The following is a 57,671-nucleotide window of genomic DNA, read 5'->3' on the forward strand; positions in this document are numbered from 1 at the left end:
CTCGGGTCTCGGGTCTCGGGTCTCGGGTCTCGGGTCTCGGGTCTCGGGTCTCGGGTCTCGGGTCTCGGGTCTCGGGTTAAGTCTTTCCATCCTTTCGCTTACTGTCAATATCATATTATTCAAAATATGCTTATATTCATTCCCCTACTTGCTATACTCGGCGCATCTTATTTTATAGTAGGTTTCTCCTAACATGACTCAAAACAACGATCCTCTACATGGAATCACACTTCAAAAATTACTCACCGAACTGGTTGCTCATTACGGTTGGGATCAACTCAGTCAGATGGTAAACATTAACTGCTTCAAAAAAGATCCAAGCATTAAATCAAGCTTAAAGTTTTTGCGCCGCACACCTTGGGCAAGAGAAAAAGTTGAACAGATCTATATTGATTTGAAAGGATAGTTGCGAGTTACGAGCGCTTTTCGAGCCACTAACAGTGCCCCTTCCCGAACATCGAGTGCCACTAAGGCTTTTCCTAGAAACTAGGAACTAGCATCTAGGAACTTCTTCCAAACATAAAAAAACCCGCTATCAATAGCGGGTTTTTATTAAGCTTTAATCAGCGAAAAAGAATTACTTCTTCTCAGCTTCTTTACGTGCTTTAACGTCAGCAATTACTTGCTCTGCTACGTTTGCAGGACATGGTGCGTAGTGTGCGAACTCCATAGAGAACTGACCACGACCAGAAGTCATTGTACGTAGAGAACCGATGTAACCGAACATTTCTGAAAGCGGTACGTCAGCCTTGATGCGAACGCCTGTAACGCCAGCTTCTTGGTCTTTGATCATACCACGACGACGGTTAAGGTCACCGATTACATCACCAACGTGATCTTCTGGAGTGAACACGTCTACAGCCATGATAGGCTCAAGAAGTTGAGCACCAGCTTTAGGCATAGATTGACGGAATGCACCTTTCGCTGCAATTTCAAATGCTACTGCAGATGAATCGACTGCGTGGAAACCACCATCAAATAGTTCAACTTCAACGTCTAACGTTGGGAAGCCAGCGAGAACACCTTGGTCCATCATACCAGCAAAGCCTTTTTCGATTGCAGGCCAGAACTCTTTAGGTACGTTACCACCAACAACTGTTGATGTGAACTTGAAGCCAGAGTTTTGCTCACCAGGCTTGATACGGTAATCGATCTTACCGAATTGACCAGAACCACCAGACTGTTTCTTATGCGTGTAGCTATCTTCAATTTCTTTAGTGATAGTTTCACGGTAAGCAACCTGAGGTTGACCAACGATTAAGTCTACGCCGTAAGTACGCTTCAAGATATCTACTTTGATGTCTAAGTGAAGCTCACCCATACCTTTAAGGATGGTTTCGCCTGAATCTTCATCAGTTTCAACTTGGAAAGATGGATCTTCTGCAACCATTTTACCAATTGCAATACCCATTTTTTCAGAACCGCCTTTATCTTTAGGCTGTACAGCAATCGAGATTACTGGAGTTGGGAATACCATTGGTTCCAGAGTTACTGGATTCTTAGGATCACATAGAGTGTGACCAGTTTGCACGTTCTTCATACCAACGATAGCAATGATATCACCCGCTTGAGCGAAAGATAATTCTTTACGATCATCAGCTTGCATTTCAACCATACGACCAACACGTTCAGTTTTACCTGTGAACGAGTTCAAGATAGTGTCACCTTTGTTCAATTTACCAGAGTAAATACGAACAAAAGTTAGGGCACCAAAACGGTCATCCATGATTTTAAATGCTAACGCTTTGAAAGTTTCATCAGCAGAAACGATGGCATGGTTGCCAGTTTCGTTGCCTTCTTCATCCATAAGAGGTTGAGGATTAACTTCAGTTGGAGAAGGTAGGTAATCAACAACAGCATCAAGTACTAGTTGCATACCTTTGTTTTTAAATGCTGAACCACAGTATGTTGGGAAGAACGCTAGGTCACGAGTACCTTTACGGATACATGCTTTAACTTGCTCAATAGAAGGCTCTTCACCTTCCATGTAAGCCATCATTAACTCGTCGTCTTGCTCAACAGCCGTTTCGATTAGTTCTTCGCGATACTGTTCAACATCGTCAACCATGTCCGCAGGAATATCTTCAATGGTGTAGTTTTCTGGAAGACCAGTTTCGTCCCAGATGTAAGCTTGACGAGAAAGAACGTCTACAACGCCTTTAAAATCATCTTCGATACCGATTGGTAGAGTCATAATTAATGGAGTTGCCCCCAATACTTTCTTAACTTGATCTGCAACACGGTAAAAATCTGCACCCATACGGTCCAGCTTATTTACGAAAATAATACGTGCAACGCCAGATTCGTTCGCGTAGCGCCAGTTTGTTTCTGACTGAGGCTCAACACCACCAGAACCACAGAATACACCGATACCGCCATCTAGAACTTTAAGAGAACGATATACTTCTACGGTGAAGTCAACGTGCCCCGGAGTATCGATAACGTTGAAACGGTGATCTTTCCAGAAACAACTTACAGCTGCTGATTGGATTGTAATACCGCGCTCAGCTTCCTGTTCCATGAAGTCAGTCGTTGATTCGCCATCGTGCGTCTCACCACTTTTATGGATGGTACCTGTAAGCTTAAGAATACGCTCAGTTGTAGTCGTTTTACCCGCATCAACGTGGGCAAAAATACCAATGTTTCTGTATTTTGATAAGTCAGTCATTGTCTTACTCTATTAATAGGATATAAAGTTCGCGCAGAGTATAACACAATCTGTCAAGACTGATATCCCCTGTGTGCATTTGGATAAAAAATCTTTTTTTGCTAGTTATACCCAAGTAACTTCAAGGTGCTAGGGTATATATTGATTATTTCGTCATTGGTCGATTAGCTTTTTCTCAAACTCTCGCTATTCTAATTATTTCACATTATTCTACTTTAAACACATTCAAGCAAAGGAAGCGCATGAGTCAGTGGTTTAAAAAATGGTTAATACGGATATTAATCTCTTTCTTCGTTTTTACCATCGTCATTACTTTGCCTCTAAAATTCATTAATCCATTCGTATGGAGCTGGAAAGTACAACGTGCTTGGTTTCCACCAGAACAATACCGTCATTACTCCCCTACTGATTGGGTAAATTTAGACAATATTTCTCCATATATGCAACTGGCCGTGATGGCTTCAGAAGATCAACGTTTTCCACAACACTACGGTATTGATTTTGTTTCAACTCAAAAAGCCATTGCAGATATGATTTCTGGTGAACGCTTTCGTGGTGCCAGTACTTTAACTCAACAAACCGTTAAAAACTTATACCTATGGCCAGGTAAAGATATCTTCCGCAAAGCACTGGAAGCCTACCTTAGTTTATTGATTGAGTTGGAATGGGGGAAATCTAGAGTTCTAGAGATTTATCTCAATATAGTCGAATTTGGCCCAGGCATTTTTGGTGTACAAGCTGCCAGCCTACATTATTATGGCATTCCAGCAAGCCAACTTTCTATGTCACAAGCGGCTCGATTAGCCGCAGTGCTTCCCAATCCCTATAAGTTTCATGTCCAAAGCCCAACGCCTTATGTCTGGCAGAGAGTCGATTGGATTGAAACTCAGATGAATCAATTAGGGTTGGGATATTTGAGGGGGATGGATTAACGAAGAGCGTCTATCGTGTCTCGGACGCTACGCTGCTCATTTATCGAAAGAACACATCGAGTACCGAGCAACGATAAGCGCAGCGTCCGAGCTTCGTTTTTACAACTCATCAAACGCATCTATCGCTTCTGATAACTTCTTCACTCCATGGATCTGCATGCCTGCAATTCCACCTTTTGGCATATTCGCGGCTGGCACGATCGCTTTTTTAAAGCCGTGTTTATACGCTTCCATTAAACGCTCTTGACCACTTGGCACTGGGCGAATTTCGCCGGCTAAACCTACTTCGCCAAACACCACCACATCTTTTGGTAGTGGGCGATCTTTAAAGCTAGATAGCAGAGCCATTAGTAATGCTAAGTCAGCACTAGTTTCTGCAACTTTCACCCCGCCGACGACGTTAACAAATACATCTTGATCCGCCATTTGCAAACCGCCATGTTTATGCAGTACCGCAAGTAGCATGGATAAACGGTTTTGATCAAGACCGACAGCCACGCGTCGTGGATTGGATAGTTGAGAATAATCCACCAGCGCTTGAATTTCGACCAACAACGGTCTAGTGCCTTCCCATACCACCATCACCGAACTGCCGGAGGTTTCTTCATCACCACGCGACAAAAAGATCGCCGAAGGATTACTCACCTCTTTTAACCCTTGGCCCGTCATGGCAAATACGCCTAATTCATTAACTGCACCAAAACGGTTTTTATGGCTACGCAAAGTTCTAAAGCGGCTATCCGCACTACCATCAAGTAGTACAGAACAGTCAATAATATGCTCTAGTACTTTTGGGCCAGCTAAGGTGCCATCTTTGGTTACGTGGCCGACTAAAAATACCGCGACATTATTTTGCTTGGCATAACGAGTTAAGGTGGTGGCCGATTCACGAACTTGGGAAACACTCCCCGGCGATGATTGAACATCGGCAACATGCATGACCTGAATGGAATCGATCACCATGATTTTCGGTTGTTCTTTTTCTGCGATCTGACAAATCTTATCGACATTGGTTTCCGACAGCATTTTCAAGTGCTCTTTTGGCAAACCAAGACGTGAAGCACGCATCGCCACTTGTTGTAGAGACTCTTCACCCGTGACATATAAGGTTGGCATTTGCGCCGCTAAACGACACACGGTTTGTAATAATAAAGTACTTTTACCTGCGCCGGGATTCCCCCCAATCAACACCGCGGCACCGGGAACTATCCCACCACCTAGTACTCGGTCAAACTCTTTAAAGCCTGTCGAAAAACGTGGGACTTCTTGCAAGTCAATTTCGGATAAGTTCTGAACTTGTGCATCCGACTGCGACCCCGCATAACCAGATAAACGTTCATTACGCGCCACTTGAGGCGAAGCCGCTAATCGAACTTCTGTAATTGTGTTCCATGCACCACAGGCATTACATTGCCCCTGCCAACGTGGAAAATCCGCACCACAGTCATTACAGACATATGCTCGTTTTGCTTTACTCGCCATGAAGAAAAGTACCTAAGTTAATTGAAGATATCGATTAATTGAATATAAATGAATATGCGTGGCTCGGTTTTACCCCGCCGTCATTCCGTACATGAGCCTAAGCGAAGAAGATACGGAATCTCCTACAACAAATTGAGATTCAAATCGTGGAAGGAGATCCTGAACTGCGCTCCTACGTCGCTTTTCAGGATGACGATTTATTTTATCTATTGGGAAAACTCTTTCCCGATCCACTAGAAGTGAAACGCCCGAAACCCGAACAACGGGCTCTCGAGCGCAGCGAACTCGCAATACGCTTCTCGATTTGCTGTTACTACGGAATCGCTTTCCAACTCACACGTTTTTGCTGTACTAATGCCGCCGACAAAATACACAGCACCCCGCCAAGGCCAGCGTAACGGATCGCGGTTTTAGCTTGTTGCTCAACTTTAGGTTTCGCATGATAAGCCACCCCTAAACCGGCGGTTGCCATCATAACGAGATCGTTCGCGCCGTCGCCTACTGCAATCGTATTGTGTTGTTCGACGTCATATTCATCGGCAAGGGTTACTAAGATATCGGCTTTGGTTTCTGCTGAAACAATATCACCGAGAACTTTGCCGGTTAGCTTACCATCAACAATTTCTAAGGTATTTGATTGGGCGTAGTCTAACCCTAGTGTGTCTTTTAAGTAGTCTGAGAAATAGGTGAAACCACCTGAAGCTATCGCGGTTTTCCAGCCTAATTGTTTTAGGGTCGTCACAAGCTCTGCTAGATCTGGCATTAGAGGCAAATTCTCACGTACCTGAGCTAGAATCGATTCATCCGCGCCTTCTAATGCGCCAACTCGTTCTCTTAAACTTTCTTCAAAATCTAACTCACCTTGCATCGCTCGCTCAGTAACTTCAGATACTTGATCACCAACACCGGCTAGCTTGGCAATTTCGTCAATACATTCAATTTGAATTGCCGTGGAATCCATATCCATCACAATTAAGCCTGGTTTGGTTAATTCAGGCAGTACACTGATAGACGCGCAATCTAAACCCAGCCCATGAATAAATTCTATCATTTCAGGAATAAGCTCGCCGCCCATTAAAGCGACTTCATAATGCCCGACTTTCCATGAATCAAGCACAGGGTTAAAACGTCCAGTAAATACGTCAATTCGGTCAAAATAACCAATCGATAAATGCTCCCCAAAAATGATCCACTGAGCTTTTTGTTTATCTAAACTCGAATACAAATGAGATTCTGGTAATCGCTTCACCAACGACATACTTCGTTGAATTTTTAAACTGCGTTGCGGAATGTGGAAAGATGCTGACACGTCCATGTTTTTGCCTTTTTTATCCAAATAATTAGAATTTATGTCATTGCGGTATTAATATTACCCAAACAGCAATGGTCAAGTTTACCCTCAAGTAACTGGGTTTTATGCGTTGTATCACAATATTGCATAGCAACTTACCCTATTGCAATTTATTAACGCAAGTCTCAAACTAACAATTCACTTCTTTTCGTTAATTATTACGTTATAAAGGAAATTCTTGATGCAAACTTCGCTATTTTCTTGGCGTGTCTTTTTACGCTTTGTTGCGATCATCCTGCTAGGTGGAATGTTTGCTTATACTATCATTAATAGCTTTGTGATCAGCCGTGATAACGAACATATCCAAAGTCAGCAGCTTGAAACCCTAACCAATATTTTAATATCACAAGCCGCATTAACCGCAACTGACTTAATTGCGAATGATGACCAAGACCATTTACTCAAACTGGCCAACCAAATAGCCTCAGACGAATTAGTGTTTGATGCCACTATTTATAATGCCGAAGGGATCAAATTGGTTGCTAGCGATAAAGCAAAAGGGGTTAGAGAAATTCTTGGTTTAGATACACCGCTAAAAACGGCTTCTATCGGTCGAGAGCAATTAGTAAAACCAATTTTTCATGAAAATACGATCGTCGGGTTTATGCGTATTACCTTTGAAAAAGGCAAGGTTACAGCGATATCCGATCACCGCTATCGTAATAGTGATCACTTAATGTATATGATGCTGATATTAAGCTTTATTAGTGGCATTCTATTGTGCTTACTATTACTTTATAAGCCCAAAGATCAAGTGGAAAATATTTTACTTAAAGATTTATAGACGGGTCTCGGGTCTAAAAAATCAAACCTCTTGATAGTCGACTATCAAGAGGTTTTTTAGTATTAGACAGAGATGAATGCTTACTTGTCGCCAAGTAATACAGAATCTAAAGCAATATGAATCATATCATTGAAGGTAGTCGCACGCTCATCGGAGGTAGTTTGCTCACCGTGTTTAATATGATCAGATACCGTACAAATCGCTACTGATTTTGCGCCGTATTCAGCTGCAACACCGTAGATACCAGCGGCTTCCATTTCTACACCTAAAATGCCGTACTTATCCATAACTTTGAACATATCTGGATCTGGTGTGTAGAATAAATCTGCAGAGAATAAGTTACCGACTTTCACGTCAATACCACGAGTTTTTGCCGCTTCTTCTGCATTTTTTACCATTTGATAGTCAGCAATCGCTGCAAAGTCGTGATCTTTAAAACGTAGACGGTTTACTTTTGAATCGGTACATGCGCCCATGCCAATCACAACATCACGCAATTTAATGCCGTCGCTTACTGCACCACAACTACCCACGCGGATGATCTTCTTCACACCGAAATCTTTAATTAGCTCAGTTACGTAGATAGAACAAGACGCAATACCCATACCGTGGCCCATTACAGACACTTTACGACCTTGGTAAGTCCCTGTGTAACCAAACATATTTCGTACATTACACACTTGAATTGCGTTATCTAAAAAGTTTTCTGCAATGTACTGCGCGCGAAGTGGATCACCCGGCATAAGTACTACGTCTGCAAAATCACCCATTTCAGCATTAATATGTGGAGTTGCCATGTTTGTATATCCTTTATATATATTTTTGTTTAATCGTTAATGAGGGGCGTAGCTCGTGCGCTATGCTTCTCGTAACTAGAGTGCTTTGCTTCTAGAACAAAGCACTCTGACAATTAATTTTTAGAAGTTTGTTTAATCGAATGCCGTTGCTATCGAGTTACGAGCATTCGAGCAACGAGATTCGTCTATAAAAACGACTTACCGTATTCCATATCAGACGTACCGAAGTATTCTGCTAGGCTTTGGCCTATATCGGCAAAAGTATCACGGCGACCTAGTGAACCTGCTTGGATTTTAGGGCCTGACACTAAGACCGGGATATGTTCTCGAGTATGGTCGCTTCCCGGCCACGTTGGATCGCAACCGTGGTCAGCGGTCAAAATCAGTACGTCATCTTCTTGCAGCATTGCTTGAATTTCAGGTAAGCGCTTGTCGAAGTACTCTAGTGCCGCCGCATAGCCTGCTACATCACGACGGTGGCCGTAAGATGAGTCGAAATCAACAAAGTTAGTAAACACAATAGTGTTATCACCCGCAGTCTTCACTTGCTCTAGTGTTGCATCAAACAATGCTTCTAAACCTGTTGCTTTTACTTTTTTCGTAATACCACAACCTGCGTAGATATCTGAAATCTTACCAATTGAGATCACTTCGCCATTTTTTTCATCAACCAGTTTTTGCAGCACGGTTGCTGATGGCGGCTCAACGGATAAATCACGACGATTACCAGTACGAGCAAATTCACCTGCTTTATTGCCGATAAATGGACGAGCAATAACACGGCCAATATTATAAGGTTCAAGCTCTTCACGTACGATTTGACATAGCTCTAGTAAATTGTCTAGGCCGTAGGTTTCTTCGTGGCAAGCGATTTGGAACACTGAATCGGCAGAGGTATAAAAGATAGGTTTTCCGCTCTTCATGTGCTCTTCGCCAAGCTCATCTAAAATCACCGTACCCGATGAATGACAGTTACCTAGATAACCTTTCAAGTTAGCGCGTTCAACAATCTTGTCGAGTAGCTCTTGAGGAAAACTATTTTTTTCATCGGTAAAGTACCCCCAATCAAACAGCACTGGCACACCAGCAATTTCCCAGTGCCCAGATGGTGTATCTTTACCTGAAGATAATTCCGCTGCGTGAGCATAAGCGCCAGTGATTTCGGCGTCTTCATCCAGCCCAATAGGGAAAGTTCCTGTTGATTCTTGAGCGGTTTTTCCTAAACCTAATTTCGATAAGTTAGGTAGACGTAAAGGACCACTGCGATTTTCATTATCCGCTAAACCTTTATTACATTGCTCAGCAATATGACCTAATGTATCGGCACCTACATCACCAAACTTATCAGCATCTTGCGTTGCGCCAACACCGAAAGAATCCAATACTAAAATAATCGCACGTTTCATAGTTGATACTCCTGCCAAACAGTGATCGTTATAGATCTTCTGCTCGAATTTGACGATAAATCTCTGGTGTCGGTTGATAAGTTTCATCAGACACCGTGATCGCTTGTTGTAATTCCTTAGCCGTTTGCTGCCATTGTGCTTCACTTCTTGCGTGAATCATCGCTAATGGGGTATTGCTATTGGCTTGCTCACCTAGGCGGATAAATTGGTCAAAGCCAACCGCGTAATCAATGCTATCCGATGCCACTTTACGGCCACCGCCCATTGATACCACCGCCATACCTATCGCACGAGTATCCATAGCGGTTACTGTACCCGCTTGCTCTGCGTAGACTGGCTTAACGATTTCAGCTTTAGGTAAATAAGCATCGTAGTTTTGTACAAAATCTTTCGGGCCACCAAGACCAGCTACCATTTTGCCAAAACATTCCGCTGCACGGCCGTTATCTAAAACCGCCTGTAATTTAATTCGAGCATCTTCAGTACTCTCAGCTAAATGGCCAAGCACCAACATTTCAGCACATAAGGTCATTGTCACTTCAAATAAGCGAGGGTTACGCACTTCACCACGAGAGTTTCTCTCTCCCGTTAAAAATTGCACCGCTTCTTTCACTTCTAAAGCGTTACCGGCTGACGACGCCAATACTTGGTTCATATCTGTAAGAATAGCAGTGGTCTTAGTGCCTGCGCCATTTGCCACCGCAACAATAGATTGAGCGAGCTCTTCTGAAGCTTCGTAAGTTGGCATAAATGCACCAGAACCGACTTTGACGTCCATAACTAGTGAATCTAAACCTGCTGCCAGCTTCTTAGATAAGATAGAAGCAGTAATCAGAGAGATATTATCAACCGTTGCTGTGATATCTCGCGTGGCATAAACACGTTTATCAGCAGGTGCTAAATCGCCCGTTTGACCAATAATCGCTACGCCAGCCTCTTTGGTTACATCACCGAAAACTTCATTGGAAGGCATGATGTTATAACCTGGGATTGATTCTAATTTATCCAGTGTCCCGCCAGTATGTCCTAGACCACGGCCAGAGATCATAGGGACAAAACCACCACAAGCGGCGATCATCGCACCTAACATTAATGAGGTCACATCTCCGACGCCTCCAGTTGAATGCTTATCGACGATTGGGCCTGGAAAGTTCATGTGTGACCAATCGATCACCATACCGGAATCTCGCATCGCACACGTTAATGCAATCCGTTCATCCATATTCATTTCATTGAAGAAAATGGTCATTGCGAATGCAGCAATTTGACCTTCTGAAATCGTGTCATCGGCAACGCCTTGAATGAAGAAGTTAATTTCTTCAGCCGTCAATACTTCACCATCACGCTTTTTTCGAATAATTTCTTGAGGAAGATACATAGCTATCACCCATTCATATACGAGAGGGAAAAGTAATAACTTTGGTTACTTTCGCAACCAAAGTTATTACTATCAATTAGGTAAGATTAGTAGCCGCCTTCCGCCGCTTTTTCACCTTTTCCTAACGTATTTAAAAGGTTGGCTAGTAGACTGGATGCACCAAAACGGTAATGCATGTTATCAGCCCAATCAGCGCCAAGGATCTCATCGGCCATCGCAAGATAAGCTTGAGCATCTTCAGCGGTACGTACGCCACCAGCAGGCTTAAAGCCAACGGTTTTCGCTACGCCCATATCGCGAATCACTTTCAGCATAATTTCTGCTGATTCTGGCGTTGCGTTAACGGGCACTTTACCGGTTGAAGTTTTGATGAAGTTAGCGCCTGCTTCGATTGAAATTTCTGAAGCTCGTTTGATCAAAGCTTCTTCTTTAAGTTCACCGGTTTCGATGATCACTTTAAGTAATACATCGCCACATACGGCTTTACATTGCTTAACAAGATCAAAACCTGTTTTTTCATCACCAGCAATTAATGTACGGTATGGGAAAACTACATCCACTTCATCTGCGCCATAAGCAATAGCGGCTTTGGTTTCAGCAACTGCAATCTCAATATCATCGTTACCATGTGGGAAGTTAGTCACAGTTGCAATGCGGATCTCAGGCGTACCTTGTTCACGCAGCGTTTTCTTCGCAATTGGAATAAAACGTGGGTAAATACAGATGGCAGCAGTATTGCCAACCGGTGACTTTGCATTTTTACAAAGGGCAATCACTTTCTCATCGGTATCATCATCATTTAGTGTGGTGAGATCCATTAATTTTAGTGCACGTAAAGCTGCTGCTTGTAAATCGCTCATTTCTATCTCCGATATCAAAAAATTATTATGACAACTGTTGCTTTCACACTACTTCAAATATAAATAACTCATTTAAAGTGTAGTGTGATTCTCTGTACTCTCCTCAAAAACAATGTGTTTTAAAAGATCGTCAGAGCCAAGTTGTCAGAAATGAACGGACTTGGTTCCTTGAAGACTTAGCTCGTCAACTAATTAATTTAATTAGCATAGCTCGCTAATTGCAATCCCTGTCACCGCACAACCAATTCACCAGTAAAGCCGGAGTTTGGCTGCAAACACATCATGTGTTGTGAACATATCTCACTAACAAACTTATTGAATCCTTAATAAGCTCGATGAACAAAACTCAATGAACATACATTGTTAGTGTGAATTTACTGGTGATTATACTGATTTATTCCGTGAGGTCAGTCACTATCCTGAACGCAAACGGTTTGTATCTCAAAAAGCCTTAATATATACATAAAGGTTATGACTTTAATCTGTAATGCTAAAACGCAAAAAGCCGTAGCAAGTTCATGCTACGGCTTTACACTACATATTAATGGCGTCTATATAAAAACCTTAACTTACATTGCAGATAGCGTTAAGAAGAAACCTGCAATCGTTGCTGCCATTAAGTTAGATAACGTACCTGCAGCAATAGCCTTCATACCCATACTTGCAATCTCAGAACGACGGGCTGGTGCTAAACCACCTAAGCCACCTAGAAGAATCGCAATAGAAGAAAGGTTAGCAAAACCACATAGAGCAAATGAAATAATTGCTTTGGTCTTCTCAGACAAGGCAACTTGTGCACCTTCAGCTAAGTAAGGAGCAAAATTAGAGTAAGCAACAAATTCATTCAAAATAGTTTTTTGACCGATGAAAGTACCTGCAATAGTTGCTTCAGACCAAGGAACACCGATTAACCATGCTAATGGAGCAAATAAGTAACCAAGGATAAGTTCCATACTTAGTTCGGGCATACCGAACCAGTTACCTACCCCACTAAGGGCGCCATTCACTAATGCAATTAGACCAACGAAAGCCAATAGCATCGCACCTACATTTAATGCAAGTTGTAAACCAGATGATGCACCGTTTGCTGCTGCATCGATAACGTTAGCTGGTTTGTCTTCATCAGCTTGTTCGATATCGTCAAGTTGATCAATTGGCTCATCGGTTTCAGGCTTGATGATTTTTGCAAACAGTAGGCCACCAGGAGCTGCCATAAACGATGCTGCGATTAAGTATTCAAGAGGAACACCCATTGCTGCATAACCCGCCATTACACCACCAGCAACAGAAGCTAAACCACCACACATTACGGCAAATAACTCAGATTTAGTCATCTTAGGAACAAATGGACGAACCACTAATGGTGCTTCTGTTTGACCGACAAATATGTTAGCTGTTGCAGACATTGATTCTGCGCGAGAAGTACCCAGTGCCTTTTGTAATCCACCGCCTAATACCTTAATGACAAATTGCATAATGCCAACATAGTAAAGTACTGAAATAAGCGCAGAGAAGAAAATGATAGTTGGTAGTACTTTAAAAGCAAAAATAAAACCAATACCCGAAACAGAGAAGTTAACTAGGTTACCAAATAGGAACCCGATACCTTCATTACCAAAGTCTATTACATACTGAACGCCATTAGTCATAGCGTTTAATACATCTTTACCCCACGGCACATACAATACAAATGCGCCAAGTAGGAATTGGATGGCAAATGCGCCACCTACGGTTCTTAAATTAATTGCTTTGCGGTTGTCGGAAAGGAGTACTGCAATTGCAATCAGTACAAACATGCCGACAATGCTCATAACCAGGCTCATGGTATATGGCTTCCTTATTCTGAAGTGAGTTATTTAAAGTGGAGCTCGAAAAAGCGAAGGCGATTATACTCTGACAACAGGTAACAAAGTAATACCAAAATCACACTTATTCATGAAAATTAAATGAAAAACATAATATCACGTGACCTACATCACTAAACGTTTGGCTTTTTTATATTGACAGAAAAGCAAACGGTTGCATTGTGTTCATCAAATTTATCACTAAATTTGAAATAACTGACAACTATTAAACCAAAGTTGCTTGGCAATCTCGGATTTTGGTTCTTTACGTAATACACATAATGAGTCAAATATGTCTAACAAATGCACTGGATGGTTCGCTTTACCTTGATACCCAAAAACTGGCATATCAGGTGCATCGGTTTCAAGCACTAAACGGTTTAATGGTAATTGAGCAATTGCTTGACGAGTTTTATTTGCCCGTTGATAAGTAATTACCCCACCTACTCCAATATAGAAGCCTAATTTCACATATTCCAATGCCTGCTGATAACTTCCCGAAAAAGCGTGAATGACACCACCTTTTTGTGGAGGGTTATTACGCAATCGCGGTAAGATCTTATCGTGAGATTTACGAGAATGGATAATGAGAGGCAAGTTATGTTTAATCGCCAGTTGTAGTTGACCATCAAAGAGCTGGTATTGCTTTTGAATATTTTGCTCGGTTAACAGTGACGCATCGAGCATAAAATCTAATCCGCACTCCCCTATCGCGACACACTTAAGATCTCTTTTCGTTAACGCCTTATCAAGTTGCTCAAGCGAGGATTCACTCTGTTGGTCTAAAAGACGATGTTGGCCTAAAAAACAGTTTTGCTCTAGACAACTGTGCTGATCTAAGAAATAAGGATGCAAGCCTAGGGAATAGTAAATCGAGGGGTATTGCGCTGACAGCGATTGTAAATGTTCCCAACCGGATTGCTGAGTCGCAGGAATGACAATTTTACACACCCCGGCCTCTTGTGCTTTAGATAACTCTTTATTGAGATCAGAAAAAACAGGAAAGTCGAAATGGCAATGGGTATCTATAAAAGTGTAATTAGGCATTAAAGTCATTTTTATCGGTCGGCTTTGTAGTATGCGTCGGATCAGGCCGATAAGCACAGCAACTACGTTTATGCTCTGGTGTTAAACCGAGCTCTTCACACCATGCGTCATAGCGTGCCAGCCAGTGTTTTAATTTTGCTAATAACATATCACCCTCGTGTTTCGTGTTTCGTGTTTCGTGTTTCGTGTTTCGTGTTTCGTGTTTCGTGTTTCGTGTTTCGTGTTTCGTGTTTCGAAACAATTAAAGCAAAAGGGTTGACACTACGCCAACCCTTTTCATTATAACTTCAATATTGCTCACTAAGTGTGATTACCAATTAGTGTTCACGTGTCGCATGGAACTCAATATCTGGGAAACGTTCTTTGGCTAAGTTTAAGTTAACCATCGTTGGCGCAACGTAAGATAAGTTATCACCGCCATCCAACGCTAAGTTAGTTTGGTTCTTACGTTTGAACTCATCAAGTTTCTTCTCATCATCACACTCAACCCAACGGGCAGTTGCAACATTTACGCTTTCATAAATCGCTTCTACGTTATATTCCGATTTTAAACGCGCAACAACGACATCAAATTGAAGTACACCTACTGCACCAACAATCAGATCATTATTTTGCAATGGACGAAATACCTGTACTGCCCCTTCTTCAGAAAGTTGCACTAAACCTTTTAGCAATTGCTTTTGTTTTAGCGGATCACGTAAGCGAATTCGGCGGAACAATTCAGGCGCAAAGTTAGGAATACCAGCAAACTTCAATGCTTCACCTTGAGTAAAGGTATCACCAATTTGAATGGTACCGTGATTGTGTAAACCAATAATATCACCAGCATAAGCATGCTCAGCTCGAGCACGGTCACCAGCCATAAAGGTTACGGCATCAGAAATGTTAACCATTTTACCGGTACGAACATGATTCATTTTCATGCCTTGAGTATAAGTACCCGATACAATACGCATGAAAGCGATACGGTCACGGTGCTTAGGATCCATGTTTGCCTGAATCTTAAATACAAAGCCTGAAAATTTTTCTTCTTTCGCTTCTACGGTACGCTCATTCGCTTCACGATCAAGTGGCGCAGGGGCCCATTTGGTTAGGCCAGTTAGCATATGATCGACCCCAAAGTTACCCAGAGCGGTACCGAAGAATACTGGTGTTAATTCGCCTTTCAAGAAAAGTTCTTGATCAAATTCGTGAGCTGCACCAATCACTAGTTCTAGATCTTCACGCAATTGCTCAGCGACTTCTTCACCAATCGCCGAATCAAGTTCAGGATTATCGAGACCTTTAATAGTGCGAACTTCTTGAATGGTGTGACCTTGACCTGTAGCGTAAAGGATCGTTTCATCACGGTGAATGTGATACACGCCTTTAAATTCTTTACCGCTACCAATCGGCCAAGAAACCGGTGCACAAGCCATTTTTAATTCGCTTTCTACTTCATCGAGCAAATCCATTGGATCACGCGTATCACGGTCACATTTATTCATAAAGGTAACAATTGGCGTATCACGTAAACGGGTTACTTCCATCAATTTACGAGTACGGTCTTCGACACCTTTAGCTGCATCGATAACCATCAAACAAGAATCCACTGCGGTTAGCGTACGGTAAGTATCTTCCGAGAAATCTTCGTGTCCTGGAGTATCCAGTAGGTTTACTAGACAGTCGTTGTATGGAAACTGCATGACAGAAGTGGTTACCGAAATGCCACGTTCCTTTTCCATTTCCATCCAGTCAGATTTGGCATGTTGGCTTGAACCACGACCTTTAACCGTACCAGCTTTTTGCAAAGCGTTTCCGAATAATAATACTTTTTCAGTGATGGTCGTTTTACCCGCATCCGGGTGAGAAATGATCGCAAACGTACGACGCTTACTAATTTCTGAAAGGAATGACATGAAGGAAACCTTATACTTTGTTCATACTCATACTGATAACGTCAATATGATAGATAATAGGATCACAAATGTGAGATGGGCGAATTATACGCAAAATTTGTGATAACTCTAGTTGAAAGCCTAAACTCATCACAGTTTCAGGCTTTTTAATAACGAGTTAAGCGAAGGGATTAAAATTATCATCCAAGATCAAATTCATGATGATGGCATCTTCTTTACCATTACTGCTCTTTGTTGAAGGATAGTAGTTGACGCGACGATCTATTTCATTAAAGCCAAGCGACTCGTATAAATGATACGCGCCACGATTACTTTCTCGAACTTCCAACCAAATACTCTCAGCATTGACGTTTTCGCTATGTTCGATTAAATGCTCAATCAATGCCCGTCCATAGCCTTTACCTTGCTGACGAGGATCCACCGCGATAGTCAGTAATGTCACTTCACCAACAATATTTTGGCTGTACAAATAACCGACCAATTGCTCATCGGCCCATAATGCAAATTGATACTTACTAGAATTGGCTGAATTTTGATGAGATAGATCGCGGATCATCGATTCCGACCAAGGGTGGCTATGAGCAATTTTCTCAATTTGCCACACGACATCTAGGTGCTCAGTTTGCAGCGGTGTAATACGAAGGTTATTAGTCATAAGAACAAATCTGTTGCCAAAGATCTCGTCGGTTTTGAGTATTACCATGAATCGCACTAAGCACGGGAGAATGCAGCGACTTCACAGAGTCCCATTGGGGCAAATCATCATTACTTGAGATTGAATCATCACATCCGGCAAACCACACCCAATTGAGATTATGCTGTTGTAATTGAGCGAATTGCCCGGGAGTTAAATGCAAGGCTTGTTCTGGCTGTAACTTCATACTGGCTAACACTTTAATAAACAGCGTAGCATCTTCACCTTGCGGACAAGTTTCTGCCACCAGCAATAAAGCGCAGTCATTTGGCAAGCTAATACCGGGAGATTGATAACCTTCTAACTTATCTGGATGGGCCACTTCAAAGGTTGAAATTCCCATTTCCTTTAAATAGCTTTGTTGGCGTAATTCTGGTTGATGTAGCACTGAATTGGAATCGTCAAACATGATATTACTAACCTTGGAACTCAGGGCTATATTCTACCAAGCCAGACTTACCTTCTAAAGCGCCATCATCTAATGCGATAACCTGAAATGCACCCGGGGTAAATTCCGGCATTTGATTATAAATAGAAACTAAACCAAACAATTCAGCATTTTTAAAACCAAAGCGTGAATAGTAGTTAGGTTCACCCAGTACCACACAAGCGGAATAACCAAATTCAAGTAACGAGTCAAACCCCGAGCGGATTAACTGCTCTGCAATACCTTGGCCGCGATGAGATTCTTTTATCGCAACTGGTGCTAAAGCTTGCCAACCATAGTCTTCACCATCGACCGTCACTGGCGTAAATAGAGCATGGCCAATCACTTCGCCTTCATCACTACAAGCGACTAATGAAAGCGTAAAGCGGCTGTTTTCACGTAAAGCGCGAACGAGCTTAGCTTCTGCTGGCGTTGGAAAGGCCGCTTTCAGTAATGCATCTATCGTTAAAATATCAGCCGGAACTTCGGTACGAATTTGCATGGTGACTCTCATTATGATTATGAAAATAGGGAGTGAATTCTATACCGAATCACGCCATCATTCTCACTTTTCTCACATCAATTGTGGGCAAACTCAAAAAGCAGACATTTATATCCAAAGAACTTCTATAGTCAGGCACTTCTACACTCAAGAACGTCAAGATTAGAGTTTAGGCTACCGCAGTTTGTGAGGGCTGTTCCATTAGGCCTTGCTGAACAAAGCTCGCTAATTTCTGCATCGTTTGAGTGACCGGTTTAGGCAGTGAATCTAAATCTAAGCTATCCATTAAATTCTTCACTTCTAGCCCAAGTTCGGTATCCCCTTCAATTTTTAGACGTCGTTGGAAGAATAAGGTATCAGGATCTTCTTTGCGACCCGCAATCAAAACCATATCGTTCAAGCAACCTGAAAAACTGACGTCTTGCTGTTGAGGTTTATCTGACACAATCAAATTGCCATCATCAAAGCTGATCATCCAACTTAAACCGATATCGCTAATCGACACCTTTAGCCAACGTTCTTGCAAAAACTCAAAATCACCATCTTCTAGCGCTTCATGAAAAACACGCTTTAGCCCTTCTAATAGCACTTTATTGTGAATGGATTGCGGAATGAGTTTGCTAGGAATAGCGAATAATGACGCGGCATTAGCCACAGTTTGAGTACGAAAATGTGAGAACATAATACCTCCATGATAAAGAGTCTTACTTTACATGGCTACTCTTCGGCGAACCTGTGTTGAATCAAAAAAGCTCACATTTTTATAAAAAAACCACTTTATAGGTAGAGGTATCGAACTGAAACCTGCCTTACATCAATTCCCACAGTGATAGATCCCATAAAATGACGCCCATTCTACAATTTACAAGGGATAGAAGGATGGAACTACTTTGCCCTGCGGGTAATTTACCGGCACTCAAAACGGCCATCGATTGTGGTGCGGATGCCGTTTACATTGGATTTAAAGATGACACCAACGCTCGTCACTTTGCCGGCCTTAATTTTAACGGTAAGAAGCTAGATAAAGCGGTTCAATACGTACACGATCATAATAAAAAAATTCATGTTGCGTTAAACACATTTGCTCACCCAAGTGGCTTTGAACGCTGGACCAATGCGGTCGATCAAGCGGTCGATATTGGGGTCGATGCTCTGATCATCGCGGATATTGCTTTACTAGACTACGCCTCAAATAAATATCCAGACATAGAATTGCACTTATCGGTTCAAGCCTCAGCGACCAACAGCGCAGCGGTTAATTTCTACGCCAACAACTTTAATGTTAAACGTGTAGTACTGCCTCGCGTGCTTTCAATACATCAAGTAAAACAACTCTCACGTAATATTCCACAAGGCGTTGAGCTTGAAGTGTTTGCGTTTGGCAGCCTATGCATTATGGCGGAAGGCCGTTGCTACTTATCCTCGTATCTGACCGGCGAATCACCAAACACGGTCGGCGCTTGCTCGCCTGCCAAATATGTTCGCTGGCAAGAAACCCAAGATGGCTTAGAGTCTCGCCTTAATGACATTCTTATTGACCGATATGGCGAAGGTGAAAATGCAGGCTACCCAACCCTTTGCAAAGGCCGATTTGATATCAATATTACTGGCGAAGATCAGCGTTATCACGTGTTAGAAGAGCCAACCAGTCTTAATACATTATCCATGTTGCCTGAGCTTTTTGCTGCCAATGTCGCTTCTGTGAAAATTGAAGGTCGTCAACGTAGTCCAGCTTATGTGGAACAAGTCACTCGCACTTGGCGCGCCGCTATCGACCGCTACCTTGCGAACCCTGAAGCGTATCAAGTTGAACCTCAATGGAATGCCGCCTTGGCCAATGTATCCGAAGGCACACAAACCACACTCGGTGCTTACCATCGTAAATGGCAGTAGATAGGACAAGACAATGACTCAAGCAAAAAACTTACAGTACTCACTTGGCCCTATTCTTTATTTTTGGCCAAAAGCCGATGTAGAACGCTTTTACCAACAAGCGAAAAATAGCCAAGCCGATATTATCTACCTAGGCGAAGCTGTATGTTCGAAACGTCGTGAGATGAAACCGGCACAGTGGTTTGATATCGCCAAAGACTTAGCTCTATCTGGTAAACAAGTAGTATTGTCTACCATGGCGTTATTAGAAGCGCCAAGTGAAGTCAATGTCATGAAGAAATACATCGATAACGGTGATTTTACGATTGAAGCTAACGATGTGTCTGGCATTCAACTGGCATATGAAGCGAAAGTGCCTTTCGTGGTCGGGGCTGCGATCAATACTTATAATGCTCACACGCTTAAAGTCTTTGCCAAGCAAGGTATGATTCGCTGGTGTATGCCGGTGGAATTATCTCGCGACTGGTTACGCCATACTTTAGAGCAATGCGATGAAATTGGTATTCGTGACCAATTTGAAGTGGAAGTGTTCAGCTACGGATACTTACCTTTAGCCTACTCTGCTCGCTGCTTTACTGCTCGCGCTGAAGATAAGGCCAAAGATGATTGTGAGACTTGCTGCATTAAATACCCAACCGGTATTCAAGTTAGCAGCCAAGAAGGCCAAGAGGTGTTCAACTTAAATGGCATCCAAACTCAATCTGGCTATTGTTATAACCTAGGCAATGATCTGCAAAGTATGCAAGGATTGGTTGATGTAGTACGTTTAAGTCCTCTAGGTATTGAAACTTTAACAACTTTATCTGATTTTAAAGCCAATGAAGATAATCAAAAGCGCATTATTACCAATAGTAAACAATGTAACGGCTACTGGCATCAATTGGCAGGATTAGTTCAAAACTAACACCTCCCCCCCTTACAGCCGTTATATACTCAAAGTAATTGAAGTTGCAGCGAGGCGGCAAGTGAATGAACGCCGTCAACAAAGCTGCAACTTCAAGTACGAAGAGTATTAAGCACTCAGTTTTGGTGCTTGATAAGTTTGTAGCGGATGATTATTCGATTCTTGCGGTGGTGTTGACTCATCTTCTTGAGCTTCATTCGCCTTACTGCCTTGATCTTGGTTATCTTTTTGAGTCTCCTCAGCGCGTTCAGCTTGAATAGACTTAAAGATACGACCTAATTCTAAGAAAGCGTAGCGGTGCTCAGAAAACTCATAGACGTTTAACGCAATCGACAGCTTATAAAGTGCAATCGCATTAGAGTAATCACCTTTATACTGATAATTCTTCGCTAAATAGAAATACACTTCTGTCAGTTTTTTCGCCAACTCAACATTATTTTGTGTGGTCATGGCTACCGACTCTAAGACTTCATGCTCACTTAATTCACCTAGTGTCATGCCAACAAGATCCCAGCCCCATTGCTCATCTTTTTGTTGATAGCGTTGTTTTAGAGCGGCTGTCGCTTGCTCAACATTATCTTCACGCTGAATGTAGTACAGCCACAGTGCGCGATACGGATCAGAAGTATCTTTCTCGTAGTTACTAGTCATATCTTGCAGCGCCAGAGAATGACGTCCTGCATAATACAAAGCTATCGCACGATTACGCTCAGCATATTGATTATTTGGATCCAGCTCTAGACTTGAATCAAACGCATCAAAGGCAGAGTCATAATCACTCATTTGGGTAAAATATACTCCGAGAACATTAAAAACTTCCGATTGTGCAGGATTGAGTTTTAGAGAACGCTCGTAATCTAGGCGTGCTAAATCAGCTAAACCAACACTATCTAAAAAACGACCACGTTCAGCAAACATTTGAGCTCGTACATTTTGGCTCACATCTTTGCGGGTTAGTAATTGGTTTAAGCGAGCGATCTGAACTTCTTGTTGAATAGAAGGCTGCAATGGAATCGCCATCGGCGGATATACCCATGAATTTGAAGAGTTACCTTGGTTTGCACAACCCATTAAAAAGAAGGCAGCAATAAGGCTAAACCATTTAACATATTTCACGAATAACGTGCTCCTCTGCAGTATAACTGTTCTCGTATATTCGGATATCACTTTAGTGACATGGTGTTCGTCACCAATATACACGTTGTTTCTCCTAGTCACCACTTCTTATAAAGTAGAACAGGAATGAAGTATACTCATATTAAAGAACCAATTAAGTTCAAATAATCTTTTAAATGAGCATAAAAAAGAGGAGCCGAAGCCCCTCTCTTTCTCAGCGTCTAAATTAAGACAACTTACTCAGCTGATGGTTCAGCTGGTGCCTCAGTTGTTTCTACCGCTTCTTTCATACTTAGACGAACACGGCCTTGGCGGTCAATCTCAAGTACTTTAACTTGAACTTCTTGGCCTTCAGATAGGTAGTCAGATACTTTCTCGATACGCTTGTCAGCAATTTGAGAAATGTGTACCAGACCATCTTTACCAGGAAGAATCGTTACAAATGCACCGAAGTCAGCAAGACGAGCCACTTTACCTGAGTAAATACGGCCCACTTCTACTTCTGCAGTGATTTCTTCGATACGACGAATCGCTTCTTTTGCCGCTTCACCTTCAGTCGCAGCAATCTTGATTGTACCGTCATCATCGATTTCAATTGTTGTGCCAGTTTCTTCCGTTAGAGCACGGATAACTGCACCACCTTTACCGATAACGTCTTTGATCTTCTCAGCAGAGATTTTCATAGTGTGGATACGTGGAGCAAATTCAGAGATCTCTTCGCGAGCACCAGAAATCGCTTCGTCCATCACTTTAAGAATGTGCTTACGTGCGCCTTGTGCTTGGTTAAGCGCAATTTGCATGATTTCTTTAGTGATACCTTCGATTTTGATATCCATTTGAAGTGCTGTGATACCATCGTTAGTACCCGCTACTTTAAAGTCCATATCACCAAGGTGATCTTCGTCGCCTAGGATGTCAGAAAGAACAACAAAGTCGTCGCCTTCTTTAACTAGCCCCATCGCGATCCCCGCAACAGAAGACTTAATTGGTACACCAGCATCCATAAGCGCAAGAGAAGTACCACATACAGAAGCCATTGAAGATGAACCGTTTGATTCAGTGATTTCCGATACTACACGAACCGTGTATGGGAATTCTTCAACAGAAGGCATAACCGCAGCAATACCACGTTTTGCTAATTTACCGTGACCAATTTCACGACGCTTAGGAGAACCAACGAAACCAGTTTCACCTACACAATATGGAGGGAAGTTGTAATGTAGAAGGAAGTTATCTTTCTTCTCACCTAGTAAGCTATCGATGATTTGCGCGTCACGTTGTGTACCAAGCGTTGCAGTTACAAGCGCTTGAGTTTCACCACGTGTAAATAATGAAGAACCGTGAGTACGTGGAAGAACGCCAGTACGTACATCAAGTGCACGAACCATGTCTTTTTCACGACCGTCGATACGTGGGTTACCTGCAATAATGCGGCTACGTACTACGTTTTTCTCTAAATCGTGGAAAATCGCGTGAATTTCTTTTGGATTTAATTCTTCGTTTTCAGCTAAAAGCTTTTCTTTTACTTCGTCGCTAAGTTGATGGATACGATCATAACGCGCCATCTTCTCAGTAATTTGGTAAGCTTCGATCAGTTGAGCTTCTGCTAACTCAGCAATTTTGTTCTTAAGCTCTGTATTTTCAGCTGGAGCAGTCCAATCCCAAGCAGGAGTAGCAACTTCAGCAGCAAATTCGTTGATTGCAGAAATAACGGTTTGTTGTTGGTCGTGACCATAAACCACAGCCGCTAGCATTTCTTCTTCAGTTAGGTTGTCTGCTTCTGATTCAACCATTAATACTGCACTTTCCGTACCAGCAACCACAAGGTCAAGCTTAGATTCTTTAAGCTCAGTTTCGCTTGGGTTAAGTACTAACTCACCATTGATGTGACCAACACGTGCAGAGCCGATTGGACCATTAAATGGAACACCAGAAATTGCTAGTGCTGCAGACGTACCAATCATAGTGATGATGTCTGGAGAGATATTTGGATTTGCAGAAACAACCGTTGCAATTACCTGAACTTCGTTTTTGAATGCATCAGGGAAAAGTGGACGGATTGGACGGTCAATCAGACGTGCAGTTAGTGTTTCGCTTTCAGAAGGACGGCCTTCACGCTTGAAGAAACCACCAGGGATTTTACCTGCAGCGTATGTACGCTCTTGGTAGTTTACTGTTAGAGGGAAGAAGTCTTGACCTTCAACCGCTTCTTTTTTCGCAACAACAGATACGAATACAGAAGTGTCATCCATACTTGCCATTACAGCAGCAGTTGCTTGGCGAGCCATTACGCCAGTTTCTAGAGTAACGGTATGGTTACCGTACTGGAATTTTTTTACGATTGCTTTCACGTAAAGATCCTTAATTAAATAATTTCAAAGTATATCAATACTCAGTGACTACTTTACCAATCGCGACTAATAGCAGATTTTTCAAATGGTAGCTCGCTCAATAGTGAAAAGGCGGTACAAGAAAAGGCTGTTATTAGTCGCGACCTTCATGGTCGACATCGGTGACTGTAAAGTGAATCAACAGAGGTTTATTTTAAGTTAGGCATGACGAACACGTTAACTAAAACAAACGAGTCGTAGTATAAACCACTTAGGGAGAAATGTCTTATTTCAGCGCGAGATAATATCGTGGTTAGATAAATTACACGCACAAAAAAGGAGCCGGAGCTCCTTTTTTTCAGTATCTGTTTAATTTATCTTTGCTTGTTGAGCAAGCAGCCATAGATAAAACAAATGCTTTCTAATCTTGGTATTAAACCAAACGACGAATTAACGACGTAGGCCAAGACGCTTGATTAGAGCGAAGTAACGATCTAGATCTTTACCTTTTAGGTAATCTAAAAGTTTACGACGACGAGAAACCATACGTAGTAGACCGCGACGGCTGTGGTGATCGTGTTTGTGATCAGCGAAGTGACCTTGTAGGTGGTTGATAGAAGCAGTAAGTAGTGCTACTTGTACTTCTGGTGAACCTGTATCGCCTTCAGCTTGTGCGTATTCTGCAACGATTGCTGCTTTAGTTTCTGCATTCAGAGACATAATGCTCTCCTAATAAGAGTGAGTGTATAAATGTGTCAGCCAATCTCTGATTCAGCCGACACGCGAAGCGCGGATTATAGGGGAATAAAATCGTAAAAGCAAAGAGTTTCACCTCTAAAAAATATTACGAGGTTCGACTTTCGGGCGCTGCGTGGCTCGATCCGTAATTCGAGAAGCGTAGCGCCCGAGTAACGAGACTCGATCTCTTAGAAACTAGAAACTCTTTTAAACTCTTTACCTAAACACCACCAACCTTTTCGGCGCGACACGTCCATCATCATCGATATTCGCCACACCAATAAAGGTACGCTCTGTCCCCATAGTCATACGAACCACACCTTCCGTCGGTGCGCCAGAAATTTGCACCGGTTGGCCATGTTGGGCTAATTCAGCTAACTCTGGAATCATATTCACTTCAGGGAGATCTTCTACCGCGGTATCCATAGGTAATAACAATGGATCAAGCAATTCACGAGGCTCAATCTCTTGATCACGCGCTTGCTCTAATAAGGCTTCAAGTTGCTCAAGTGTCACCATTTTCTCATAAGGATAACGCGCAACTCCAGTTCGACGAAGATAAGTCACATGAGCACCACAACCTAGCATTTCACCTAAGTCATCAACGATAGTACGAATATAAGTGCCTTTAGAGCAATGTACTTCCATCTCCACTTCATGACCCTCAAAGCGAATCAAGGTGATCTCAAATACAGTGATTTTGCGAGATTCACGTGGAACTTCGATGCCTTGACGAGCATATTCATACAAAGGCTTACCTTGATATTTTAATGCTGAAAACATCGATGGGATCTGGTCAGTCGTACCACGGAACTTGGCAATGCAACGCTCAAGTAAACCACGATCGATTTTCACTTCGCGAGTTTGTACTACTTCGCCATCAGAGTCAGAAGTATCGGTACGCTCACCTAGCTTGGCAATCACACGATAACGCTTATCTGAATCCAATAAGAATTGAGAAAACTTAGTCGCTTCTCCTAGGCAAATTGGCAGCATACCGGTTGCTAAAGGATCGAGCGCACCAGTATGCCCGGCTTTTTCAGCAAAATAGATGCGCTTCACTTTTTGCAACGCATCATTTGAGCTAATACTGGTTGGTTTATCTAGTAATAAAACGCCATCAATAGGACGACCACGACGTCTACGAGCCATTACTCTTCTCCTTCGTCCTCACGGCCAGCATCTTTCTTACGTTTGTTATCTTTGCTAATCACTTCACTTACAAGGTTAGACATACGCATACCTTCAACGAGAGTGTTGTCATAAGTAAAACGAACCTCTGGCGTTAAACGTAAACGAATACGCTTACCAAGTGCCATACGAACGGCAACTTCGTGCTCTTTTAACGCTTCCAGGCTAGATTCTGGCGTTTGATCACCAACACATAGAAAGGTTACAAATACTTTGGCATAAGCTAGGTCTCGCGATACTTCTACATCAGAAATGGTCACCATGCCAATGCGTGAATCACGTACATCACGTTGTAGGATAGAAGCTAATTCTTTTTGTAGCTGTTGTGCAACACGTTGTGCACGGCTAAATTCTTTTGACATATCTTTTCTCACATCTGTTCACTCAAATTTTGAGTGTTTCTACAGAAAGAATGGGGAGCACATAATGCTCCCCATGGTGTATTAAACAACCGTTCGTCATATACCTTTGAAAGGTAACGAAACTTGATTAATCAAGAGTACGTTTAATCTCAACGATTTCAAATACTTCGATTTGGTCACCAGCACGAACATCATTATAGTTCTTAACGCCGATACCACACTCGTAACCATTACGAACTTCTTGTACGTCATCTTTAAAGCGACGTAGTGATTCAAGCTCACCTTCGTAAATAACTACGTTTTCACGAAGTACGCGGATTGGATTGCTACGCTTGATAACACCTTCAGTAACCATACAACCTGCGATAGCGCCAAGTTTTGGTGACTTGAAGACATCACGAACTTCTGCAAGACCAATGATCTCTTGCTTAAATTCAGGAGCAAGCATACCACCCATCGCTTGTTTCACTTCATCAATCAATTGGTAGATGATTGAGTAGTAACGTAAATCTAGGTTTTCGTTTTCAACGGTACGACGAGCTGAAGCATCAGCACGAACGTTAAAGCCAAGGATGATAGCGTTAGATGCGGCTGCAAGTACGGCATCCGTTTCAGTAATACCACCAACACCAGAACCTACGATGTTCACTTTCACTTCTTCAGTTGAAAGTTTACGTAATGAATCAGCGATAGCTTCAACAGAACCTTGAACGTCTGCTTTCAGTACTACGTTAAGCTCAGCAACTTCACCCGCTTCCATGTTAGAGAACATATTTTCAAGTTTCGATTTTTGCTGACGAGCAAGTTTTACATCACGGAATTTACCTTGACGATAGTTTGCAACTTCACGGGCTTTACGCTCATCACGAACTACAGTCGCTTCATCACCAGAAGCCGGTACACCTGATAAACCAAGAATCTCAGCAGGAATAGAAGGACCCGCTTCAGTGATCTCTTGACCATTCTCATCACGCATCGCACGGATACGTCCATATTCTTGACCACAAAGTACAATATCGCCTTTACGTAGAGTACCGGCTTGAACCAATACAGTTGCAACTGGACCACGACCTTTATCAAGACGAGATTCAACAACCACACCCGAAGCCATACCATCGGTTACCGCTTTAAGTTCTAAAACTTCAGCTTGTAACAAGATAGCTTCTAGTAGGCCATCAATGTTTGTACCTGCTTTAGCTGAGATATGGACGAACATGTTTTCGCCGCCCCACTCTTCAGGAATAACGTCGTATTGAGCTAGCTCGTTTTTAACGTTATCTGGGTTGGCATCTTCTTTATCGATTTTGTTAACAGCAATAATTAAAGGAACATCTGCCGCTTTTGCGTGCTGAATCGCTTCAATTGTTTGTGGCATAACACCATCGTCTGCTGCAACAACAAGAACAACGATATCTGTCGCTTGAGCACCACGAGCACGCATTGAAGTAAATGCGGCGTGTCCTGGAGTATCCAAGAATGTGATCATGCCATTGTCAGTTTCAACGTGGTAAGCACCAATGTGCTGAGTAATACCACCCGCTTCACCTGATGCAACACGGCTACGACGAATGTAATCAAGCGTCGATGTTTTACCGTGGTCAACGTGACCCATGATAGTAACCACTGGCGCACGAGGGGTTGCTTCTGTTGTGTTATCACGATCAGATAGAATCGCTTCTTCTAATTCGTTTTCTTTACGAAGCACTACCTTATGACCCATCTCTTCCGCAACTAGCGCTGCCGTTTCTTGGTCGATCACTTGGTTGATAGTCGCCATTGCGCCCATCTTCATCATGGTTTTGATGACTTCAGTCCCTTTCACTGACATTTTATTTGCCAGTTCAGAAACAACGATCGTTTCGCCAATCACAACTTCTGCTTTTGCAACAGTGGCATTTTTATCAAAGCCTTGTTGCATAGAAGTTGGTTTCGCCAATTTACCTTTACGATTACGTCCACCACGAGCATTGCGACCACCAAAACGGTCATCTTCTTTTTTCGCTGGCTTTTTCTTCTTACGACGACTTGCTTCACTACGACGGTCAGCTTCATCTTCTGCTGCGCGCGCATGTTTATTTGTCGTTACGTGATAATCAGAGTTTTCAGATTCTTTTTTCTTCTTCTCTTCTTCCGACCAACGAGCTTCGTTTTCTTCTGCTAACTTACGTGCTTCTTCAACCAATTTTTGTGCTTCTTGTTCTGCTTTACGTTGAGCTTCTTCTTCCTGACGACGCTTCAATGCTTCTGCTTCTTTCTTAGCAGCGTCATGTTGAGCTTTGTCTTCAGGAGAACGTTTTGCGGCTGCTTTTGCTTCTTCAGCTTTCGCTTTTTCCGCAGCTTCACGTTTCGCGGCATCTGCAGCTTCACGCTTTGCTTTTGCTTCGGCGTCAGCTTTTGCTTTTGCTTCAGCTTCTAATTTTGCTTTTTCCTCTGCTTCACGCTTGGCCGCTTCTGCTGCTTCACGTGCTGCGAGTTCTTCCGCTTCGCGTTGAGCTTCTTCATCAACCGCAGAACGCTTCACGTAAGTACGCTTTTTACGTACTTCAACTTGTACTTCTTTGCTCTTACCGCCACCAGCAGACACACTTAATGTACTTTTAGTTTTACGTTGCAAAGTTAGGCGAGTCGGTTCTGAGTCACTTGTTGAACCGTTGCCTTTTTTTAGATGAGCAAGAAGTTGTTGCTTCTCATCATCAGTAACACTGTCTGTACTGGTTTTTTTCATACCAGCATCAGCAAGTTGTTCTACTAAGTGCTCAACTGGAGTACCAATCTCTTCACTTAGTGCTTTCACTGTCAGTTCTGTCATACTGCTTTCTCCTTGCTGAAAATTATTCTTCGTCGCCAAACCAGCAAATGTTACGTGCGGCCATAATTAATTCGCCTGCACGCTCTTCACTTAGACCTTCGATGCCTTCTAACTCATCAGTGCCTTGGTCCGCTAAATCTTCTAAAGTCACTACCCCTTTAGCCGCGAGTTTAAACGCCATTTCGCGCTCTAAGCCGTCTAAAGCAAGTAGGTCTTCAGCAGGCTCTAAACCTTCAAATGATTCTTCTTGAGCAAGCGCTAATGTAGTCAGTGCATTTTTCGCACGGCCACGTAACTCTTCAACTAACTCTTCTTCAAGCCCATCAATTTCAAGTAATTCGTTCACTGGAACGTAAGCGATTTCTTCAAGAGTAGAGAAACCTTCTTCAACCAGTAATTCGGCAAAATCTTGCTCAATATCTAAATGCTTCATAAAGCCTTCGATAGCAGCAACTGATTCTTCTTGGTGTTTACTATTCAACTCAGCTACTGTCATGACATTTAATTCCCAACCAGTAAGCTGAGAAGCCAGACGTACATTTTGACCGCTACGGCCAATCGCTTGAGCTAGGTTATCTGCTTCAACCGCAATATCCATTGAATGTGAGTCTTCATCAACAATGATTGAAGCCACATCAGCAGGAGCCATTGCATTAATCACGAATTGCGCTGGGTTATCATCCCAAAGAACGATGTCGATACGCTCACCACCAAGCTCGCCAGATACGGCTTGTACACGTGCGCCACGCATACCAACACAAGCACCAACTGGGTCAATACGACGGTCGTTAGTTTTAACTGCAATCTTAGCGCGAGAACCAGGATCGCGAGCAGCCGCTTTTAATTCAATCAGTTCTTCACCAATTTCTGGCACTTCAATGCGGAAAAGTTCAATCAGCATTTCAGGTTTAGAACGAGTTAAGAATAGTTGGAAACCACGCGCTTCAGGTTTAACTGCATATAAAAGACCACGAATACGGTCACCTGCACGCAAGTTTTCACGTGGCAGTTGATCTTCACGTAAGATCACTGATTCCGCATTATTACCGAGATCAACGATAACTGCATCACGCGTTGCTTTCTTCACAACACCCGTCACTAGCTCGCCTTCATTATCGATGAATTGTTCAACGATTTGAGCTCGCTCAGCTTCACGTACTTTTTGTACAATAACTTGCTTAGCAGTTTGAGTCGTAATACGGTCAAAGGTTACTGACTCCATATCATCTTCAATGTAACCACCAAGTTCAATCTCTTCGTCATCGTATTTCGCCGCTTCAATTGAAATCTCTTTGGTTGGGAATTCAACGTCTTCAACGACTAACCAACGACGGAATGTTTCAAAATCCCCCGTTTTACGGTCGATTTCAACACGTACTTCAATTTCGTGTGGGCTTTTCTTTTTTGTTGCCGTAGCTAAAGCAATTTCTAATGCTTCAAAAATACGCTCACGGGGAACAGCTTTTTCATTCGAAACTGCTTCAACAACCGCTAAAATTTCTTTGTTCATTGTTATCGCCTCTTCAGACTTAAAATTTTGGTATCAAGTTAGCTTTAGAAATATTACTTAAAGCAAATTGTTCTTCGTTGCCATCTAGGGTAATGGTGACAATTTCACCCTCAATAGCGGTAATCACGCCTTTCCACTTACGACGGTTATTGACCGCCATTTTCAATACCAAGTTAACATCGTGACCAATGAATTGTTGGTAGTGAGCAGGTTTGAACAGTGGACGTTCTAAGCCTGGCGAGGAAACTTCTAAGTTGTATGCAACTGTAATTGGATCTTCAACATCCATCACCGCACTTACTTGGCGGCTAACTTCTGCACAATCATCAACATTGATGCCATTTTCATGATCAATAAAAATACGCAATGTGGAGTGTTCACCCGCTCGGATAAATTCCAAGCCGATTAATTCATAACCAGAAGCGGCCACTGGCGCTTCCAATAATTCGGTTAATTGTTTTTCTAAACCAGTCATACTCTCTCCGGAAATGAAGCCTTCTCCACATTTTGTTGCTTTAACAAATAAAAAGCTAACAAAACCAAGAAGCTAAGCTTAAAGCCGATCGTCCAGAAACAAAAAAAGGGCTTAAAGCCCAATTCAAACACCATGCATTATCTGCATAATTTATAATTTGATCGGTCTATTTTGACCAATCAAGTTATGCAGATAATAAAAAACCCCGATAAGTCGGGGTTTTTTATTGCTGGACCCTGATATTACCAAGCATATATTCTATGCTTAGTTGTATTAAAAGTCAGACTTTTAATACGGAAACTTATAACAGCATATCCTATAAAGGATTGGTTGCGGGGGCCGGATTTGAACCAACGACCTTCGGGTTATGAGCCCGACGAGCTACCAAGCTGCTCCACCCCGCGTCCGATTTTGCTTTCTATCTGAGCGCATTATACTCGCCACAATAGACATTACAAGTTTTACAAAAAAATGGTGCCGAGAGGGGGACTTGAACCCCCACACCATAAGGCACTAGCACCTCATGCTAGCGTGTCTACCAATTTCACCATCTCGGCAATATTCTTATTAAGAATAACTGTTACCAGAGTAACAATTACTGAGGAATTTCGTCACCGCTCTTAGGCGCTGGAATTTCATCAGTAACAACTTGTTCTTTATCAGTCTTCTGCTCAACACTTAACTGTGGTGCAGCAAACTTAGATTCATGCTTCGCCGTTGACATATGACCAAGAACCAAACTAATAATAAAGAAAATTGTTGCAAAAATCGCTGTTGAACGGGTAAGGAAATTACCTGAGCCACCAGAGCCAAATACTGTATTTGATGCTCCAGCCCCGAAAGAGGCTCCCATGTCTGCGCCTTTACCTTGCTGAATCAACACTAGGCCAATTACACCAAGCGCAACCAGTAGATAAATCACAAGTAGAACTGTTAACATTTTTCCACCTATGTTCTAAATTTCTGAGCTATTGCTTTTGTTCAAAACAATAGCGCACCTCCCTAATGAGGCGCAGTGATACTAACTAAAGCGACACTAACTGACAAGTGAAAATTGCCAAAAAAGTATAACTTGCGGTTCAAACGATTAAAAAAGGGACAAAACAACAATAAACAGACCAGTTGCGATTCCCCACCCGCCTTAAGCTGTTTTAGCAATTCTCTTTTACTTTTTCAGCAATCGCATTCGCCGAAGATTCAACTAGATTAGCATCTTCACCTTCAACCATTACTCGGATCAGTGGCTCAGTACCTGATTTACGTAATAATACTCGACCTTTATCACCTAATTTAGACTCAACGTCTTTAACTGAATCTAATACTTCTTGATTCTGCAACGGATCAATATCACCTGAAAAACGTACATTCACTAAAACTTGTGGATATAAAGTCATACCTGATGCTAAGGCACTAAGTGATAATTTGCTGCCTACAATTGAAGCAAGCACTTGAAGCGCGGCAACAATTGCATCACCAGTTGTCACTTTATCAAGCAAAATTACATGGCCAGAGTTCTCTGCACCAATTTTCCAACCTTTTTCTAATAACTGTTCCATCACGTAGCGGTCGCCGACTTTTGAACGAACAAAAGGGATACCTAACTGTTTTAAGCCATTTTCCATGCCTAGGTTAGTCATCAAAGTACCGACTACCCCTCCTTTCAGCTCACCACGACGCAGTGCATCTCGAGCAATGATATAAGCAATCTGGTCACCATCGATTTTATTACCTAGTTCATCAACCATGATGATTCGGTCACCGTCACCATCAAATGCTAAACCTAGATCAGCTTTTTCATCAATAACACGTTGCTGTAGAGCACGAACATCTGTTGCACCAACTTGGTCATTGATATTCAAGCCATTTGGCTCACAACCCATAGCAATAACATCAGCGCCTAATTCAGTAAAGACATTTGGAGCAATGTGATAGGTCGCACCATGCGCACAATCGACAACAATTTTTAAACCTTTCAGGCTTAATTCGTTCGGGAAAGTACTCTTACAAAACTCAATATAACGACCAGCAGCATCGACCATACGCTTAGCTTTACCTAACATAGCTGATTCAACACATTCGATATCTTTTTCAAGTTCAGCTTCAATCGCCAATTCAATATCATCCGCTAACTTGGTGCCTTCCGATGAAAAGAACTTAATACCGTTATCGTAATAAGGGTTATGGGATGCCGAGATCACAATACCCGCTTCTGCACGAAATGTTTGTGTTAAATAAGCCACAGCAGGTGTTGGCATTGGGCCAGTTAAGATCGCCTTTAACCCAGCTGCAGCCAGACCCGCTTCTAATGCCGATTCCAGCATATAGCCAGAAATACGAGTATCTTTACCAATAATAACTTGCTTTGTACCTTGTTTCGCTAATACACGGCCCGCAGCCCAGCCTAGCTTTAATACAAAATCTGGAGTGATTGGATAGTTACCAACTTTGCCACGTACACCATCAGTACCAAAATATTTTCTCGTTGACATGATTTGTCCTTATTCTTCAAACGGCTTATTAATGGCAAATATGGAGAATCACCATTAAGTAAATTGAATTATTGATTAGTTTGGATCATTTCAAGAATACGCATGGCATCTTGAGTTTCTTGTACGTCATGGACTCGAATAATTTGAGCCCCTTGCTGAGCGGCGAGTGTTGCACATACCACGCTACCTATAACACATTCACTGGTTGGCTTATTAAGGGCCTTCGATACCATAGACTTTCTCGACATTCCGGCAAGAATCGGTAATTTATATTCATGAAAACGTTCAAGGTTTGCCAGTAAATGATAATTATGCGCCAAAGTTTTACCAAAACCAAAACCGGGATCAATAATTATATTTTCACGCTTAATTCCTGCCGTAACACACGCATCGATACGCTGAGTTAGAAAATCATCAACATCTTGTAATACGTCTTGATACTCAGGATTATCTTGCATGGTTTTAGGCTCACCTTGCATATGCATAATACACACAGGGACATTTGCCTTGGCAACCACATCTAGTGCGCCTGATAAGCTCAGAGAACGCACATCATTAATAATATCTGCACCACATTCGATGCTTTGCTTCATCACTTCCGATTTACTGGTATCAATAGAAATCCAAACATCTGATTTTTGACGAATCGCTTTCACCAGTGGAATAACACGATTTAATTCATCTTCTAACGATACGTCCTTTGCCCCAGGACGCGTTGACTCACCACCAATATCGATAATAGTCGCACCCGCCGCTATCATAGCGTCAACTTGTAAGAGAGCTTTATCAAGTTGATTAAACTTACCTCCATCCGAGAAAGAATCAGGCGTAGCATTTAAAATCCCCATAATTTGAGGACGGCTAAGATCAAGTTGTTTGTGATTGGAAATTAATTTCATAGTAAGAATATTACTCACAATTTGCTTAGGCGAGGTAGAAGGCCAAATAACCTCTGCAATACTTAAATTAGATGTAGGTTAATCGGGCATGGGATAGAAAGCAAAAAGCCCCGACTTTCATCAGGGCTTGAGTATGCTTATTAAAGCTTATGAATCTTTATTTTTTGATTCATTGTCGTCTTTTGATTGTTCAGAATCAGGCTTAGTTTCACCTTTAGCGTCTGGTGTCTTAGCAGTCGGCTCTGCAGGTTTCACTTCGCTGTCAGTCCAGCCTTGTGGAGCACGAATTGTTTCTGCACGATTCATCAAGTCATCAATCTGACCAGCATCAATCGTTTCATATTTCATCAATGCATCTTTCATTGCATGCATGATATCCATATTATCTTCTAAGATTTTCTTCGCACGCTCATAATTACGATCAATTAACGCTCGAACTTCTTGGTCAATCAAACGAACCGTGTCATCAGACATATGCTTAGTTTGTGTAACAGATCGACCTAGGAATACTTCACCTTCATCTTCTGCATAAAGCAAAGGACCAAGTTTTTCAGAGAAACCCCATTGAGTCACCATCTTGCGAGCAATATCTGTCGCACGTTCAATATCGTTAGAAGCACCTGTCGATACTTTTTCTGAGCCATAAATAAGCTCTTCAGCCAAACGACCACCATAAAGGCTAGAAATCATCGACTCTAAATGCTGGCGAGACATACTTACACGATCTTGTTCAGGTAAGTACATGGTCACACCTAATGCACGGCCACGTGGAATAATTGATACTTTATAAACCGGGTCGTGTTCAGGAACTAAGCGACCAACAATCGCATGGCCTGCTTCATGGTACGCGGTCGAAGCTTTGGTTTCTTCAGTCAGTACCATTGAACGACGCTCTGCTCCCATCATAATTTTATCTTTGGCAAGCTCGAACTCAACCATAGAAACATTACGCTTGTTACCACGCGCAGCAAATAATGCAGCTTCGTTAACTAGGTTTGCAAGATCGGCACCAGAGAAGCCAGGCGTACCACGTGCAATCAGTGACGGCTCAACATTTTCAGCTAGCGGCACTTTACGCATGTGTACTTTTAAAATTTGCTCACGACCACGAACGTCAGGTAAACCAACCACAACTTGGCGGTCAAAACGGCCTGGGCGAAGTAATGCAGGGTCTAGTACGTCAGGGCGGTTAGTTGCCGCAATCACGATAATACCTTCGTTTCCTTCAAAACCATCCATTTCAACCAGCATTTGGTTTAATGTTTGTTCACGTTCATCATGACCGCCACCCACACCCGCGCCACGTTGGCGACCTACGGCATCGATTTCATCAATAAAGATGATACAAGGTGAGGCTTTTTTCGCTTGCTCGAACATGTCACGTACACGAGATGCACCAACACCAACAAACATTTCTACGAAATCAGAACCAGAAATAGTAAAGAATGGTACTTTCGCTTCACCAGCAATTGCTTTCGCCAATAAAGTTTTACCTGTACCTGGAGGACCAACCATCAATACGCCTGTTGGAATTTTACCACCAAGCTTTTGGAAACGACTCGGATCGCGTAAATAATCAACCAACTCTTTTACGTCTTCTTTAGCTTCATCACAACCAGCAACGTCTGCAAAAGTCGTCTTAATTTGCTCTTCACCCATCATGCGAGCTTTACTCTTACCAAACGACATCGCTCCTTTGCCACCGCCGCCTTGCATTTGTCGCATGAAGAAAATCCACACCCCGATCAATAAGATCATAGGGAACCAAGAAATGAAGATAGTACCTAATAGGCTTTGTTGCTCAGGTGGAGTACCCGATACTTTCACATTTTGGTTAATAAGATCGTCGAGAAGCTTATCATCATAAACCGGCATATAAGTTACATTGCGAGAATTATCAGTTCGAACAAAGGTAATTTCTCTATCCTTGAACTTTGCCTCACGAACTTGGCCTTGACCAACGTCTTTTACAAAGGATGTGTAATCAATCGCTTTTCCGTTACTGTCCCCAGGCCCAAAGCTCTGGAAAACTGACATCAAAACTACGGCGATTACTAGCCATAAAATTAAATTTTTTGCCATGTCACTCAAGGTGTCAGCCTCTCGGTCACTATTAATTAAAAGTAGATTACTACAGTTTATATCCTGTAGCTACGATATATACCTCACGAGAACGCGCACGTGAAGAGTCTGGTTTACGAATTTTTACAGCTTTAAACATTTCTCGTACATCTTTGACGTACTGATCAAAGCCTTCGCCTTGGAATACCTTAACCACAAAACTACCATCTGGAGCTAGAACTTGTCGACACATATCCAACGCTAATTCAACTAAATACATAGCTCTTGGTTGGTCTACCGCAAGATTCCCACTCATATTGGGAGCCATGTCAGACATTACTACATCCACCATATCAGGTTGAATCCGTTCTAGTAAGGCATCTAACACGGCTTCTTCACGAAAATCCCCCTGAAGAAAGCTAACGCCAACGATCGAATCCATAGATAAAATGTCACAAGCTATTACTTGCCCATCATCGCCTACAATTTCAGCTGCATATTGAGACCAGCCGCCAGGTGCAGCGCCTAAATCTACGACTGTCATTCCAGGTTTTAAGAGTTTATCTTTCTCTTGGATCTCTTCAATTTTGAAAATAGCACGTGAACGGTAGCCCCTCTTTTGGGCTTCCGCTACATATTTATCATCAAAATGCTCTTGTAACCAACGACCAGAACTGGCCGAATGTTTTTTCTTACTCATTTTATTCCTACTGATTATTCAACACTTCCCACACAGTGTGATAGGAAGCTTCAGCTACTGCAGAAAACATCACAAGAGCCGTTGCGATTAATAAAAACTATTACGGAAAATATAGTCTTCCACAATAGATGGCGCTAAAATAGATGTTTTCAACCCTTATACTATAAAAAAATGGCCGCACAATGAACCTAAGCACCAAACAAAAGCAGCATTTGAAAGGACTAGCTCACAATTTAAAACCTGTCGTGCTAATGGGCGCAAATGGATTGACTGAAGCTGTTCTTGCGGAAATTGAGCTTGCACTTGACCATCACGAGCTGATTAAAGTCAAAGTCGCTTCTGAAGACCGTGAAACCAAGTCACTAATTATAGACGCTATTGTTCGTGAAACTAAAGCAGAAAAAGTACAAACCATTGGTAAAGTTTTGGTTTTATTCCGTCAAAGCGAACAGCGTAAAATTGAGATCCCACGTAAGTAATCACTTACTTGCAACTTTCAATTTATATCAAATAAAAGATCGCCTAGCGCGATCTTTTTTATGTTGCGAGATCCGAGAACGCGTCGAGTGGCGAGTAAACCACTGATGCGCTGCATATGATACATCAACTAAAGCACGTTTGAGCTTTTCGTTACTCGAGCAAAGCGTCCCCGCACCTCACTTCCATCTTAAACAAAAAAGCCGCATCAACTGCGGCTTTTTAATCAAACAATTACCCTGGATACTTAAATATAATCCACTTGGGTAATTTCGAAGTCTTTATCCCCACCTGGAGTTGAAATAACCACTTCATCACCTTCCATTTTACCAATTAAACCACGAGCAATTGGAGAGCTTACTGAAATTTTACCTGCTTTGATATCGGCTTCATCGTCACCGACAATTGTATATTTCACTTCTTTGTCAGTATCAATATCAAGTAAGGTTACCGTTGTACCAAAAATAACTTTTCCAGTATTATCCATTTTAGATACATCAATTACTTGAGCAACAGACAACTTATACTCAATATCGCGAATCTGAGCTTCACAAATGCCTTGTTCTTCACGAGCAGCATGGTATTCAGCATTTTCTTTTAAATCACCTAATTCGCGCGCTTCGGCAATGGCTGCCGAGATTAATGGGCGGCGCTTTAATAATGCTTCTAATTCTGTACGTAGTAATTGCTCACCACACACAGTCATTGGGACTTTATCCATTTTAAAAACCTCACTCCGACTTCAACTCCAAAGAGCGAACCTCAGACAAAAAATACCCACTCAACTTGATGCTGAGTAGGTGCCGTTAGAATATTTAATTGACAACTAGTGTAATTAAACTTGGTTATTTCGTCACTATAAAAATAAGATTTCAATCACATTTCATTGAAAATACAAGTGCTTTTGAAGCTTTAAATTTTTCTAAAACACAACCACTTTAAGTTAATTTCGCGGCAAAAATCTAAAAAAAACAAATTTGAGATCCCAATCACAAAATCCAACCAAGCGACATAACCCACTAAATACAATAGCTAAATTAAAACTAAAAAAACAAAATCAATATGAAAGGTGTGATTTTTAGGTATTTTGAGATCATTTGACTATCTTGAATGGGAACTTACACGGTATAAAACATGCAGTCATTATTTATGTCAGCTATCAATATATGCACTATATATTAGTTGGATAAAAGAAAGCCTATGTATTCAGTAACAAATCTGTCTACAAACAAAGTGATAGAGTAGTCATTAAGCTACCAACTTTAATCATTAAACTATTAGGATTAATACAATGAAAAAAACATTACTAGCTTTAGCAGTGGCCGCTGCTTCAGTATCAACTGTAGCTTCTGCAGCAACTATCTACAAAGATGACACTTCTACTTTAAACATGGGTGGCCGTGTTGAAGTTCGTGCTAACTTCTCTGATGCTAATAAATCTGTTGATGATAATGGTGTTCGTGATGGCAAAGATGACGACATCTATAAAGATGCATCACGTGTACGTTTTAACTTAGGTGGCGAACAAAAACTAAATGATGATATCTCTTTCATTGGTTTCACTGAGTGGGAAATCACCGAAAACAGCGATCCAGAAGGAGATGATGCGCAAATTAACACTCGTTATATGTATGGTGGTGTGCAGTCTCAAAAATTTGGTAGTTTAACTTACGGTCATCAAGATAATGCTTTTACTTACCTAACGAACTTCACCGATATAGCAGAAGTATTCAGTGGTTACATCAATGAATATAACGTTGCAACGTCTGACCGTGCTAACAACGTTCTACGTTACGCTTTTAACACTGAAAAACTGACAATCCAAGCAAGTGTTCAAGGTGACTCTGACTCAGATGGCACTGCTGTCACTCAAAATGCAGATGGTTTTGGCGTTATCGGTGCATATAAACTGACTGACACTTTAGAGCTTGGTTTAGGTTATGCACAAACTGATGCTAACAATGCAGGTGACGATCGTATCAGCACTGGCGATAACAACACTTACACGGCAGCGGTTCGCTATACTAATAATGGAATCTTATTAGCAGCAACATATGAAGGCGGTAAAATTGCTCGTTCTTCTGCTGATGAGTCTGATTTCGATGCCGCTGATGCTTACGCTGGCTACACCTTTGGTGACAACAACGTAAACATGACATATAGCTACTTCAATGCTGATGAAAATAGCTACGATGACTTAAATCTAAATTTTGTTGCTGTTGAGTACGCTCGCTACTTCGGTAATGCGACGGTATATGGTGCATACCAATTTAACCTACTATCTGACAGTGATGCTGCAAGTGAAAACCAAACTGAAGATCAATTCCAAGTTGGTTTCCGCTATGCATTCTAATTTGATGGCTTAAGCCGTTAAATTTGTGTAAAACGACAAACGCCCACTTAGCTTAAGTGGGCGTTTTTGTTTATACTTTGTTCTCCTCCACTTCATGGATTGAACTATGCGTTTCACCTCTGTTATTGTCTTAGCGACTTCTTTTTTATTCTCAGTTTCAAGCTACGCTGCGCCGCCTATCAAACCACATTTCCTAAGTAACGATATTCTGCCATCAGAGGCTCGAGTGGGCTTAATCGCCAAATCACCAAGCTCGACATTTTTGAGACAGAACAGTGATCAGCTATTTCCACCAGCCAGTACATTAAAGTTAATAACCGCACTGGCCGCTAAAATCGAACTGGGTGATGATTTTCGTTACTCAACACAATTAGATCAACATGATAAAGATCTAGTAATACGCTTTTCTGGCGATCCGAGTTTAACTTCCGCCGACATTAGTCAGCTGTTAAAAAATGCAAACATCTCAACAATTAACGGCGATCTTATCCTAGATAACGGTGCTTTTACTGGTTATGAAAAAGCAGTCGGTTGGCCGTGGGATATTTTGGGGGTTTGTTACAGTACCCCTTCCAGCGCAATTACTTTAAATGGTAACTGTGTGATGGCATCCATTTATACTAATGCTGATGGCAGTACTCGTGTGTTCACGCCAAAGCATCAGCCTGTTAATGTGAGCACGGTAGCAACTGCAATTACCCGTAAACAACAAAAAGAGCAGTACTGTGATTTAGAACTGACGACCACTCCAACTAACCATTACCGTTTATCAGGCTGCTTAGTGAAACGAGAACAGCCATTACCTCTGAACTTTGCCATACAAAACGTCTTTTTATATGCCTCAGAAACCTTGCATCAAATCTTAGATAAACAAGGGATAAAGCTTAAAGGCAGTATTAAATTAGCTACAACTATCAGGGCTAAAGAAGAACAGGCCCAAAATACAAAGGTACTGGCTAAGCATCTCTCTGTACCATTACCTGTTCTACTAGAGCACATGCTAAAAGACTCCGATAATCTATACGCCAACAACCTAACCAAAACCCTAGGTGAACATTACTTTAATCAAGCTGGCTCCTTTGCTAATGGCACCGAAGCAATTAAACAGATTTTAAAGAAACAGGCCAAAATCGATTTATCGAATGCAGTTTTAGAGGATGGTTCAGGGCTTTCTCGTAACAATCGAGTGACTCCAAATCAACTGTACTCAGTATTAAAATTCATTAAAGTCAATGATAATAAACTAGACTTCATTCGCTTAATGCCAACCGCCGGTATAGACGGTACATTAAAATACCGCTCTAGCATGAGAAAAGCGCCAATAAAGGGCAACATAGTCGCGAAAAGTGGTTCTTTATTTGCCACTCACAATATGGCAGGTTTTGTACTTAATGACCAAAGCGAACCATCGACTATATTTGTACAATTAGTGACGGATTATCACCCGAAAAACAACACTGACACTATTCCACCACTAACCCAATTTGAGCAAGCGTTTTATCAGAATTTGATTAAGGCGACAAAGGAAAAGTAGCGGTACTCGTAGCTAGGACGCTTTGCTACTCGTGACTCGAAAAAGAAGAGTGGATACGAGTTACGGAGACATTACGCTCGGGAGCCGAGAAGACTAGTGAGTGATGAGTGAACAATTTAAAATCATCACATTCACATCAATGGCATTTATTTAATGTCTCGAACTTTCCGTATTGACCTCGAGTGACAAGAAGCAAAGCGCTCGAGCCCTGAGAAACGCAAATAAACAAAAACCCACTTTAGCTTCACAACTAAAGTGGGTTTATTTTTATTACTTATTAACGCTTATTTATTAACGTTTGCTTATTACGCCAAAGACCCTTTCACTTTTGCATGTAACTCTTGTACAGATGTCACATCCGAGCGGTTGTCTTCTTTGTGTGCCATACAGCTTGCAAACGCTGCATTCAAGGTCGTCGTATAGTTAACTTTCTCTTGAAGCGCGCCGCGACGTAGTACTTTTGAATCTTCAATAGCCTGACGACCGGCTGCCGTATTCACGATGTAGCTGTATTCATTGTTCTTAATACGGTCAAGAATATGAGGACGACCTTCATGTACTTTATTCACCAAGCGAGGGTTAATTCCCGCTTCGCCTAGCACGACTGCGGTACCGTGTGTTGCATCTAATTGATAGCCTAGTTTAATTAGCTGAGAAGCCAACTCTACAACACGCTCTTTGTCTTCTTTACGAACAGAAAGTAATGCACGGCCACCTTCAGGGTAAACATTACCAATGCCCAGTTCCGCTTTCGCAAACGCTTGAGCAAAGGTTTTACCTACGCCCATCACTTCACCGGTTGAGCGCATTTCTGGGCCTAACAGTGGATCTACACCTAGGAACTTGTTAAATGGTAATACAACCTCTTTAACTGAGTAATAAGGTGGAATGATTTCTTTAGTGAAACCTTGTGATGCTAAAGATTGGCCAGCCATTACGCGTGCTGCAATTTTAGCTAAAGGTGCGCCTGTTGCTTTCGAGACAAATGGAACTGTACGTGCTGCACGAGGGTTTACTTCGATTAGGTATACCTTGCCATCTTTAACCGCAAACTGAGTATTCATCAGGCCACGTACACCAAGCTCAAACGCAAGCTTTTCAACTTGCTCACGCATTACGTCTTGGATTTCCTGGCTTAAGGTATAAGCAGGTAATGAACATGCTGAGTCACCAGAGTGAACACCCGCTTGCTCAATATGTTCCATGATACCGCCAATCACCACTTGCTCACCGTCACAAATCGCATCAACGTCAACTTCAACAGCATCATCTAAGAATAGATCGAGAAGAACTGGAGATTCATTTGAAACACTTACTGCTTCATTAAAATAACGACGTAAATCTTGCTCGTCATATACGATTTCCATCGCACGACCACCAAGAACATATGAAGGACGAACCACTAACGGATAACCAATTTCACGTGATTTTTCAATCGCTTGTTCCATCGTAGTTACAGTGGCATTTTCAGGTTGTAATAAATTTAAACGCTCAACCGCTGTTTGGAAACGCTCACGGTCTTCTGCACGGTCAATCGCATCTGGACTAGTACCAATAATTGGCACGCCAGCCGCTTCTAATGCACGAGCCAGTTTCAGAGGCGTTTGACCACCGTATTGAACGATCACGCCTTTTGGCTTCTCGATACGTACGATTTCAAGCACATCTTCCAATGTTACTGGTTCGAAGTATAAGCGGTCAGAGGTATCGTAATCGGTAGAAACCGTTTCAGGGTTACAGTTCACCATGATGGTTTCATAACCGTCTTCACGTAATGCCAGTGATGCATGTACACAACAGTAGTCAAATTCGATACCTTGGCCGATACGGTTTGGACCACCGCCCAATACCATGATTTTATCTTTGTCTGAAGGATTCGCTTCACACTCTTCATCGTATGATGAGTACATGTAAGCCGTATCAGAAGAAAACTCAGCGGCACAAGTATCAACACGCTTATAAACAGGATGAATATCGAATTGCTCACGAGCACGGCGAATTTCGCTTTCTGCTACGCCAAGTAGTTTCGCTAAACGTGCATCACCGAAGCCTTTGCGCTTCATTTTACGTAATACATCTTCGTTTAGACCAGCGTAACCGCCTGCTTTCACTTCTTCTTCCAATTTCACTAGCTCTTCGATTTGAACTAGGAACCAACGGTCAACATTGGTTAGATTGAATACGCCATCCACAGACATTCCAGCACGGAATGCATCCGCAATGTACCAAATACGGTCACAACCCGCTTCTTTCAATTCTTGACGGATCTTAGTCAATGCATCAGGGGCATCGAGGTCAACCATTTCATCAAAACCATTACGGCCAACTTCTAGGCCTCGTAATGCTTTTTGCAGTGACTCTTGCTGATTACGACCAATCGCCATTACTTCACCAACCGACTTCATTTGAGTGGTTAGACGGTCATTCGCACCAGCAAATTTCTCAAAGTTAAAACGAGGAATCTTAGTCACAACGTAGTCGATAGTTGGTTCAAATGACGCAGGGGTTGCACCACCTGTGATGTCATTCATTAACTCATCAAGCGTATAACCAATCGCCAGTTTTGCTGCAATTTTTGCAATCGGGAAACCTGTTGCTTTAGAAGCTAGAGCAGATGAGCGAGATACACGAGGGTTCATCTCGATGATAACCATACGGCCATCTTTCGGGTTGATACCAAACTGTACGTTTGAACCACCTGTTTCAACACCAATTTCACGCAATACCGCTAAAGAAGCGTTACGCATTAATTGGTATTCTTTATCTGTCAGTGTTTGAGCAGGCGCAACAGTAATCGAGTCACCGGTGTGAATGCCCATTGCATCGAAGTTTTCAATCGCACATACGATGATACAGTTATCCGCTTTGTCGCGAACCACTTCCATCTCGTATTCTTTCCAGCCAATCAATGATTCATCAATAAGAAGTTCATTCGTTGGTGAAAGGTCTAAACCGCGACGACAAATTTCTTCAAATTCTTCTTTGTTATACGCGATACCACCACCAGTCCCCCCCATCGTAAATGAAGGACGGATGATACAAGGGAAACCAACCATATCGAGAACTTTGTAAGCTTCTTCCATTGATTTCGCCGTATCGGCACGTGGACACTCAAGACCAATTGACTTCATCGCTTGGTCAAAACGAGAACGGTCTTCGGCTTTATCAATTGCATCGGCAGTCGCGCCAATCATTTCCACGCCGAATTCTTCCAGTATGCCGTGTTTTTCTAAATCTAACGCACAATTCAGAGCCGTTTGACCACCCATGGTAGGCAGTACTGCATCTGGGCGCTCTTTAGCAATAATGTTACGAACCACTTCCCAGTGAATGGGTTCGATGTAAGTAGCATCCGCCATTTCTGGGTCAGTCATGATGGTGGCAGGGTTAGAGTTCACTAGGATAACTCGGTAACCTTCTTCACGCAGTGCTTTACATGCTTGAGCACCAGAGTAGTCAAATTCACAAGCCTGACCGATAACAATTGGGCCAGCACCTAAAATCAGTACGCTTTTTATGTCAGTACGTTTTGGCATTTTCTACAACTCCCAATTATTTCTTATGTTCTTTGATTAATTCAATGAAGTGGTCAAACAATGGCGCCGCATCGTGTGGACCTGGACTTGCTTCTGGGTGCCCCTGAAAGCTAAATGCTGGCTTATCCGTACGGTGAATCCCCTGTAGTGAACCATCAAATAATGACTTATGAGTCGCACGTAGGTTTTCAGGTAATGTTTCTTCATCCGCGGCAAAACCGTGGTTCTGTGAAGTAATCATGACAACGTTACGATCAAGATCTTTTACTGGATGGTTAGCACCATGGTGGCCAAACTTCATCTTAATGGTTTGAGCGCCAGAAGCTAAGGCTAAGATCTGGTGACCAAGACAGATGCCAAAGATAGGTAAGCCTTTATCAAGGAAAGTTTTGGTTGCTTCAATAGCATAAGAACAAGGTTCTGGATCGCCAGGTCCATTTGATAAGAACACGCCATCTGGATTTAACGCTAATACTTCTTCCGCTGAAGTTTCTGCAGGAACGACAGTTAAGCGACAACCACGGTCAACGAGCATACGTAAAATATTACGTTTCGCACCAAAATCGTAAGCCACAACATGGTAAGGTAATTCAGTGTCAGATTTGGCTTCTGGTAGTCCATCAGTTAAAGTCCACGAACCTTGTTTCCAAGAATAAGACTCTTTGGTAGAAACCACTTTGGCCAAATCCATACCTTTAAGACCTGGAAATTCTTTGGCTTTCGCTAATGCCAGTGCTTCATCTAAATTACTCTCTTTTAGAGAAGAGCAAGCTACGATACAACCATTTTGCGCCCCCTTTTCACGTAAAACACGAGTTAATTTACGTGTATCAATATCAGCAATACCGACGATATTTTGTGATTTTAAGTATTCTGAAAGGGTTTGTTCACTGCGGAAGTTTGAAGCTATAAGAGGAAGATCACGGATAACTAAGCCTTGAGCATGAATTGAAGAGGACTCTTCATCTTCTGAGTTAGTACCGGTATTGCCAATGTGAGGATAAGTTAGAGTAACGATTTGCTGTGAATAGGAAGGATCAGTGAGAATTTCTTGATACCCCGTCATCGAGGTATTAAAAACAACTTCTCCAACGGCGGACCCATCTGCTCCAATGGATTGACCGCGGAACACTGTCCCATCTTCTAGGACTAACAGTGCGGAATTACTCAAGATAACCTCCAGAATAAATATGCAAAATAAATGTATAAGCTCTCGCTCTTATCTTTCTAAATAACCATATTTATGGAATTTAGGTAAATTGGCGCTATTCTAGAGATGGTAGCTAAATGTGTCAATAGTGTTAGAAAAAGAAATCTACAATAAAAGACAACTTACACCATTTATTTAACTAAAGGCCCAAAAACAACAATCTACCTACCTATTAGTAAAATTAACCACACATACAGATGTAAAAACCTTTTCTTAGTACTATTTTTTATCAAAAAAAACTTAAGTAGCTACATTTTGTCAAAAATAACAAAAATAACTGTTATTTTTAGGCGTCAAATAAAAATAAACACCATAGAGCACAATAAAGACAATAAAACAATTTCACGTAATCGTTTCTTTACTTAAGCTAAAATACCCAAAAAGCCGCTCATTATCTGAACGGCTTTTCGTTAAAAATAACACTTTTGATATATTTCATTTATTCGAAACTGAATATATACCCAAGTTAATTGGGTATAAATCGTTACAGCTCATTTAGCCCCAATACATCTTGCATGGTGTAAAAGCCCGATGGTTGTGTTTCTAACCAAACGGCCGCTTTAATTGCGCCATTGGCAAAAGTCATGCGATCAGTGGCTTTATGGGTGATCTCTACTCGTTCACCAATATCTGCGAACATTGCAGTATGTTCACCGATAATATCCCCTGCACGGATAGTTGCAAAACCAATTTCATCTTTGGTTCTTTCACCGGTAATCCCTTCACGAGCATAAACGGCCACATCACTGAGTTTGTTCCCCATCGCACCAGCAATTGCTTCGCCCATACCTAAAGCAGTACCCGATGGTGCATCTACTTTATGACGATGATGAGCTTCAATAACTTCAATATCGCAGTAATCTCCCATTACTTTAGCTGCTTTCTCTAAAAGCTTGAACATCAGGTTCACACCAACACTATAATTGGGTGCCATCACGATAGAGATTTCCTGAGCGGCTTGATCAATAAACTGCTTCTCTTCCTCAGAGAAACCGGTTGTGCCAATGACAATTTTTTTGCCATGTGATTTACAAAGTTCGATATTAGCTAACGTACTGCTAGGAGCTGTAAAATCAACAATCACATCAAACTGCGAAATAACCTTTGATAAATCATCTACCAATGCAACGGAAAATTGCCCTTCACCACAAAGCTCACCAATATCAACACCGACTAATGATGACTCAGGTCTTTCCGAACCGGCTCCTACTCGAGCGTTTGGATTTAAGTGGGTAGCTTTTACTAAGTTGCGGCCCATTCGACCTGCTGCGCCTGCAATTGCAATACGAACCATTGCATCTCTCTCCTTTGATGATTTTGTTATTGGGAATGTAGCTTTTTTAACAAAGAATGGGAAGAAGTGTTTTTTCGTTACTCGTGTCTAGGGCGCTTCGCTTCTCGTGGCTCGAGAACGGAAAAAGAAGGTTGCGAGTAGCATGTTAAGTGTTGCGTGTGAAAACAACAACGTTCTCGGATAATATTTTCCTAGCAACTAGGAACGAGAAGCGTAGCGATCCTAGCAGCGCAGCGATCCCTACCTAACAAAAAACGGGCCCCAAATGGGACCCGTTTACTTTGAGAACGCAGCGTGCGTTACTTCTTAGCCAGCTTCTCTTTGATACGAGCTGACTTACCAGAACGCTCACGTAGGTAGTACAACTTGGCACGACGTACTGCACCACGACGCTTAACTTCAATGCTATCAACCATTGGAGAGTGAGTTTGGAAAGCACGCTCAACACCTTCACCGTTCGAGATTTTACGAACTGTGAATGCTGAGTGAAGACCACGGTTACGCTTAGCGATAACAACGCCTTCGAATGCCTGTAGACGCTCACGGTCGCCTTCTTTAACTTTAACCTGAACTACAACAGTGTCACCTGGTGCAAATGCAGGGATGTCTTGTTTCATTTGCTCTTCTTCAAGAGCCTTGATGATATTACTCATGTGTCTATTTCCTAGATTAAACTGATACTAAATTTATTAGGCTAGTTGCTTCTATCTTTTTTCAAAGACCGCTGTTCACGAATGAACTGCGCCAGCAATTGTTCCTGTTCGTCAGTCAGAGCTAGGTTTTCCAGAAGCTCTGGTCTTCTAAGCCAAGTACGGCCTAGCGATTGTTTTAACCGCCAGCGACGAATGTCCTCATGATTCCCAGAAGTCAGTACGCTTGGCACCGTTTTCTGGTTTAACACTTCAGGACGTGTGTAGTGCGGACAATCCAACAAGCCATTAGCAAAAGAGTCTTCTTCTGCCGACGCAAAATCTCCAAGCACCCCCGGAACAAACCGAGAAACTGAATCAATTAACGTCATGGCTGGGATTTCCCCACCCGTCATTACAAAATCCCCTATCGACCATTCTTCATCAACATAAGATTCAATAATGCGCTCATCTACTCCTTCGTAGCGGCCGCAAATCAGAATCAAGTTCTCATTGGTTGCCAACTCTTCAACTCCTTGCTGGTCGAGTTTACGACCTTGGGGAGATAAGTAGATTACTTTCGCCTTACCCGGTGAAGCTTGCTTGGCTGCATTAATGGCATCGCTCAAAGGCTGAACCATCATCAACATGCCAGGGCCACCACCGTAAGGTCTATCATCAACAGTGCGATGCTTATCATGAGTGAAATCACGAGGGTTCCATGACTCTAATGATAAAAGACCTTTTTTAACCGCTTGACCAGTAACACCATAATCAGATACGGCTCGGAACATGTCGGGAAACAGGCTAATTATGCCAATCCACATTGTGTTTCTCGCTTATCTAGTTAGGTGTCTAGAATCCAGGATCCCAGTCAACTTCGATCCGTTGAGCTGTGCGATCAACATTTTTGATCACTTGCTCTTCAAGGAACGGAATTAATCGTTCCTTTTGGCCAAAAGCATCTTTTAAGTTCGCTTTTACTACTAGAACATCATTTGAGCCCGTTTCCATCAAATCAGTCACTTCACCTAAGTGATAGCCTTGAGTTGTGTAAACTTGCATACCAAACAACTCACGCCAGTAGAATTCTGCTTCTGACAGTTCAGGTAGTGCGATTGGATCAATCAAGATTTCAACGTTAGCGTACAATTGTGCGTCTTCGCGAATATCGATGCCTTCAAGCTTACAAACATAACCATTATTATGGCGTTTCCAGCTTTCAACTTTATATTGAACCAATTGACCCTTTTGTTTAATAAACCAAGGGCTGTACTCAAAAATACTTTCAGCGTTGTCGGTATAGGAAAAAACTTTAAGCCAACCACGAATGCCGTAAGAAGAACCAAGCTTACCTACAACGATTTTTTCGTTTTGTTGTTCACTCATTGTTTTTACCTTCAACCTTTACAACTACTAATGTGCTAATAATTAAGCCGCTTTTTGAGCGTCTTTAACTAGTTTAGCAACACGGTCAGATACAGATGCGCCTTGACCAACCCAGTGGTTAACGCGATCTAGGTCTAAACGTAGACCTTCTTCTTGACCTTGAGCTGTAGGGTTAAAGAAACCTACGTTTTCAATGTAGCGACCAGTTGCTGCACAACGGCTGTCAGCTACAACGATTTGATAAAATGGACGCTTTTTAGCGCCGTGACGTGCCAAACGAATGGTTACCATGTCGTCCTCTTTTGCTTTCTCAATAATTAAATTAGCCCCAAACCTTGTTTTTTCACTCACAATGTGAGGATAAAAACGACTTGGGGCCTCGTGCCAAAATAAAGCCCCCGAATTTTACTCTTATTCAGAGTCAATGCAAGGGCTTTAAGTATCTTTATGTTTAAGTTTTCATCAAAAACATAGTGTGACAGAGTTAACACTTCATGTCACGAAACGCATTTGGATGAAATTGAATTAACGACCGAAGCCGCCCATTCCTCCCATACCACCGCCGCCCATCATGCCTTGCATGTTGCGCATCATGCCTTTCATTCCACCTTTCTGCATTTTTTTCATCATTTTCTGCATTTGGGTAAATTGTTTTAGCATACGGTTAACGTCTTGAACTTGAGTGCCTGAACCGGCAGCGATACGTTTTTTACGTGAACCTTTAATCAGTTCAGGATGTTCGCGCTCTTTCATGGTCATCGAATTAATCATCGCTTCCATTTGCGTGAACATTTTATCATCAACTTGATCTTTAACATTAGCAGGTAAATTCCCCATGCCTGGCAGTTTGTTCATCATGCCTGCCATGCCGCCCATGTTTTTCATCTGGCCAAGTTGTTCACGGAAATCTTCTAAGTCAAAGCCTTTCTTCTGCTTGAACTTCTTCGCCATTTTTTCAGCTTTGGCTTTATCTACATTCTTCTCTAGATCTTCAATAAGAGACAGAACATCGCCCATACCTAAAATTCGCGAAGCAACACGATCTGGGTGGAAAGCTTCTAATGCATCAGTTTTTTCACCAACACCTAAAAACTTAATTGGCTTTCCTGTGATATGCCGAACCGACAATGCAGCACCACCACGCGCATCACCATCCACTTTAGTTAGGATGACACCAGTTAACGGTAGTGCATCACCAAAAGCTTTTGCGGTGTTCGCCGCATCTTGACCTGTCATGGCATCAACCACAAACAGCGTTTCTACCGGTTTGATCGCTTGATGAAGGTCTTTGATTTCAGACATCATTTCTTCATCAACCGCTAAACGACCCGCGGTATCCAGAATCACAACGTCATAGAATTTTTTCTTCGCGTGATCGATAGCGGCATTAGCAATATCGATCGGATTTTGGTCAGCACTTGATGGAAAAAAATCCGTCCCGACTTCGGTTGCTAAGGTTTCAAGCTGTTTGATCGCCGCTGGACGATAAACGTCAGCAGACACCACCAGCACTTTTTTCTTATCACGCTCGGTTAATAATTTCGATAATTTACCAACACTGGTGGTTTTACCCGCACCTTGTAAACCGGCCATTAAAATCACAGCTGGAGGCTGAGCAGCAAGATTTAGCGCTTCGTTCGATTCGCCCATCACTGACTCAAGTTCAGCTTGAACGATCTTGATGAACTCTTGGCCTGGTGTTAACGATTTAGAAACCTCAATACCAACGGCACGCTCTTTTACTTGTTTTACGAAATCACGAACAACAGGAAGGGCAACATCCGCTTCAAGTAACGCCATACGTACTTCGCGTAAAGTATCTTTGATGTTATCTTCTGTTAAGCGCCCTTTACCACTGATATTTTTCAGCGTACCGGACAGTCTTTCGGTTAAATTATCAAACATGATTCTGCCTAATTAAACATAAGTTTTATTGAAAAAGCGGAATGAAGACACTGAAGATTCAGGGATATTTCAGCTTTTTACTCTAATTAAGTTGGGCCATTTGGCCTTTGAATAAGGGTAGTATAACGATGCAAGCTCGATGTTTCACTGACTTTCCTATTCTTGGCTATTTTTTCTTCTGTGAGATGAATAATTCTCCCGTTTAAAATGATAGTATCCTCGTTAGGTGTGACTATATACCCACACCCCCCATAAGAGTTATAATTACCTATCTGATGGATTTTTTTAATGAGTAATATGGAAAACTTGCTTTCAATCATTGCTGTTATTTTATATTTCGCGGCGACTTGCATGATCGTCCCGGGGCTAGTGCACCGCTCTGGCATCAGAATTAAGCTGGTATTTAGTTTAGCTATTCTTGCCATCGCCACTCACGGTTGGTTAATTAGCGATCTCATTTTAAACCCTAATGGGCAAAACATGAGTATTCTCAATGTCGCTTCTTTAATTGGTTTTATTATCTGTTTAGTACTCACGGTTTCGATGTGGAAAACACGCCTTTGGTTTTTATTACCAGTTGTTTATAGCTTTGCTGCGATTAACCTGTGCGCTGCCAACTTTCTACCAAGCACCTTCATTACTCACTTTGAAGGAAAAGTTGAATTACTGATTCATATCACCATTGCGCTATTTGCTTATTCAACCCTTGCCATCGGAGCTCTATTTGCTCTGCAGTTGGCATGGCTTGATCATCAACTGAAAAGCAAAAAATCATTGCTCATTAACCCTAACCTCCCTCCTTTAATGATGGTGGAAAGGCATCTTTTCAAGGTCATACTAATTGGTACGGTTTTATTAACGGCAACACTTGTTACTGGAGCCATCTACACCGAAGGTATGTTCTCTTCAGCCAATGCTCATAAAAGTGTTCTATCCTTTATTGCTTGGGTTTTATACTGCATTTTATTATGGGGGCATTACCAACAAGGCTGGCGAGGCAAAAGAGTACTTTGGTTATCCATTAGCGGTACGAGCCTACTCACACTAGCTTACTTCGGTAGCCGCTTTGTTAGAGAAGTAATTTTAAACTAATTATTACCTCAAGATGCTGAAACTCGCATCTTGAGGTTACTTGGGTATAATTGCCCCATCTATTGACAGGATAATAAGATTTCGTCATAACTGCTAACTTCAAATTATCGCGCAGATGGTTTGTATCTAATTATAATAATCAAAGGAAAACCTAAGTTTGGGTGAAATATCGACGGGGCTGTTGTTTGCCCTACTTGCAATACTTATCCTCATTTCAGCTTATTTCTCTAGCTCAGAAACTGGCATGATGTCTCTAAACCGTTACCGTTTGCGGCATCTTGCTAATCAAGGGCACAAAGGGGCTAAGCGAGTTGAGTCACTCCTTGAACGCCCAGATCGCTTAATCGGTCTTATCTTAATTGGTAACAACCTAGTTAACATTCTTGCCTCTGCGATTGCCACCATCATAGGGATGCGTTTATACGGCGATTATGGGGTAGCAATTGCCACAGGTGTACTCACCTTAGTCATTCTTGTGTTTGCTGAAATTACACCAAAAACATTAGCAGCGCTTTACCCTGAACGAGTTTCATATTCAAGTAGTATTTTATTACGCATATTAATGAAGGTGTTGTCACCACTTGTTATTCTCGTCAACTTCATCACTAATGGCTTATTACGTTTATTAGGCGTAAGAGCGGAAGATTCAACAGGCGATCCTTTAAGTTCCGAAGAGCTCCGCACCGTAGTAAATGAGGCAGGTAGCCTTATCCCTCGTCGTCACCAAGACATGTTGATCTCAATTTTAGATTTAGAGCATGTCACGGTAAACGATATTATGGTACCTCGTAACGAAATCACCGGCATCGACATTAATGATGACTGGAAGTCGATTGTTCGTCAGTTGACTCACTCAGCTCATGGCCGAGTTGTATTATACCGTGATCAGATTGATGAAGTGGTTGGCATGTTGCGTTTGCGTAAAGCCTACCGCTTAATGCTTGAAAAAAATGAATTTAATAAAGAAACATTACTGCGTTCTGCCGATGAAGTATATTTCATTCCAGAAGCAACACCGCTTAACGTTCAACTATTAAAGTTCCAACGCAATAAAGAGCGCATTGGCATGATTGTCGATGAATACGGCGATATTATTGGTTTAATTACCTTAGAAGATATTCTTGAAGAGATCGTTGGTGAGTTTACTACCTCTATGTCTCCAAGCCTTGCCGATGAAATCACGCCACAAAGCGATGGCAGTTACCTGATTGAAGGCAGTGCTAATATCCGTGATATCAATAAAGGTTTGAATTGGAAACTACCAACCGATGGCCCAAGAACATTAAACGGTTTGGTTCTAGAACATTTAGAGGATATTCCTGAAAGCTACCTCAGTATTGAAGTGGCGAACCATAAGATGGAATTAATTGAAATCGCCGAGAACAAGATCAAGTTAGTGAAGGTCTACCCTTCGAAGAAAAAACCTAAAAAAGTACGTTAGCGGAGATCGAGCCTCGGACGCCCTGCTTCTCGCTGCTCGATCTATATGGAAGTAATATTATTTAAAAGGGCCCTTAGCTTGTTATAAGCTAAGGGCCCTTCTATTTGTAACAGCTTATTCGAGATATGAGCAACGAAGCGACGAAACTCGCATACATTACTAGTCTACTTTTAGCTCTTGTAACATGCTTTCAGGTAGTGCTAGTTCATCATTTTTATTGACTTGAATGCCCGCGGCAATGATGTTTTTAGCAATCTCTTGTGCTTCAGTTAATGAATGCATTGAGTAAGTGCCACATTGGTACTCATTCAATTCAGGGATTTTATTCTGGTCTTCTACCTTCAGTACATCATTCATCGCTGCAAGCCAAGCATCTGCTACTTGTTGTTCAGTCGGAGTACCAATCAAACTCATATAGAAACCTGTGCGACAACCCATTGGTGAAATATCGATAATTTCCACTTCACTACTGTTTAAGTTAGCACGCATAAAGCCGGCATATAAATGCTCTAAAGTATGAATCCCTTTCTCAGATAAAATATCTTTATTCGGGATACAAAAACGTAAATCAAATACTGTAATGGTATCGCCTTTTGGGGTTTGCATTGTCTTGGCAACACGAACTGCAGGTGCGCTCATACGAGTGTGATCGACGGTGAAGCTATCTAATAAAGGCATTACTTATTCTCCTAATTCTTTGCAACACAATTGGTTCCATTAAAAAAACCAACTGCGGTTATCTTCCAGTTCAGCTTGGCACTTTTTCAACTGCCAGCCATAATTTTTTGCGGTTTGCTCTACTCGACGAGCGACCTTCATTAGTGAAGGCTTGTTCTGATATGTCTTTCGTTTAAAACCACCACGACCGTCATGGTACGCAAGGTATTGGTTGTAAGCATCCCACTTAGAAATGCCTAGACGCTTTTGCGAACCATCCATGTACCAGCCAATAAACATAATGGCATCGCCAAAATCATCTCTTGAAGACCAAGAATTCACTTCATCTTGATATTCGGACCACACAGGGTCTTGGGCTTGTGCATAACCATACGCACTACTCATTCGTCCCCAAGGAATAAAACCTAAAAAGTAATAACGAGGCGGCTTAGCATCACCAACAAAAGAGCTTTCTTGTTTCATAAATGCCATGGAAATCTGAATAGGCACGCCATATTCATCATTCATATCTAAAGCATCTTCATACCAACTGGGGTATTGGCGAAAAATATCACATATATTATCTTGATTATCAGGCGGCGGCGTTGCACAACCAAACAATAGGAGACTAATACCAAGCATTACGCTAGCGGATACTCTTCTTCCCCAAATCATATTATGACTGACTTAAATAAGAAAAGTAGTCGGCAAGAAAGTCATCAAAGCTTAATTGGTCAGCATTTTCGACTTCTTGCTGAGCCTGGCGAGAGCGTACTACTTCCGCTTCCATCATCTGCTGATTATAGACTTGGTATTGATGCACTAATAATTCATCGCGATATTGCTCACCAAGTTGGCAACCGACTTTACCAATACCACCCGCTTGACGAATGTTATTAAGTAAACGACCAGAAATGGTTAACTCAGGATCGTCGATCCATGAACTTAACGTCTGGCACACCGATTGGTAATCATTTCCACCATGTGCTTTATCCATTTCAACCGCAATTTCTTGTAACTGAGCAAACATTAACTTGCCCCAATGAACGAGAGTATTCGGCGCTTGGTCACAGCATAGTTTAAATTCTAATCCTGGTTTACGCCCTTCCAATATGACATTATTCCAATTACTACGCCAACACTCCAAATCGCCCTCTTTCATCGGCGCAGATTCTTTTAAACCACACCAAGTCACGAATAAATCTAAAAACAGCACTTGCTCTTTATCCACCCCAACAGGGCTGAATGGGTTAACGTCTAGTGAGCGAACTTCAATATATTCGACTCCACCACGTTTTAACGCTTCCGATGGTTTCTCTCCATCTTTGGCAACACGCTTAGGTCGAATTGGCGCATAAAGTTCATTTTCGATTTGCAAAACATTGCTGTTCAGTTGACGGTGTTCACCATCGACTTTCACACCGAGCTTAGCAAATCGCTCTGAAGGTTTATGCATCGCCGAGTTAAGCCCATCAAGATACTCTTGCAAGCTATTGAAACCAATATGCAAATCACTTTGAGCGCTATTGGTATAGCCTAGATCGCTCAAACGTAATGCTGTCGCATAAGGTAAATATAGCGTCTTGCCAATCTTTTCAAAATCTAGCCCAATTTCTCGGCCTTGTAAGAATGAAGGACATAATGCCGGTGAAGCACCAAATAGATATGGAATGATCCAGCCATAACGGTAGTAATTACGAATTAAGGCGAAGTAGTCTTCTGATTTAGTATCCGATCTCTGCTGTTCGTTTTGTTCACCATATAAGCTATCCCAATAACTTTCTGGGAAAGAAAAGTTAAAGTGCACGCCAGAAATAATTTGCATCAAACTACCATAGCGGTGCTTCAAGCCTTGGCGATACAAATTTTTCATTCGGCCAACATTCGATGCACCATACTCTGCGAGTGGGATCTTATCTTCATCACTCACAAAACAAGGCATCGACATCGGCCACAACTTCTCATCACCCATTTTCGTCATGGTGAAGTGATGAACATCTTTCAATTGATGTAGTAATACATCGACATCATGAGAAACTGGTGTAATGAATTCGAGTAAAGATTCAGAAAAGTCGGTGGTAATCCATTGGTTGGTTAACGCCGAACCTAAAGTTTGAGGATGAGGCGTTAAGGCAAGGTGATCATTAAGATCATAACGTAACGCTTCACGCTCAATTCCGCGTCCAAATTGCTTAAACGTGTTTGGGTTGCTAGCAACTTGCTCAAGGCGTGCAGAAAAGTCGGTCAAAATAGCACTCACTTATTGTGGTTTGCGATCCGAGTAGGATAATCATTCTGGAAGATAATTGCCATCAGGAAAACCTGACATCAAAGAAAATAAAGGCCCGTTATCGATAAAGTGAATTAACATCAATAACGGGGCAATCATAACTTATGGGCGTTAATGCTTAACTTCAAGGTTTTGGATAGGAATTGCTAATTTTTTCAATTCAGGAGTTAGCTTTTTAGCATCTCCTACCACAATAATTTGAAAATCTTGTGGCTGGAACCAAGTAGCAGCGGCTTTATTGAGTGTCGACTTATCAACAGTTTTTACTATTTCTGCTTTTTTATCAATAAAATCATCACTCAATGAATAGTCTAAGA

The 57,671-nt window shown here is 42.0% G+C and carries 50 protein-coding genes and 2 tRNA genes (1 of these 52 only partly in view); 10 read left to right on the plus strand and 42 right to left on the minus strand.

Annotation, left to right across the window (positions count from 1 at the left end; genetic code table 11):
* Positions 1-193 precede the first annotated feature (193 nt).
* The gene (locus ACN0T8_RS11450) at positions 194-406 is read left to right on the plus strand and encodes a VF530 family DNA-binding protein (RefSeq protein ID WP_417880758.1); all 213 of its coding nucleotides are present in this window, start codon (positions 194-196) and stop codon (positions 404-406) included.
* Positions 407-577: 171 nt separating this feature from the next.
* On the opposite strand, the gene fusA is transcribed toward ACN0T8_RS11450, so the two are convergent.
* Positions 578-2,668: an elongation factor G gene (fusA, locus tag ACN0T8_RS11455; protein WP_417880759.1), complete on the minus strand. Its 2,091-nt coding sequence runs from the start codon at positions 2,666-2,668 to the stop codon at positions 578-580.
* 242 nt (positions 2,669-2,910) lie between these two features.
* Between fusA and mtgA the strand changes: the two genes are divergently transcribed.
* Positions 2,911-3,600, plus strand: a complete 690-nt coding sequence (gene mtgA, locus ACN0T8_RS11460; RefSeq protein WP_417880760.1) for a monofunctional biosynthetic peptidoglycan transglycosylase — start codon at positions 2,911-2,913, stop codon at positions 3,598-3,600.
* Between the two features lie 99 nt (positions 3,601-3,699).
* Here the strand turns inward: mtgA and radA are convergent, their stop codons facing one another.
* Together radA and serB are read right to left on the minus strand one after the other, a co-directional pair.
* On the minus strand, positions 3,700-5,082 hold the full coding sequence (radA, locus tag ACN0T8_RS11465) for a DNA repair protein RadA (RefSeq protein ID WP_237294777.1): 1,383 nt from the start codon (positions 5,080-5,082) through the stop codon (positions 3,700-3,702).
* 313 nt (positions 5,083-5,395) lie between these two features.
* Complete coding sequence (gene serB, locus ACN0T8_RS11470; protein ID WP_417880761.1) at positions 5,396-6,397, minus strand: phosphoserine phosphatase; 1,002 nt, start codon at positions 6,395-6,397, stop codon at positions 5,396-5,398.
* Between the two features lie 217 nt (positions 6,398-6,614).
* On the opposite strand from serB, the gene ACN0T8_RS11475 reads away from it, so the two are divergent.
* Positions 6,615-7,217 (plus strand): YtjB family periplasmic protein, encoded by a 603-nt coding sequence (locus tag ACN0T8_RS11475; RefSeq protein WP_417880762.1) that lies wholly within the window; start codon positions 6,615-6,617, stop codon positions 7,215-7,217.
* Between the two features lie 80 nt (positions 7,218-7,297).
* On the opposite strand, the gene deoD is transcribed toward ACN0T8_RS11475, so the two are convergent.
* The 11 genes from deoD to ubiT form a co-directional block, all read right to left on the minus strand.
* A complete protein-coding gene (gene deoD, locus ACN0T8_RS11480; RefSeq protein ID WP_417880763.1) occupies positions 7,298-8,014 on the minus strand; it encodes a purine-nucleoside phosphorylase in 717 nt (238 codons plus the stop codon).
* A 185-nt stretch (positions 8,015-8,199) separates the two neighbouring features.
* Entirely contained in the window at positions 8,200-9,420 is a 1,221-nt protein-coding gene (deoB, locus tag ACN0T8_RS11485; protein ID WP_417880764.1) for a phosphopentomutase, read from the minus strand.
* Positions 9,421-9,448: 28 nt separating this feature from the next.
* On the minus strand, positions 9,449-10,798 hold the full coding sequence (gene deoA / locus ACN0T8_RS11490) for a thymidine phosphorylase (RefSeq protein WP_417880765.1): 1,350 nt from the start codon (positions 10,796-10,798) through the stop codon (positions 9,449-9,451).
* Positions 10,799-10,884: 86 nt separating this feature from the next.
* Positions 10,885-11,658 carry a deoxyribose-phosphate aldolase gene (gene deoC / locus ACN0T8_RS11495; RefSeq protein ID WP_417880766.1) on the minus strand — a complete coding sequence of 258 codons (774 nt, stop codon included), beginning with the start codon at positions 11,656-11,658 and terminating at the stop codon, positions 10,885-10,887.
* A 569-nt stretch (positions 11,659-12,227) separates the two neighbouring features.
* Positions 12,228-13,481 (minus strand): NupC/NupG family nucleoside CNT transporter, encoded by a 1,254-nt coding sequence (locus ACN0T8_RS11500; RefSeq protein WP_417880767.1) that lies wholly within the window; start codon positions 13,479-13,481, stop codon positions 12,228-12,230.
* Positions 13,482-13,703: 222 nt separating this feature from the next.
* Complete coding sequence (locus tag ACN0T8_RS11505; protein ID WP_417880768.1) at positions 13,704-14,558, minus strand: TatD family hydrolase; 855 nt, start codon at positions 14,556-14,558, stop codon at positions 13,704-13,706.
* Positions 14,559-14,866: 308 nt separating this feature from the next.
* Positions 14,867-16,447: a peptide chain release factor 3 gene (gene prfC, locus ACN0T8_RS11510; RefSeq protein WP_417880769.1), complete on the minus strand. Its 1,581-nt coding sequence runs from the start codon at positions 16,445-16,447 to the stop codon at positions 14,867-14,869.
* A gap of 157 nt (positions 16,448-16,604) precedes the next feature.
* Positions 16,605-17,102 (minus strand): ribosomal protein S18-alanine N-acetyltransferase, encoded by a 498-nt coding sequence (rimI, locus tag ACN0T8_RS11515; RefSeq protein ID WP_417880770.1) that lies wholly within the window; start codon positions 17,100-17,102, stop codon positions 16,605-16,607.
* Positions 17,095-17,550, minus strand: coding sequence for a DNA polymerase III subunit psi (locus ACN0T8_RS11520; protein ID WP_417880771.1), 456 nt, complete (start codon positions 17,548-17,550; stop codon positions 17,095-17,097). Before ACN0T8_RS11520 ends, rimI begins: the two co-directional genes overlap by 8 nt.
* Before the next feature lie 7 nt (positions 17,551-17,557).
* Positions 17,558-18,070: a GNAT family N-acetyltransferase gene (locus ACN0T8_RS11525; protein WP_417880772.1), complete on the minus strand. Its 513-nt coding sequence runs from the start codon at positions 18,068-18,070 to the stop codon at positions 17,558-17,560.
* Between the two features lie 169 nt (positions 18,071-18,239).
* Positions 18,240-18,752: a ubiquinone anaerobic biosynthesis accessory factor UbiT gene (gene ubiT / locus ACN0T8_RS11530; RefSeq protein WP_417880773.1), complete on the minus strand. Its 513-nt coding sequence runs from the start codon at positions 18,750-18,752 to the stop codon at positions 18,240-18,242.
* Between the two features lie 197 nt (positions 18,753-18,949).
* Here ubiT and ubiU point away from each other — a divergent pair, with 197 nt between their 5' ends.
* Both ubiU and ACN0T8_RS11540 read left to right on the plus strand, forming a co-directional pair.
* Entirely contained in the window at positions 18,950-19,963 is a 1,014-nt protein-coding gene (ubiU, locus tag ACN0T8_RS11535; protein ID WP_417880774.1) for a ubiquinone anaerobic biosynthesis protein UbiU, read from the plus strand.
* A 13-nt stretch (positions 19,964-19,976) separates the two neighbouring features.
* Entirely contained in the window at positions 19,977-20,867 is an 891-nt protein-coding gene (locus tag ACN0T8_RS11540; RefSeq protein WP_417880775.1) for a U32 family peptidase, read from the plus strand.
* 108 nt (positions 20,868-20,975) lie between these two features.
* On the opposite strand, the gene nlpI is transcribed toward ACN0T8_RS11540, so the two are convergent.
* From nlpI to rlmE, 15 genes are all read right to left on the minus strand, one after another.
* Positions 20,976-21,938 (minus strand): lipoprotein NlpI, encoded by a 963-nt coding sequence (gene nlpI, locus ACN0T8_RS11545; protein WP_417880815.1) that lies wholly within the window; start codon positions 21,936-21,938, stop codon positions 20,976-20,978.
* A 281-nt stretch (positions 21,939-22,219) separates the two neighbouring features.
* Entirely contained in the window at positions 22,220-24,334 is a 2,115-nt protein-coding gene (pnp, locus tag ACN0T8_RS11550) for a polyribonucleotide nucleotidyltransferase (RefSeq protein ID WP_417880776.1), read from the minus strand.
* 429 nt (positions 24,335-24,763) lie between these two features.
* Entirely contained in the window at positions 24,764-25,033 is a 270-nt protein-coding gene (gene rpsO / locus ACN0T8_RS11555) for a 30S ribosomal protein S15 (protein WP_237294762.1), read from the minus strand.
* A gap of 234 nt (positions 25,034-25,267) precedes the next feature.
* The gene (truB, locus tag ACN0T8_RS11560) at positions 25,268-26,203 is read right to left on the minus strand and encodes a tRNA pseudouridine(55) synthase TruB (protein ID WP_417880777.1); all 936 of its coding nucleotides are present in this window, start codon (positions 26,201-26,203) and stop codon (positions 25,268-25,270) included.
* Positions 26,203-26,604, minus strand: coding sequence for a 30S ribosome-binding factor RbfA (rbfA, locus tag ACN0T8_RS11565; protein ID WP_417880778.1), 402 nt, complete (start codon positions 26,602-26,604; stop codon positions 26,203-26,205). The genes truB and rbfA overlap by 1 nt, the downstream gene beginning before the upstream one ends.
* Positions 26,605-26,731: 127 nt before the next feature.
* On the minus strand, positions 26,732-29,413 hold the full coding sequence (gene infB, locus ACN0T8_RS11570) for a translation initiation factor IF-2 (RefSeq protein ID WP_417880780.1): 2,682 nt from the start codon (positions 29,411-29,413) through the stop codon (positions 26,732-26,734).
* 22 nt (positions 29,414-29,435) lie between these two features.
* Positions 29,436-30,923, minus strand: coding sequence for a transcription termination factor NusA (gene nusA / locus ACN0T8_RS11575; RefSeq protein ID WP_417880781.1), 1,488 nt, complete (start codon positions 30,921-30,923; stop codon positions 29,436-29,438).
* 19 nt (positions 30,924-30,942) lie between these two features.
* Positions 30,943-31,398 carry a ribosome maturation factor RimP gene (gene rimP, locus ACN0T8_RS11580; RefSeq protein WP_417880782.1) on the minus strand — a complete coding sequence of 152 codons (456 nt, stop codon included), beginning with the start codon at positions 31,396-31,398 and terminating at the stop codon, positions 30,943-30,945.
* A gap of 327 nt (positions 31,399-31,725) precedes the next feature.
* A tRNA-Met gene (locus tag ACN0T8_RS11585) sits at positions 31,726-31,802 on the minus strand.
* A 68-nt stretch (positions 31,803-31,870) separates the two neighbouring features.
* Positions 31,871-31,955, minus strand: a tRNA-Leu gene (locus tag ACN0T8_RS11590).
* Positions 31,956-31,993: 38 nt separating this feature from the next.
* A complete protein-coding gene (secG, locus tag ACN0T8_RS11595; protein ID WP_417880783.1) occupies positions 31,994-32,338 on the minus strand; it encodes a preprotein translocase subunit SecG in 345 nt (114 codons plus the stop codon).
* Positions 32,339-32,549: 211 nt separating this feature from the next.
* Entirely contained in the window at positions 32,550-33,887 is a 1,338-nt protein-coding gene (gene glmM / locus ACN0T8_RS11600; RefSeq protein ID WP_417880784.1) for a phosphoglucosamine mutase, read from the minus strand.
* Positions 33,888-33,955: 68 nt separating this feature from the next.
* Positions 33,956-34,786, minus strand: a complete 831-nt coding sequence (gene folP / locus ACN0T8_RS11605; protein ID WP_417880785.1) for a dihydropteroate synthase — start codon at positions 34,784-34,786, stop codon at positions 33,956-33,958.
* A gap of 147 nt (positions 34,787-34,933) precedes the next feature.
* Positions 34,934-36,877 carry an ATP-dependent zinc metalloprotease FtsH gene (gene ftsH / locus ACN0T8_RS11610; RefSeq protein WP_417880786.1) on the minus strand — a complete coding sequence of 648 codons (1,944 nt, stop codon included), beginning with the start codon at positions 36,875-36,877 and terminating at the stop codon, positions 34,934-34,936.
* 40 nt (positions 36,878-36,917) lie between these two features.
* Complete coding sequence (rlmE, locus tag ACN0T8_RS11615) at positions 36,918-37,547, minus strand: 23S rRNA (uridine(2552)-2'-O)-methyltransferase RlmE (protein ID WP_417880787.1); 630 nt, start codon at positions 37,545-37,547, stop codon at positions 36,918-36,920.
* A gap of 182 nt (positions 37,548-37,729) precedes the next feature.
* Between rlmE and yhbY the strand changes: the two genes are divergently transcribed.
* Entirely contained in the window at positions 37,730-38,026 is a 297-nt protein-coding gene (gene yhbY / locus ACN0T8_RS11620) for a ribosome assembly RNA-binding protein YhbY (protein ID WP_417880788.1), read from the plus strand.
* Between the two features lie 245 nt (positions 38,027-38,271).
* On the opposite strand, the gene greA is transcribed toward yhbY, so the two are convergent.
* Positions 38,272-38,745 carry a transcription elongation factor GreA gene (greA, locus tag ACN0T8_RS11625; protein WP_417880789.1) on the minus strand — a complete coding sequence of 158 codons (474 nt, stop codon included), beginning with the start codon at positions 38,743-38,745 and terminating at the stop codon, positions 38,272-38,274.
* Positions 38,746-39,315: 570 nt separating this feature from the next.
* Between greA and ACN0T8_RS11630 the strand changes: the two genes are divergently transcribed.
* Positions 39,316-40,377 (plus strand): porin, encoded by a 1,062-nt coding sequence (locus ACN0T8_RS11630; RefSeq protein ID WP_417880790.1) that lies wholly within the window; start codon positions 39,316-39,318, stop codon positions 40,375-40,377.
* Positions 40,378-40,483: 106 nt separating this feature from the next.
* On the plus strand, positions 40,484-41,911 hold the full coding sequence (gene dacB, locus ACN0T8_RS11635; RefSeq protein ID WP_417880791.1) for a serine-type D-Ala-D-Ala carboxypeptidase: 1,428 nt from the start codon (positions 40,484-40,486) through the stop codon (positions 41,909-41,911).
* Between the two features lie 305 nt (positions 41,912-42,216).
* Here the strand turns inward: dacB and carB are convergent, their stop codons facing one another.
* The 8 genes from carB to ffh form a co-directional block, all read right to left on the minus strand.
* Positions 42,217-45,447 carry a carbamoyl-phosphate synthase large subunit gene (carB, locus tag ACN0T8_RS11640; RefSeq protein ID WP_417880792.1) on the minus strand — a complete coding sequence of 1,077 codons (3,231 nt, stop codon included), beginning with the start codon at positions 45,445-45,447 and terminating at the stop codon, positions 42,217-42,219.
* 16 nt (positions 45,448-45,463) lie between these two features.
* Entirely contained in the window at positions 45,464-46,618 is a 1,155-nt protein-coding gene (gene carA, locus ACN0T8_RS11645) for a glutamine-hydrolyzing carbamoyl-phosphate synthase small subunit (RefSeq protein ID WP_417880793.1), read from the minus strand.
* Positions 46,619-47,141: 523 nt separating this feature from the next.
* Entirely contained in the window at positions 47,142-47,951 is an 810-nt protein-coding gene (dapB, locus tag ACN0T8_RS11650; RefSeq protein ID WP_417880794.1) for a 4-hydroxy-tetrahydrodipicolinate reductase, read from the minus strand.
* Positions 47,952-48,250: 299 nt separating this feature from the next.
* A complete protein-coding gene (gene rplS / locus ACN0T8_RS11655) occupies positions 48,251-48,604 on the minus strand; it encodes a 50S ribosomal protein L19 (protein WP_027697614.1) in 354 nt (117 codons plus the stop codon).
* Positions 48,605-48,645: 41 nt separating this feature from the next.
* Positions 48,646-49,407, minus strand: a complete 762-nt coding sequence (gene trmD, locus ACN0T8_RS11660) for a tRNA (guanosine(37)-N1)-methyltransferase TrmD (protein ID WP_417880795.1) — start codon at positions 49,405-49,407, stop codon at positions 48,646-48,648.
* Positions 49,408-49,435: 28 nt separating this feature from the next.
* A complete protein-coding gene (gene rimM, locus ACN0T8_RS11665) occupies positions 49,436-49,969 on the minus strand; it encodes a ribosome maturation factor RimM (RefSeq protein WP_417880796.1) in 534 nt (177 codons plus the stop codon).
* Between the two features lie 42 nt (positions 49,970-50,011).
* Entirely contained in the window at positions 50,012-50,260 is a 249-nt protein-coding gene (gene rpsP / locus ACN0T8_RS11670) for a 30S ribosomal protein S16 (protein WP_027697617.1), read from the minus strand.
* Between the two features lie 234 nt (positions 50,261-50,494).
* Complete coding sequence (gene ffh, locus ACN0T8_RS11675) at positions 50,495-51,874, minus strand: signal recognition particle protein (protein WP_417880797.1); 1,380 nt, start codon at positions 51,872-51,874, stop codon at positions 50,495-50,497.
* Positions 51,875-52,162: 288 nt separating this feature from the next.
* Here ffh and ACN0T8_RS11680 point away from each other — a divergent pair, with 288 nt between their 5' ends.
* Together ACN0T8_RS11680 and ACN0T8_RS11685 are read left to right on the plus strand one after the other, a co-directional pair.
* Positions 52,163-52,966, plus strand: a complete 804-nt coding sequence (locus ACN0T8_RS11680; RefSeq protein WP_417880798.1) for a cytochrome C assembly family protein — start codon at positions 52,163-52,165, stop codon at positions 52,964-52,966.
* A gap of 157 nt (positions 52,967-53,123) precedes the next feature.
* Positions 53,124-54,407: an HlyC/CorC family transporter gene (locus ACN0T8_RS11685; RefSeq protein WP_417880799.1), complete on the plus strand. Its 1,284-nt coding sequence runs from the start codon at positions 53,124-53,126 to the stop codon at positions 54,405-54,407.
* A gap of 159 nt (positions 54,408-54,566) precedes the next feature.
* Here the strand turns inward: ACN0T8_RS11685 and luxS are convergent, their stop codons facing one another.
* The 4 genes from luxS to ACN0T8_RS11705 all read right to left on the minus strand — a co-directional run.
* A complete protein-coding gene (gene luxS, locus ACN0T8_RS11690) occupies positions 54,567-55,085 on the minus strand; it encodes an S-ribosylhomocysteine lyase (protein WP_237294744.1) in 519 nt (172 codons plus the stop codon).
* Between the two features lie 39 nt (positions 55,086-55,124).
* Positions 55,125-55,706, minus strand: coding sequence for a hypothetical protein (locus ACN0T8_RS11695; RefSeq protein ID WP_417880800.1), 582 nt, complete (start codon positions 55,704-55,706; stop codon positions 55,125-55,127).
* 34 nt (positions 55,707-55,740) lie between these two features.
* Positions 55,741-57,312, minus strand: a complete 1,572-nt coding sequence (gene gshA / locus ACN0T8_RS11700; RefSeq protein WP_417880801.1) for a glutamate--cysteine ligase — start codon at positions 57,310-57,312, stop codon at positions 55,741-55,743.
* A gap of 153 nt (positions 57,313-57,465) precedes the next feature.
* On the minus strand, positions 57,466-57,671 hold the 3' end of the coding sequence (locus tag ACN0T8_RS11705; RefSeq protein ID WP_417880802.1) for a M16 family metallopeptidase. Its footprint extends 2,638 nt past the window's final position; the window shows 206 of its 2,844 coding nt (coding positions 2,639-2,844); its start codon lies beyond the right edge, outside the window — the gene reads right to left on this strand; its stop codon occupies positions 57,466-57,468.

It is taken from the genome of Vibrio sp. (assembly GCF_048266485.1).
In the GTDB taxonomy this organism is placed as follows: Bacteria; Pseudomonadota; Gammaproteobacteria; order Enterobacterales; family Vibrionaceae; genus Vibrio.

Excerpts from the sequence above, each read along its gene's own strand:
- ACN0T8_RS11450 (WP_417880758.1), top strand. The coding sequence starts at position 194 with ATGACTCAAAACAACGATCCTCTACATGGAATCACACTTCAAAAATTA.
- fusA (WP_417880759.1), bottom strand. The coding sequence starts at position 2,668 with ATGACTGACTTATCAAAATACAGAAACATTGGTATTTTTGCCCACGTT.
- mtgA (WP_417880760.1), top strand. The coding sequence starts at position 2,911 with ATGAGTCAGTGGTTTAAAAAATGGTTAATACGGATATTAATCTCTTTC.
- radA (WP_237294777.1), bottom strand. The coding sequence starts at position 5,082 with ATGGCGAGTAAAGCAAAACGAGCATATGTCTGTAATGACTGTGGTGCG.
- serB (WP_417880761.1), bottom strand. The coding sequence starts at position 6,397 with ATGGACGTGTCAGCATCTTTCCACATTCCGCAACGCAGTTTAAAAATT.
- ACN0T8_RS11475 (WP_417880762.1), top strand. The coding sequence starts at position 6,615 with ATGCAAACTTCGCTATTTTCTTGGCGTGTCTTTTTACGCTTTGTTGCG.
- deoD (WP_417880763.1), bottom strand. The coding sequence starts at position 8,014 with ATGGCAACTCCACATATTAATGCTGAAATGGGTGATTTTGCAGACGTA.
- deoB (WP_417880764.1), bottom strand. The coding sequence starts at position 9,420 with ATGAAACGTGCGATTATTTTAGTATTGGATTCTTTCGGTGTTGGCGCA.
- deoA (WP_417880765.1), bottom strand. The coding sequence starts at position 10,798 with ATGTATCTTCCTCAAGAAATTATTCGAAAAAAGCGTGATGGTGAAGTA.
- deoC (WP_417880766.1), bottom strand. The coding sequence starts at position 11,658 with ATGAGCGATTTACAAGCAGCAGCTTTACGTGCACTAAAATTAATGGAT.
- ACN0T8_RS11500 (WP_417880767.1), bottom strand. The coding sequence starts at position 13,481 with ATGAGCCTGGTTATGAGCATTGTCGGCATGTTTGTACTGATTGCAATT.
- ACN0T8_RS11505 (WP_417880768.1), bottom strand. The coding sequence starts at position 14,558 with ATGACTTTAATGCCTAATTACACTTTTATAGATACCCATTGCCATTTC.
- prfC (WP_417880769.1), bottom strand. The coding sequence starts at position 16,447 with ATGTCATTCCTTTCAGAAATTAGTAAGCGTCGTACGTTTGCGATCATT.
- rimI (WP_417880770.1), bottom strand. The coding sequence starts at position 17,102 with ATGACTAATAACCTTCGTATTACACCGCTGCAAACTGAGCACCTAGAT.
- ACN0T8_RS11520 (WP_417880771.1), bottom strand. The coding sequence starts at position 17,550 with ATGTTTGACGATTCCAATTCAGTGCTACATCAACCAGAATTACGCCAA.
- ACN0T8_RS11525 (WP_417880772.1), bottom strand. The coding sequence starts at position 18,070 with ATGCAAATTCGTACCGAAGTTCCGGCTGATATTTTAACGATAGATGCA.
- ubiT (WP_417880773.1), bottom strand. The coding sequence starts at position 18,752 with ATGTTCTCACATTTTCGTACTCAAACTGTGGCTAATGCCGCGTCATTA.
- ubiU (WP_417880774.1), top strand. The coding sequence starts at position 18,950 with ATGGAACTACTTTGCCCTGCGGGTAATTTACCGGCACTCAAAACGGCC.
- ACN0T8_RS11540 (WP_417880775.1), top strand. The coding sequence starts at position 19,977 with ATGACTCAAGCAAAAAACTTACAGTACTCACTTGGCCCTATTCTTTAT.
- nlpI (WP_417880815.1), bottom strand. The coding sequence starts at position 21,938 with ATGGGTTGTGCAAACCAAGGTAACTCTTCAAATTCATGGGTATATCCG.
- rpsO (WP_237294762.1), bottom strand. The coding sequence starts at position 25,033 with ATGTCTCTGAATGCAGAAACTAAAGCAGCAATCGTTGCAGAATACGCA.
- truB (WP_417880777.1), bottom strand. The coding sequence starts at position 26,203 with ATGGCTCGTAGACGTCGTGGTCGTCCTATTGATGGCGTTTTATTACTA.
- rbfA (WP_417880778.1), bottom strand. The coding sequence starts at position 26,604 with ATGTCAAAAGAATTTAGCCGTGCACAACGTGTTGCACAACAGCTACAA.
- infB (WP_417880780.1), bottom strand. The coding sequence starts at position 29,413 with ATGACAGAACTGACAGTGAAAGCACTAAGTGAAGAGATTGGTACTCCA.
- nusA (WP_417880781.1), bottom strand. The coding sequence starts at position 30,923 with ATGAACAAAGAAATTTTAGCGGTTGTTGAAGCAGTTTCGAATGAAAAA.
- rimP (WP_417880782.1), bottom strand. The coding sequence starts at position 31,398 with ATGACTGGTTTAGAAAAACAATTAACCGAATTATTGGAAGCGCCAGTG.
- secG (WP_417880783.1), bottom strand. The coding sequence starts at position 32,338 with ATGTTAACAGTTCTACTTGTGATTTATCTACTGGTTGCGCTTGGTGTA.
- glmM (WP_417880784.1), bottom strand. The coding sequence starts at position 33,887 with ATGTCAACGAGAAAATATTTTGGTACTGATGGTGTACGTGGCAAAGTT.
- folP (WP_417880785.1), bottom strand. The coding sequence starts at position 34,786 with ATGAAATTAATTTCCAATCACAAACAACTTGATCTTAGCCGTCCTCAA.
- rlmE (WP_417880787.1), bottom strand. The coding sequence starts at position 37,547 with ATGAGTAAGAAAAAACATTCGGCCAGTTCTGGTCGTTGGTTACAAGAG.
- yhbY (WP_417880788.1), top strand. The coding sequence starts at position 37,730 with ATGAACCTAAGCACCAAACAAAAGCAGCATTTGAAAGGACTAGCTCAC.
- greA (WP_417880789.1), bottom strand. The coding sequence starts at position 38,745 with ATGGATAAAGTCCCAATGACTGTGTGTGGTGAGCAATTACTACGTACA.
- ACN0T8_RS11630 (WP_417880790.1), top strand. The coding sequence starts at position 39,316 with ATGAAAAAAACATTACTAGCTTTAGCAGTGGCCGCTGCTTCAGTATCA.
- dacB (WP_417880791.1), top strand. The coding sequence starts at position 40,484 with ATGCGTTTCACCTCTGTTATTGTCTTAGCGACTTCTTTTTTATTCTCA.
- carB (WP_417880792.1), bottom strand. The coding sequence starts at position 45,447 with ATGCCAAAACGTACTGACATAAAAAGCGTACTGATTTTAGGTGCTGGC.
- dapB (WP_417880794.1), bottom strand. The coding sequence starts at position 47,951 with ATGGTTCGTATTGCAATTGCAGGCGCAGCAGGTCGAATGGGCCGCAAC.
- rplS (WP_027697614.1), bottom strand. The coding sequence starts at position 48,604 with ATGAGTAATATCATCAAGGCTCTTGAAGAAGAGCAAATGAAACAAGAC.
- trmD (WP_417880795.1), bottom strand. The coding sequence starts at position 49,407 with ATGTGGATTGGCATAATTAGCCTGTTTCCCGACATGTTCCGAGCCGTA.
- rimM (WP_417880796.1), bottom strand. The coding sequence starts at position 49,969 with ATGAGTGAACAACAAAACGAAAAAATCGTTGTAGGTAAGCTTGGTTCT.
- rpsP (WP_027697617.1), bottom strand. The coding sequence starts at position 50,260 with ATGGTAACCATTCGTTTGGCACGTCACGGCGCTAAAAAGCGTCCATTT.
- ffh (WP_417880797.1), bottom strand. The coding sequence starts at position 51,874 with ATGTTTGATAATTTAACCGAAAGACTGTCCGGTACGCTGAAAAATATC.
- ACN0T8_RS11680 (WP_417880798.1), top strand. The coding sequence starts at position 52,163 with ATGAGTAATATGGAAAACTTGCTTTCAATCATTGCTGTTATTTTATAT.
- luxS (WP_237294744.1), bottom strand. The coding sequence starts at position 55,085 with ATGCCTTTATTAGATAGCTTCACCGTCGATCACACTCGTATGAGCGCA.
- ACN0T8_RS11695 (WP_417880800.1), bottom strand. The coding sequence starts at position 55,706 with ATGCTTGGTATTAGTCTCCTATTGTTTGGTTGTGCAACGCCGCCGCCT.